Origin of the sequence: Stenotrophomonas sp. 1278 (assembly GCF_029892765.1) — a bacterium.
Taxonomy (GTDB): domain Bacteria; phylum Pseudomonadota; class Gammaproteobacteria; order Xanthomonadales; family Xanthomonadaceae; genus Stenotrophomonas; species Stenotrophomonas indicatrix.
In genome coordinates, this window is record NZ_JARXWD010000002.1 from 223,944 (window position 1) to 280,271 (window position 56,328).

At 64.1% G+C, this 56,328-nt stretch carries 54 protein-coding genes, 5 tRNA genes and 1 pseudogene (2 of these 60 running past the window's edge); 43 read left to right on the forward strand and 17 right to left on the reverse strand.

Translation table 11 applies throughout. The features are described from left to right. From M2299_RS03210 to M2299_RS03280, 15 genes are all read left to right on the forward strand, one after another. Positions 1-589: the 3' portion of a TrbG/VirB9 family P-type conjugative transfer protein gene (locus tag M2299_RS03210; RefSeq protein ID WP_280883859.1), read on the forward strand. The gene continues 191 nt to the left of window position 1, outside the view; the window shows 589 of its 780 coding nt (coding positions 192-780); its start codon lies off the left edge, out of view; the stop codon is at positions 587-589. Then, on the forward strand, positions 586-1,857 hold the full coding sequence (locus M2299_RS03215) for a TrbI/VirB10 family protein (RefSeq protein ID WP_134832752.1): 1,272 nt from the start codon (positions 586-588) through the stop codon (positions 1,855-1,857). The genes M2299_RS03210 and M2299_RS03215 overlap by 4 nt, the downstream gene beginning before the upstream one ends. 11 nt (positions 1,858-1,868) lie before the next feature. Beyond that, a complete protein-coding gene (gene virB11, locus M2299_RS03220) occupies positions 1,869-2,912 on the forward strand; it encodes a P-type DNA transfer ATPase VirB11 (protein ID WP_100436501.1) in 1,044 nt (347 codons plus the stop codon). Positions 2,913-2,915: 3 nt separating this feature from the next. Further along, positions 2,916-3,872, forward strand: a complete 957-nt coding sequence (locus M2299_RS03225; RefSeq protein WP_280883860.1) for a lytic transglycosylase domain-containing protein — start codon at positions 2,916-2,918, stop codon at positions 3,870-3,872. Between the two features lie 73 nt (positions 3,873-3,945). Beyond that, positions 3,946-4,350, forward strand: a complete 405-nt coding sequence (locus M2299_RS03230) for a TrbC/VirB2 family protein (RefSeq protein ID WP_140227287.1) — start codon at positions 3,946-3,948, stop codon at positions 4,348-4,350. Next, complete coding sequence (locus M2299_RS03235) at positions 4,343-4,651, forward strand: VirB3 family type IV secretion system protein (protein WP_025878714.1); 309 nt, start codon at positions 4,343-4,345, stop codon at positions 4,649-4,651. The genes M2299_RS03230 and M2299_RS03235 overlap by 8 nt, the downstream gene beginning before the upstream one ends. A gap of 75 nt (positions 4,652-4,726) precedes the next feature. Further along, entirely contained in the window at positions 4,727-7,171 is a 2,445-nt protein-coding gene (locus M2299_RS03240) for a VirB4 family type IV secretion/conjugal transfer ATPase (RefSeq protein ID WP_100436499.1), read from the forward strand. Then, positions 7,168-7,992 (forward strand): hypothetical protein, encoded by an 825-nt coding sequence (locus M2299_RS03245; RefSeq protein ID WP_025878712.1) that lies wholly within the window; start codon positions 7,168-7,170, stop codon positions 7,990-7,992. Before M2299_RS03240 ends, M2299_RS03245 begins: the two co-directional genes overlap by 4 nt. A 64-nt stretch (positions 7,993-8,056) precedes the next feature. After that, positions 8,057-9,196, forward strand: a complete 1,140-nt coding sequence (locus M2299_RS03250; protein WP_218789510.1) for a type IV secretion system protein — start codon at positions 8,057-8,059, stop codon at positions 9,194-9,196. Between the two features lie 1,124 nt (positions 9,197-10,320). Next, positions 10,321-11,340 (forward strand): type IV secretion system protein, encoded by a 1,020-nt coding sequence (locus tag M2299_RS03255; RefSeq protein ID WP_280883861.1) that lies wholly within the window; start codon positions 10,321-10,323, stop codon positions 11,338-11,340. A gap of 33 nt (positions 11,341-11,373) precedes the next feature. Continuing rightward, a complete protein-coding gene (locus M2299_RS03260; RefSeq protein ID WP_280883862.1) occupies positions 11,374-11,910 on the forward strand; it encodes a DUF4189 domain-containing protein in 537 nt (178 codons plus the stop codon). 317 nt (positions 11,911-12,227) lie between these two features. Further along, positions 12,228-12,770, forward strand: coding sequence for a DUF4189 domain-containing protein (locus M2299_RS03265; RefSeq protein WP_280883863.1), 543 nt, complete (start codon positions 12,228-12,230; stop codon positions 12,768-12,770). A gap of 543 nt (positions 12,771-13,313) precedes the next feature. Then, on the forward strand, positions 13,314-13,850 hold the full coding sequence (locus M2299_RS03270) for a hypothetical protein (protein WP_223495479.1): 537 nt from the start codon (positions 13,314-13,316) through the stop codon (positions 13,848-13,850). Positions 13,851-13,907: 57 nt separating this feature from the next. Then, positions 13,908-14,924, forward strand: a complete 1,017-nt coding sequence (locus tag M2299_RS03275; RefSeq protein WP_280883864.1) for an XVIPCD domain-containing protein — start codon at positions 13,908-13,910, stop codon at positions 14,922-14,924. A gap of 581 nt (positions 14,925-15,505) precedes the next feature. Then, on the forward strand, positions 15,506-16,447 hold the full coding sequence (locus tag M2299_RS03280; protein ID WP_280883865.1) for a hypothetical protein: 942 nt from the start codon (positions 15,506-15,508) through the stop codon (positions 16,445-16,447). A 61-nt stretch (positions 16,448-16,508) separates the two neighbouring features. On the opposite strand, the gene M2299_RS03285 is transcribed toward M2299_RS03280, so the two are convergent. Both M2299_RS03285 and M2299_RS03290 read right to left on the reverse strand, forming a co-directional pair. Then, positions 16,509-17,828 carry an XVIPCD domain-containing protein gene (locus tag M2299_RS03285; RefSeq protein ID WP_280883866.1) on the reverse strand — a complete coding sequence of 440 codons (1,320 nt, stop codon included), beginning with the start codon at positions 17,826-17,828 and terminating at the stop codon, positions 16,509-16,511. Further along, positions 17,825-18,478 (reverse strand): hypothetical protein, encoded by a 654-nt coding sequence (locus M2299_RS03290; protein ID WP_280883867.1) that lies wholly within the window; start codon positions 18,476-18,478, stop codon positions 17,825-17,827. Before M2299_RS03290 ends, M2299_RS03285 begins: the two co-directional genes overlap by 4 nt. A gap of 335 nt (positions 18,479-18,813) precedes the next feature. Here M2299_RS03290 and M2299_RS03295 point away from each other — a divergent pair, with 335 nt between their 5' ends. Continuing rightward, complete coding sequence (locus M2299_RS03295) at positions 18,814-19,317, forward strand: N-acetyltransferase (protein WP_099844342.1); 504 nt, start codon at positions 18,814-18,816, stop codon at positions 19,315-19,317. 30 nt (positions 19,318-19,347) lie between these two features. On the opposite strand, the gene M2299_RS03300 is transcribed toward M2299_RS03295, so the two are convergent. Both M2299_RS03300 and M2299_RS03305 read right to left on the reverse strand, forming a co-directional pair. After that, complete coding sequence (locus M2299_RS03300) at positions 19,348-19,785, reverse strand: acetyltransferase (protein WP_033831414.1); 438 nt, start codon at positions 19,783-19,785, stop codon at positions 19,348-19,350. Between the two features lie 105 nt (positions 19,786-19,890). After that, on the reverse strand, positions 19,891-20,613 hold the full coding sequence (locus M2299_RS03305; RefSeq protein ID WP_204372869.1) for a hypothetical protein: 723 nt from the start codon (positions 20,611-20,613) through the stop codon (positions 19,891-19,893). 222 nt (positions 20,614-20,835) lie between these two features. On the opposite strand from M2299_RS03305, the gene tadA reads away from it, so the two are divergent. The 4 genes from tadA to M2299_RS03325 all read left to right on the forward strand — a co-directional run bounded on the left by tadA (position 20,836) and on the right by M2299_RS03325 (position 24,278). After that, positions 20,836-21,360, forward strand: a complete 525-nt coding sequence (gene tadA, locus M2299_RS03310) for a tRNA adenosine(34) deaminase TadA (protein WP_025879268.1) — start codon at positions 20,836-20,838, stop codon at positions 21,358-21,360. 75 nt (positions 21,361-21,435) lie between these two features. Continuing rightward, positions 21,436-22,008: an oligoribonuclease gene (orn, locus tag M2299_RS03315; protein WP_025879267.1), complete on the forward strand. Its 573-nt coding sequence runs from the start codon at positions 21,436-21,438 to the stop codon at positions 22,006-22,008. 114 nt (positions 22,009-22,122) lie between these two features. Then, a complete protein-coding gene (locus M2299_RS03320; protein WP_100436490.1) occupies positions 22,123-22,995 on the forward strand; it encodes an EcsC family protein in 873 nt (290 codons plus the stop codon). Between the two features lie 167 nt (positions 22,996-23,162). Next, complete coding sequence (locus tag M2299_RS03325; RefSeq protein WP_280883868.1) at positions 23,163-24,278, forward strand: alkene reductase; 1,116 nt, start codon at positions 23,163-23,165, stop codon at positions 24,276-24,278. 74 nt (positions 24,279-24,352) lie between these two features. On the opposite strand, the gene M2299_RS03330 is transcribed toward M2299_RS03325, so the two are convergent. Together M2299_RS03330 and ppsA are read right to left on the reverse strand one after the other, a co-directional pair. Further along, positions 24,353-25,246 carry a mechanosensitive ion channel domain-containing protein gene (locus M2299_RS03330; RefSeq protein WP_025879264.1) on the reverse strand — a complete coding sequence of 298 codons (894 nt, stop codon included), beginning with the start codon at positions 25,244-25,246 and terminating at the stop codon, positions 24,353-24,355. 150 nt (positions 25,247-25,396) lie between these two features. Then, positions 25,397-27,775: a phosphoenolpyruvate synthase gene (gene ppsA / locus M2299_RS03335; RefSeq protein ID WP_025879263.1), complete on the reverse strand. Its 2,379-nt coding sequence runs from the start codon at positions 27,773-27,775 to the stop codon at positions 25,397-25,399. Between the two features lie 145 nt (positions 27,776-27,920). Between ppsA and M2299_RS03340 the strand changes: the two genes are divergently transcribed. The 3 genes from M2299_RS03340 (at position 27,921) to M2299_RS03350 (ending at position 29,955) form a co-directional block, all read left to right on the forward strand. Then, on the forward strand, positions 27,921-28,742 hold the full coding sequence (locus M2299_RS03340; RefSeq protein WP_025879262.1) for a pyruvate, water dikinase regulatory protein: 822 nt from the start codon (positions 27,921-27,923) through the stop codon (positions 28,740-28,742). A 171-nt stretch (positions 28,743-28,913) separates the two neighbouring features. Further along, positions 28,914-29,426 (forward strand): DUF1249 domain-containing protein, encoded by a 513-nt coding sequence (locus M2299_RS03345; protein ID WP_099842854.1) that lies wholly within the window; start codon positions 28,914-28,916, stop codon positions 29,424-29,426. A 40-nt stretch (positions 29,427-29,466) separates the two neighbouring features. Then, complete coding sequence (locus M2299_RS03350) at positions 29,467-29,955, forward strand: 8-oxo-dGTP diphosphatase (RefSeq protein WP_080148528.1); 489 nt, start codon at positions 29,467-29,469, stop codon at positions 29,953-29,955. 95 nt (positions 29,956-30,050) lie between these two features. On the opposite strand, the gene M2299_RS03355 is transcribed toward M2299_RS03350, so the two are convergent. Continuing rightward, positions 30,051-30,701 carry a class I SAM-dependent methyltransferase gene (locus M2299_RS03355; protein WP_280883869.1) on the reverse strand — a complete coding sequence of 217 codons (651 nt, stop codon included), beginning with the start codon at positions 30,699-30,701 and terminating at the stop codon, positions 30,051-30,053. Between the two features lie 345 nt (positions 30,702-31,046). On the opposite strand from M2299_RS03355, the gene M2299_RS03360 reads away from it, so the two are divergent. The 10 genes from M2299_RS03360 (at position 31,047) to M2299_RS03405 (ending at position 41,128) form a co-directional block, all read left to right on the forward strand. Then, positions 31,047-31,661, forward strand: a complete 615-nt coding sequence (locus tag M2299_RS03360; RefSeq protein ID WP_025879258.1) for a phosphatidylcholine/phosphatidylserine synthase — start codon at positions 31,047-31,049, stop codon at positions 31,659-31,661. 22 nt (positions 31,662-31,683) lie between these two features. Beyond that, positions 31,684-32,742 carry a class III poly(R)-hydroxyalkanoic acid synthase subunit PhaE gene (gene phaE / locus M2299_RS03365; RefSeq protein WP_280883870.1) on the forward strand — a complete coding sequence of 353 codons (1,059 nt, stop codon included), beginning with the start codon at positions 31,684-31,686 and terminating at the stop codon, positions 32,740-32,742. Between the two features lie 3 nt (positions 32,743-32,745). Beyond that, a complete protein-coding gene (locus M2299_RS03370) occupies positions 32,746-33,813 on the forward strand; it encodes a class III poly(R)-hydroxyalkanoic acid synthase subunit PhaC (protein WP_280883871.1) in 1,068 nt (355 codons plus the stop codon). Then, complete coding sequence (locus tag M2299_RS03375) at positions 33,810-34,178, forward strand: YfeK family protein (protein WP_280883872.1); 369 nt, start codon at positions 33,810-33,812, stop codon at positions 34,176-34,178. The genes M2299_RS03370 and M2299_RS03375 overlap by 4 nt, the downstream gene beginning before the upstream one ends. A gap of 50 nt (positions 34,179-34,228) precedes the next feature. Next, on the forward strand, positions 34,229-34,432 hold the full coding sequence (locus M2299_RS03380) for a PspC domain-containing protein (protein WP_025879254.1): 204 nt from the start codon (positions 34,229-34,231) through the stop codon (positions 34,430-34,432). Beyond that, a complete protein-coding gene (locus M2299_RS03385) occupies positions 34,429-34,881 on the forward strand; it encodes a hypothetical protein (protein WP_025879253.1) in 453 nt (150 codons plus the stop codon). The genes M2299_RS03380 and M2299_RS03385 overlap by 4 nt, the downstream gene beginning before the upstream one ends. A 724-nt stretch (positions 34,882-35,605) precedes the next feature. Further along, on the forward strand, positions 35,606-35,821 hold the full coding sequence (locus M2299_RS03390; RefSeq protein WP_025879252.1) for a hypothetical protein: 216 nt from the start codon (positions 35,606-35,608) through the stop codon (positions 35,819-35,821). A 207-nt stretch (positions 35,822-36,028) separates the two neighbouring features. Next, entirely contained in the window at positions 36,029-38,422 is a 2,394-nt protein-coding gene (locus tag M2299_RS03395) for a Tex family protein (protein ID WP_280883874.1), read from the forward strand. A 200-nt stretch (positions 38,423-38,622) separates the two neighbouring features. Continuing rightward, positions 38,623-40,824, forward strand: a complete 2,202-nt coding sequence (locus M2299_RS03400; RefSeq protein ID WP_280883875.1) for a PAS domain S-box protein — start codon at positions 38,623-38,625, stop codon at positions 40,822-40,824. Positions 40,825-40,888: 64 nt separating this feature from the next. Beyond that, a complete protein-coding gene (locus tag M2299_RS03405; protein ID WP_099784589.1) occupies positions 40,889-41,128 on the forward strand; it encodes a hypothetical protein in 240 nt (79 codons plus the stop codon). Between the two features lie 32 nt (positions 41,129-41,160). Here M2299_RS03405 and M2299_RS03410 read toward each other — a convergent pair whose 3' ends face one another. Together M2299_RS03410 and M2299_RS03415 are read right to left on the reverse strand one after the other, a co-directional pair. Then, positions 41,161-41,451 carry a putative quinol monooxygenase gene (locus tag M2299_RS03410; RefSeq protein ID WP_099784588.1) on the reverse strand — a complete coding sequence of 97 codons (291 nt, stop codon included), beginning with the start codon at positions 41,449-41,451 and terminating at the stop codon, positions 41,161-41,163. Between the two features lie 52 nt (positions 41,452-41,503). Continuing rightward, a pseudogene (locus M2299_RS03415) lies at positions 41,504-42,591 on the reverse strand (DUF5694 domain-containing protein). Between the two features lie 160 nt (positions 42,592-42,751). Here M2299_RS03415 and M2299_RS03420 point away from each other — a divergent pair. Both M2299_RS03420 and M2299_RS03425 read left to right on the forward strand, forming a co-directional pair. Beyond that, positions 42,752-43,045, forward strand: a complete 294-nt coding sequence (locus M2299_RS03420) for a hypothetical protein (RefSeq protein ID WP_025879246.1) — start codon at positions 42,752-42,754, stop codon at positions 43,043-43,045. Positions 43,046-43,301: 256 nt separating this feature from the next. After that, the gene (locus M2299_RS03425; protein ID WP_099784582.1) at positions 43,302-45,137 is read left to right on the forward strand and encodes a methyl-accepting chemotaxis protein; all 1,836 of its coding nucleotides are present in this window, start codon (positions 43,302-43,304) and stop codon (positions 45,135-45,137) included. A 657-nt stretch (positions 45,138-45,794) separates the two neighbouring features. On the opposite strand, the gene M2299_RS03430 is transcribed toward M2299_RS03425, so the two are convergent. Then, positions 45,795-46,037, reverse strand: a complete 243-nt coding sequence (locus M2299_RS03430) for a hypothetical protein (protein ID WP_032976177.1) — start codon at positions 46,035-46,037, stop codon at positions 45,795-45,797. Here M2299_RS03430 and M2299_RS03435 point away from each other — a divergent pair. Continuing rightward, positions 46,036-47,121, forward strand: coding sequence for a retropepsin-like aspartic protease (locus M2299_RS03435; RefSeq protein ID WP_280883910.1), 1,086 nt, complete (start codon positions 46,036-46,038; stop codon positions 47,119-47,121). The two genes, M2299_RS03430 and M2299_RS03435, sit on opposite strands and share 2 nt — an antisense overlap. Before the next feature lie 103 nt (positions 47,122-47,224). On the opposite strand, the gene M2299_RS03440 is transcribed toward M2299_RS03435, so the two are convergent. Further along, positions 47,225-47,310: transfer RNA gene (locus M2299_RS03440), tRNA-Leu, on the reverse strand. Between the two features lie 138 nt (positions 47,311-47,448). Between M2299_RS03440 and M2299_RS03445 the strand changes: the two genes are divergently transcribed. After that, positions 47,449-47,829 carry a response regulator gene (locus M2299_RS03445; protein WP_025879243.1) on the forward strand — a complete coding sequence of 127 codons (381 nt, stop codon included), beginning with the start codon at positions 47,449-47,451 and terminating at the stop codon, positions 47,827-47,829. Between the two features lie 9 nt (positions 47,830-47,838). On the opposite strand, the gene M2299_RS03450 is transcribed toward M2299_RS03445, so the two are convergent. After that, complete coding sequence (locus M2299_RS03450; protein ID WP_170919579.1) at positions 47,839-48,795, reverse strand: SOS response-associated peptidase family protein; 957 nt, start codon at positions 48,793-48,795, stop codon at positions 47,839-47,841. A 78-nt stretch (positions 48,796-48,873) separates the two neighbouring features. Here M2299_RS03450 and M2299_RS03455 point away from each other — a divergent pair, with 78 nt between their 5' ends. Continuing rightward, the gene (locus M2299_RS03455; protein ID WP_280883876.1) at positions 48,874-49,290 is read left to right on the forward strand and encodes a GNAT family N-acetyltransferase; all 417 of its coding nucleotides are present in this window, start codon (positions 48,874-48,876) and stop codon (positions 49,288-49,290) included. Positions 49,291-49,353: 63 nt separating this feature from the next. On the opposite strand, the gene M2299_RS03460 is transcribed toward M2299_RS03455, so the two are convergent. The 5 genes from M2299_RS03460 to M2299_RS03480 all read right to left on the reverse strand — a co-directional run bounded on the left by M2299_RS03460 (position 49,354) and on the right by M2299_RS03480 (position 50,482). Then, positions 49,354-49,429: transfer RNA gene (locus M2299_RS03460), tRNA-Glu, on the reverse strand. Between the two features lie 49 nt (positions 49,430-49,478). Beyond that, positions 49,479-49,554 (reverse strand) — tRNA-Ala (locus tag M2299_RS03465). A 182-nt stretch (positions 49,555-49,736) separates the two neighbouring features. Then, positions 49,737-49,812: transfer RNA gene (locus M2299_RS03470), tRNA-Glu, on the reverse strand. 53 nt (positions 49,813-49,865) lie between these two features. Continuing rightward, a tRNA-Ala gene (locus tag M2299_RS03475) sits at positions 49,866-49,941 on the reverse strand. Positions 49,942-50,083: 142 nt separating this feature from the next. Next, entirely contained in the window at positions 50,084-50,482 is a 399-nt protein-coding gene (locus M2299_RS03480; protein ID WP_280883877.1) for a MerR family transcriptional regulator, read from the reverse strand. Between the two features lie 183 nt (positions 50,483-50,665). On the opposite strand from M2299_RS03480, the gene M2299_RS03485 reads away from it, so the two are divergent. The 5 genes from M2299_RS03485 to adiC all read left to right on the forward strand — a co-directional run. Further along, entirely contained in the window at positions 50,666-51,733 is a 1,068-nt protein-coding gene (locus M2299_RS03485) for a helix-turn-helix domain-containing protein (RefSeq protein ID WP_025879239.1), read from the forward strand. Between the two features lie 85 nt (positions 51,734-51,818). Then, the gene (locus M2299_RS03490) at positions 51,819-52,622 is read left to right on the forward strand and encodes a TlpA disulfide reductase family protein (RefSeq protein WP_223485921.1); all 804 of its coding nucleotides are present in this window, start codon (positions 51,819-51,821) and stop codon (positions 52,620-52,622) included. A 30-nt stretch (positions 52,623-52,652) separates the two neighbouring features. Continuing rightward, positions 52,653-53,495: a thiol:disulfide interchange protein DsbG gene (gene dsbG / locus M2299_RS03495; protein WP_032975238.1), complete on the forward strand. Its 843-nt coding sequence runs from the start codon at positions 52,653-52,655 to the stop codon at positions 53,493-53,495. Between the two features lie 520 nt (positions 53,496-54,015). Continuing rightward, the gene (locus M2299_RS03500) at positions 54,016-55,458 is read left to right on the forward strand and encodes a DcaP family trimeric outer membrane transporter (RefSeq protein ID WP_280883878.1); all 1,443 of its coding nucleotides are present in this window, start codon (positions 54,016-54,018) and stop codon (positions 55,456-55,458) included. 78 nt (positions 55,459-55,536) lie between these two features. Further along, positions 55,537-56,328, forward strand: partial view of an arginine/agmatine antiporter gene (gene adiC / locus M2299_RS03505; RefSeq protein WP_025879235.1) — the 5' portion only. Its footprint extends 561 nt past the window's final position; the window shows 792 of its 1,353 coding nt (coding positions 1-792); the start codon lies at positions 55,537-55,539; the stop codon falls past the right edge of the window.

Here is a 56,328-nt window from a genome sequence, read left to right on the forward strand (position 1 = left end):
CAGCACTGGTTTCAGCAACGGCTGGGAGTTGACCCGCCGCGAGAATGTGTTCTACATCAAGCCGAAGAACGTCGACGTCGATACCAACATGATGGTTCGCACCGAGACTCATTCCTACATCTTCGAATTGAAGGTCGTGGCGACAGACTGGCGTCAGCTCGAGCAGGCCCGTCGCGCCGGCGTGCAGTACAAGATCGCCTTCAGCTATCCCAACGACACCGTGTTCGGTGTTGCCCAGGAGGCCGTTGAGGAAGATGCGCAGCCGCTGTTGAGCACTGAAATGGCCAAGGACAGGCAGTACAACTTCAACTACTCCTATTCGACCAGCAAGGCGAAGAAAATGGGGTGGCTGATTCCGGTCAACGCCTACGACGACGGTCGTTTCACGTACCTGAAACTGCCGAATTCACCTGAATACAAAACCGGCATCTTCCCCGCCGTGTTCGGCCGTGAAAAGGAATACGGTGAGGACTTCGTCGTCAACACCACTGTCGAAGGCAATACCTTGATCGTCCACGGGACTTACCCGTACCTGGTCATCCGCCACGGCGACTACGTCGTTGGTCTGCGAAGGAACGTGAAGAAATGAGCCAGCAGAACACTCCCGGAAACGATCCGAACAACGGGCGCGACGAAGGGCATGGCCCCTACGGTGGTCAGGGTCCGGCCGAAACGCCAACGAACCCGTACTTCGGTGCTCAGCAGGCAGAAGCAGCGCCCAATCTCGATGCTGCTGCACCGCAGTTGCGCTCGGCTGAAGAGCAGCGCCTGAACCGCAAGGCGCTGATGTTCCTTGGCGGGATTGTGGTGCTGCTCGTTGCCATGGGCTTCCTGCTGTTCCGCAAGGGTCAGGACGACAAGAGCGCCACGACAGGCAACCGCCAGGAATCCCGTGTTTCCACGCCGGATCTGCCGACGGTTGGGCCGGCTGCCAGCGCGCCGGCGCCCATTGCACCTGCCGATCCGATTCCGATGTTGCCGCCTGCGCCGCAGCCGGATATTCCGATGGTCAGTCTGCAGGACGCCGACCGCGCGCGCTTGCGGCAGAGCGAGGAACCACGTGGGCCATCGCTGCTCGATCGTCGTATCGGCAGCAGCGCCGGATTTAATGCAGGCGATTCTGCTGGCAAGCCGCCAGGACAGGGGGCCGACTACAGTCAGGCAATGATTGCTGCAATGCAGGCGGCCAATCCGCAGGCCCAACAGCAGCAGAAGGTACGCCGCGGCCCGGATGTGGAAGATGTCTCGAATGCCGCGTTCATCCGCAGCCCGGATGCTTTGCTGGTTCGTGGTACTTACCTGCGGTGCGTGTTGGAAACCCGGATCATCACCGACATCGCGGGCTATACCTCCTGCCTGGTGACCGAGCCGGTGTACTCGATCAATGGGCGCAACCTGCTGTTGCCGAAGGGGTCGAAGATCTACGGCGCATACGGTGGTGGCCCGAATGGCAAGCGCGTGGAAGTCATCTGGGACCGAATCACCACCCCCAATGGCATCGACGTGGCCATGTCCAGTCCCGGCGTCGATCAGTTGGGTGGTGCCGGTCATCCGGGCCAGTACAGCGCACATTGGGGAAGTCGCATTGCATCGGCGTTGATGATCAGCCTCATCGCCGATGCCTTCAAGTACGCCGCTGCAGAGCACGGCCCGGAGTCGACCACCGTCGCAAGCAATGGGTTTGCTGTCCGCTCGCCCTATGAAAGTGCTACGGCGCGGACCATGGAGCGATTGGCCAACGAGGCTCTCAGCGAAGGCCGTCGTCAGCCGACCGTAACGATCAACCAAGGCACGATTGTGAATGTCTACGTCGCCAAGGACGTCGACTTCGCCAATGTGCTGAACCCGCGCAGGTAACCCATACGACCATGGACGCCGAAGTGTCACCCCTCGCCCTCGTCTCCAGCGATTTCCTGCGCTATCAGTACGAAGTGCTGGGCATCGCCGAGTACATGAACTCGCCCGATGTAACGGAAATCTGCATCAACCGTCCGGGTGAGCTGTACTTGGAGACGCGGGCAGGGTGGCAACGCATGGACGTGCCGAGTCTGACATTCGAGCGGGCGCGGCAGTTCTGCACCGCTGTGGTCAACGAGAGCAACACGGGCCAGCGCATCACCGATGCCGATCCGGTGGTCTCGCTGACCTTTCCGACCGGCCAGCGTGCGCAGTTCGTGATTCCACCGGCATGTGATGCCGGCAAGGTGTCAATCACGATTCGCCTGCCTTCCAAGCACACCAAATCGCTTACGCAGTACCACGAGGATGGTTTCTTCAACCAGATTCTCGAACAGGATGGCAGCATCAGCGAGCAGGATCGCGAACTGCTGGAACTGCGCCACTCCCGCGAGTACGCGGAGTTCTTCCGGCGAGCGGTCATGTACCGCAAGAATATTGTGGTGTCTGGCGCTACCGGCAGCGGCAAGACCACCTTCATGAAAGCTTTGGTAAACCATATCCCGGACAGCGAGCGTCTGGTCACTATCGAGGACGCGCGCGAGCTGTTCCTGACCCAGCCCAATGTGGTGCATCTGCTGTACTCGAAAGGCGGGCAGAGCGCCAGCAACGTCACGGCCAAGAGCTGCATGGAAGCCTGTCTGCGCATGAAGCCCGAGCGCATCATCCTGGCCGAGCTTCGCGGCGATGAAGCGTTCTACTTCATCCGCAACTGCGCCTCGGGTCACCCCGGTTCGATCACCAGCTGCCACGCCGGCAGCCCGGAGCAGACGTGGGACCAGCTGGCGCTGATGGTGAAAGCGTCGACCGAGGGCTCAGGTCTGGAATTCAACGTCATCAAGCGTCTGTTGATGATGACCATCGATATCGTCGTGCATATCAAGGCGCATGCTGGTGCCCGCTACATCACCGGCATCGATTTCAATCCTGGGCGTGCCCAGGGGCAGGAGGCTTGAGCAATGTTGCCAGGATTGGAAATGATGGCGTGTCCGGAGATGGCCGTCTCGATGGACGTGATGCAGCACGTCATCAATGTTGAGTCCTCGCGCAACCCGTACGCCATTGGCGTAGTTGGCGGCGCACTGGTGCGCCAGCCCAAGGCGCTGGATGAGGCATTGGCCACCGTGCGCATGCTTGAGGAGAAGGGCTACAACTTCTCCGTCGGACTGGCCCAGGTCAATCGCTACAATCTTGGCAAGTATGGTCTGGACTCCTATGAGAAGGCGTTCCAGCAGTGTCCGAACCTGCAGGCCGGCTCCCGCATTCTTGCAGAGTGCTACAAGCGCTCGGGTAAGGACTGGGGCAAGTCCTTCAGTTGCTACTACTCGGGCAACTTTGAAACGGGATTCCGCCACGGCTACGTGCAGAAGGTCTTTGATTCGATGCGCCGTGGGCAGCAGGTCGCAAGCAATGGCGCGCTACCCATCGACGTGGTTGACCGTGGTGAGCGGCGAACCGTCAAGGTGGAGCACCATCCGCAGATCGCTTCCCCCGCTCAAGCCCGCATCGTAGCTCAGGCCGATGGCCCGACGTATGTTCCGTCCAACGATCCAGCGCGAGCGTATACCGTCTATCCCTCTGCGGGCGCGATGGCGCGTGGAAGTCTCGTGAATCTTGCCGATCAGGCGTTGTCGAGGGTTGTTCTGGGCTCTGTGGATCGGATGATGCAGCCGCAGTCGCAGCCAGATGGAAGCTATGCGCAACAAGCGCCGCAGGGCGCTGCGAGGCAGCGCGGGCAACCGATGATGCCGCAGCAGCTGCCTGGCGTCGCTGCCGGTGGTGGCGAGAGCCCGGTGATGTTGCAGCCTTGGGGGCAGCAGGGCGAATCGGCGTCCCCCGACAACATGTACAACGCGCCGGTGCAGTCCATGCCGGCTCAACAGATTCCCCCTGGGGATGCGGCCTTCGTGTTCTGACGAAGTCGTGGTGCGACCAGTCCCCCGGCTGGTCGATTCAGTTGTGTTAGTCCATCAACAAGGAAATCAATCCATGAAGCGTTTCAATCTCGACCTCGTCCAGGCCCAGCGCACGCTGAAGTCCATGCTGATGGCCACCCTCTTCGTCGGCGCAGTATTCGCACCACAGGTGTTTGCGTCGGGCCCGACCGACTTCGGCGGCACCGACGAAAAGGTCTGCGGCTTCTTCAATAACATCAATGGCCTGCTGAACATCGCCTCGATCGCTGTGGTGACGATTGCCGTTATCTTTGCTGGCTACCAGATCGCCTTCGCCCACAAGCGCATCGCCGATGTCGCGCCGATCCTTATCGGTGGCGTGCTGATCGGTGCTGCCGGCCAGATCGCCCGCATGCTGCTGGGTGAGGGCAGTGATGGCAATTGCTCGGGCAGCTCGGCTGCCGTCATCAACAACGTGCTGCAGTACTACAGTGCATAAGAACGTCTTGTTCCGCGGCTGCACTCGCCCTGCGATGTTTCTGGGCGTTCCCTACCTGCCATTCTTCATGGTGGCAGGTGGGTTGCTGCTGTTGAGCGTCTATACCAATTTCTGGTTCCTGCTTGCCATTCCAGTCGCGATTTTCATCATGCGACAGATGGCCAAGCGGGATGAGCTGATTTTCCGCCTGCTGGGCCTGCGTCTACTCTTCAAGTTCAAGGCGCGCAACCTGCAGGACCACGATGGAATGTGGGTGTTCAGCCCGAACCACTACCGGAAGAAAGCCGCCCGCACGGATTGACGGGCATCGGCAGGCGGGTGCCCGCTCCCGCCTGCCACTTTGTAGTTCCCTGGCGCACTTTTTGGAAGCAGTCGCATGTTCTCTCCAGATACCTCCATCAGCGAGTTCGTTCCTCTCTCGTCACACGTGGCACCGAACGTGGTCAAAACCACGGGCGGGGACTATCTGTTGACGTGGTACCTGGAAGGCCTGCCGTTCGTCGGTCGCGAGGAGTGGGAGCTGGAGCACCGGCACAATACCTTCAACCGCCTGTTGCAGACCCTGCGTGCACCAGATTTCGTCAATGTGGCCTTCTGGGTGCACGACATCCGTCGCCGACGCACGCTCAAGGGCAGCAGTCGTTACAACCAGCGCTTCAACCAGGACGTGTCCGATCAGTACATGGGCATGCTGTCATCGCAGCGCATTATGCAGAACGAGCTTTACCTGACGATGATCTATCGTCCAGTCGTGGCCGGTAAGCGCTTCGTCGAAAAGTCGGCCAGCATCGAGAAGCTGCAGGCGGAACAGGATCAGGCGGTGGAAAAGCTCCTTGAGCTGGCCGGCAACGTTGAAGCAGTCATCCGCGATTACGCGCCGTACCGCCTGGGCATGTATGAAGCCAAGAATGGTGTCGTGTTCTCCGAGACGCTGGAGCTGTTCGGCTACCTGATCAACAGGGTCGACGAGCCGGTGCCGGTGCTGTCCGCCCCGGTGAAGGACTATCTTCCGATCAGTCGCCATATGTTTTCGGCGAAAACCGGTGACTTCGTCATCAATACTCCAAATGGTGTCAATCATTTTGGCGCCATCCTCAATATCAAGGAGTATGCAGAGGGTACATACCCCGGCATTCTCAATGGTTTGAAGTATCTGGACTACGAATACGTCATCACTCATTCATTCAGTCCGATGGGGCGACAAGACGCGCTGAAGGTGCTGGATCGCACCAAGGGCATGATGATTTCTTCGGGTGACAAAGCTGTCAGTCAGATCGCCGAGCTTGACTACGCGATGGATCAGCTGTCTTCGGGCAACTTCGTGTTGGGTGAGTATCATTTCATCATGGCCGTGTACGGCGACAGTCAGGCGAAGCTGTCTCAGAACGTCGCCACGACGCGCGCTGAACTGTCCAACGCCGGTTTCGTGTCGACCAAGGAAGATCTGGCTGTCACCTCGTCGTTCTACTCGCAGATTCCGGCCAACTGGCGCTTCCGTACGCGCCTGGCCAACGTCAGCTCGCTGAACTTCCTGGGTCTGTCGCCGCTGCACAATTTCGCCACCGGCAAACAGCACAACAACCCGTGGGGCGATTGCGTTACCACCCTGCAGACCACCAATGGTCAGCCGTACTACTTTAACTTCCATGCGACCCACCCGTCGGAGAATTCGCTGGGCGAGAAGGCGATTGCCAATACCATGGTGATTGGTAAGTCGGGTACCGGTAAGACGGCATTGATCAACTTCCTGCTGAGTCAGGTACAGAAGTACGAGCCGTCGCCGACCATTTTCTTCTTCGACAAGGATCGCGGTGCTGAGATCTTCGTGCGCGCTTGTGGTGGCAACTACTTGGCCCTGGAGAACGGTGCGCCGACAGGCTTCAATCCTTTCCAGTGCGAAAACAACGAAAGCAACGTGCAGTTCCTGGCCGACCTGATCAAGGTGCTGGCCGGCAAGCGCGAGTACAGCGCCCGCGAGGAAGAGGACATCTACCGGGCGGTGGAAAGCATGCTCGACACGCCGATGCACCTGCGCAGCATGACCAATTTCCAGAAGAGCCTGCCCAACATGGGCGACGACGGCCTTTACGCGCGCATGCGCCGCTGGACGTCGGGAAATTCGTTGGGTTGGGTGTTCGACAACCCGGTCGATACCGTGGACCTGAGCAAGGCCAACATCATCGGTTTCGACTACACCGACATCATCGACAACCCAGAAGTGCGAGTGCCGGTCATCAACTACCTGCTGCATCGCTTGGAATCGCTGATCGATGGTCGCCCGCTGATCTACGTGATGGACGAATTCTGGAAGATCCTGGATGGCGAGGGGGGGCTGAAGGAATTCGCCAAGAACAAGCAGAAGACCATCCGTAAGCAGAACGGCCTCGGCATCTTCGCGACGCAGAGCCCGGAGGATGCGCTGAAGAGCGACATCTCCGCAGCGCTGATCGAGCAGACCGCGACGCTGATCCTGTTGCCCAACCCGAACGCCAGCAAGAGCGACTACATGGACGGCCTGAAGCTGACCGAGGCCGAATTCAAAGTGGTCACTGCGCTGGACGAGCGCTCGCGATGCTTCCTGGTCAAACAGGGCCATGCGTCCAGCGTGTGTCAGCTCAACCTGCGGGGCATGGATGACATCCTGTCGGTCATCTCCGCATCGACCGATAACATCGAGGTCATGCATCGCGTCCTGCAGACCGCCGCAGTGCGTGCACGGGTCACCGTCGACGAGCTGACCCCGGACCAGTGGCTGGACACCTTCTACAAGAATCGAAAGGGCTCGGGAAAGCGGGCCGATAAGGACGAGGAGGCGGCATGAAGACCATCACCGATCTGCACAAGGAAAATGCCATGGCAAATGAAACCCGACAGAGCGCGCCGCGTCGCCGGCGCTTGGCGCCGATCTTTGCCGCCATGCTGACCTTGGGTACAACGTTCAGTACCGGCACCCATCAGGCGCAGGCGATGACTGTTTATGACCCTGCGAACTGGATCATGAACTTCCTGCAGGAATACAAGTCCGCTGGCGAGTACCTCACCGAGGCCGGGCGCTGGTCGGAAACCGCCGCGCAGTACATGAAGACGGTGGACAACTGGATCTCCAGGCTGCAGAACTGGTACCAGATCATCGCTTCACCCCTGATGCCGCCCACGCCTGTGCTTACCCGGATTCCCGAGAACTGGAACGTCGCCGAGAAATGCGGAGGCGGTTCGATGGTCAGCCAGGAAGGCCTGATGTCGTTGCTGGGTGTCAGCCCGGGTGGTGACATCGGTGCGCAGCAGCGCTCCATCTGTGCCTATATCCAGGTACTTGAGAACAAGAAGTACAACGAAACCGTCGACGTGGTGACCAAGTCGATGCCCGCCATGGAGCAGATGCTGGGGCAGCTTCGGAACATCCGCAACGCGTTCCGCAACGAGGGTGCCTTGCAGGAGGATATTTCCAACAATACGGCCAGCCAGCTTGCGATGGATAAGGCGTTCAAGGAATGGGAAACCAAGATCAAGGTGTACGACCAGCAGATTGCCGCCCTCCAGGGGCGCCAGCGCAACCTGACCGAGCGCGCACTGAAAGGCGAGAGCAACCCGCTCGGCACCGTGATCAAGGCAGCCGCGCTGAAAGCAGCTCTCTCCAAGTGAACCACGTGCGTAAAGCACTCCAGCAGGGCCCCGATACGGGGCGGGTGATGTGATGAGTCAGGGAATGATGCAGGGCATGGTGATCGGGGATCTGCTGCACGGAACGCTGTTCGCCTCAGTGGGCGACTTCGTGTTCTTCAAGCTGATCCTGGAGTACCTGCGAGAGGAGATCGCCAACTTCGGCGAAGGCGTGCTCGGTCGCATGATGACCTGGGTGGGCTCGATCGCCCTGGTGCTGATGACGCTGTGGGTGCTGATCCAGGGCTTCCGCATCGTGACCGGGCGCAGCCGCGATTCGATGGCAGCGCTGGCCACGAACATGGCGCGCGCGGCGCTCATCGTCACCGTGGCCACGTCGATGGCGATGTTCGGCAAGGATCTGCAGTCCTTCCTGACCCAGGACGTCCAGGACGAGATCACCTATGTGGTGACCGGCAAGGACGACACGGCCGAAGAGCTGATCGATCGCAACCTGGGCTACATGCAGTTGGCGCTGACATCGGTAAGCGTGCTGGATGTGGCGGGCGACGTCACCCTGGACAGCGCGAAGACGCGAGCGATGTGGTTCATCGGCCTGGGCACGGGCGGTCCTGCAGTCACTGCCGGTGCCATGTTGCTGCTGTACCAGGTCGCGATGGCCATGTTCATCGGCTTTGGCCCGCTGTTCATCCTGTGCCTGCTGTTCGAGCAGACCAAATCGTTGTTCCAGCGCTGGTTGTTCTATGGAATCGGTACCATGTTCTCGATGGCCGTGCTGGCAGCAATGACCGGTATTGCGATGGAAATGGTCGCCCGCGTCGCTGCTTCGTTCTGGGGTGCGTCCGCGTTGGGCGCGCTATTGAGCACCAACCTGACCGAAGGCATGAGCAGCATGGCGCTGCAGCAGGGCGGCATGGGGTTGATCCTCACGACGCTGATTCTGACTGCGCCCCCAATGGCCGCGATGTTCTTCCAGGGTACGCTGGGTACCTTCATGGCATATTCGCAGATAGGCGGTAGTGCTGGGTCGGCTTCGCCTGGCCCGCAGGGTCAGCCGCCGGGTTCGTCAGGTTCGGGCGGAGGATTCTTTATGCCCTCTGTTCCGACCAATTCCAAAGCATCAAGTCAGGTTCCTGTTCAAGACACAACGCCTCGGTTCGCAACTGCATCAGAATCTCAGGTTCAAACTGGGCAACGTGGAAATGCTGGGGCAGGGAACTCATAGCCCCCCCCCCCCCCCCGAATTTGGAGTGTACGATGCGAAATGAGTTTTTAGCTCCGTGGAAGTTGGAGGGTGCCATGCATAGAGTCGTTAGCTCGACAGTACTTATTGCGCTGATTCTTTGCATGGGGCCAGCCTTAGCAGAAGGTGGGTGCCCTCCAGGGTCGTATCCTATCGGTGGGCAGGGCGTTCAAGGCTGCGCGCCAATACCCGGGACGAGTAGCGGTGCTTCCGGCCCAGCAGTTTCTGCGCCGCCTCAGCCACTGGGCGAATGGTTGACGCGATGGGGGGCTGTAGCCGAGTCGCCTACTTCAAGTCTCGTCGGCACATCTTCCAATGAATCGAGCGAACGGCGAGCAGTAGCTGTGGCCATCAAAAAGTGCGCGGCGGAAGGTGCAAAGGACTGCAAGTCTTCTGTAACGTACTACAACCAGTGCGTTGCATTTGCGGTGCCATCTTCAGGGAAGGGGCAGGGCTCGCTGGATACGGCGGTTGATGCAGAGACTGTGGCCGGAAACGCAATCGAGCATTGCAAGGACACGGGGGGGGGGAAGTGCACCGTAGTCTATTCCGAATGTTCCTTGCCCGTTTTCAAAAAGTTCTAGGGCTGCCTTCGGTGATCCAAAGAACGACGAATCAACGCAGCTTGTGGGTAATCAAAGATGCCTCGCTTTCAGATAGATGACGTGGGATAGAGGCAGTAGGATCGAAAGTGGATATTGGTTCGCAATATTTTTCTCTGGCATGAATTGTGATTGCCGTTTGGCTCTGTTGTTTTAATTTGGATCTGCACTTTGCGTCCGTGTTTTTTCTCAGAAGAATGTTGCTCGCCTGGCTTTAGATACATATCACGCAGGCATTAGCCAGCTAGGTGATATTCCGTACGATTGGAGGAGTGACTCCACGCCCGAGGGTTGGGACGCCCCGCCGGAGGGCTCATGGGTAGCCGCGCATATTCGTAGATGGCTGTTAGTGCCGTGCCAACGTCGCTGGGCCTAGTGGTCCGCCGCCGGATTCGTCGCGTTCGGGTGGTGGGATGTTCGCGCCGGCGAAGCCATTTACGAATAAGGCAGTCGCAGCAATTAGCCAGCTGGCCATGCTGAAGATTCATAGCGATGAGGTCAGACATGCTTCATCAGGGCTCAGACGTAGCGCACCATCTGCCAACTCCTGAAAGCCCGCATTGTTCGACTTGGGTGCTGATCCAGGGCTTCCGCATCGTGACCGGGCGCAGCCGCGATTCGATGGCAGCGCTGGCCACGAACATGGCGCGCGCGGCGCTCATCGTCACCGTGGCCACGTCGATGGCGATGTTCGGCAAGGATCTGCAGTCCTTCCTGACCCAGGACGTCCAGGACGAGATCACCTATGTGGTGACCGGCAAGGACGACACGGCCGAAGAGCTGATCGATCGCAACCTGGGCTACATGCAGTTGGCGCTGACATCGGTAAGCGTGCTGGATGTGGCGGGCGACGTCACCCTGGACAGCGCGAAGACGCGTGCGATGTGGTTCATCGGCCTGGGCACGGGCGGTCCTGCAGTCACTGCCGGTGCCATGTTGCTGCTGTACCAGGTTGCGATGGCCATGTTCATCGGCTTTGGCCCGCTGTTCATCCTGTGCCTGCTGTTCGAGCAGACCAAATCGTTGTTCCAGCGCTGGTTGTTCTATGGAATCGGTACCATGTTCTCGATGGCAGTGCTGGCAGCAATGACCGGTATTGCGATGGAAATGGTCGCCCGCGTCGCTGCTTCGTTCTGGGGTGCGTCCGCGTTGGGCGCGCTGTTGAGCACCCACCTGACCGAAGGCATGAGCAGCATGGCGCTGCAGCAGGGCGGCTTGGGGTTGATCCTCCCGACGCTGATTTTGACTGCGCTCCCAATGGCCGCGATGTTCTTCCAGGGTACGCTGGGTACCTTCATGGCATATTCGCAGATAGGCGGTAGTGCAGTACCGGCATCACCGGGCCCGAATGGTCAGCCGCCGGGTTCGACGGGCAGGCAGAGCTATAAACCGAGTTCGCCTTCTGTGACGCAAGCTGATGCTGGTGGTGTGGGACAGGTGGTCAGTCCACGATTGCATGGCGGAGGCGATTCGGTGCCGTCAGCCTCTGGTCTTAGGGGGAATGCCAATTCCGGTACCGTCTAGCTGGTCCAATGAGAAGGGAGTGAGAACAGTTTTATGAATGGAGCAAAGCAATGGGTGATTCTTTTCTTCTTTCTTCTCGTCTCATTGACCGAAGTTGCGTTCGCTGAAGGCAATTGTCCGCCAGGGTACTACCCGATTGGAGGTCAGGGCGTTCAGGGTTGTGCCCCTATTCCGAGTAGTGGCGCAGCATCCTCATCCCCAGAAGTTCAGTTGAATAGGCCTACTGGGCGATGGACCAAGACATGGGGGGCGATTGCTGAATCGAAAACAACTCAGCACGCGGGCACCTCTGTTGGTAAGCGATCCAAGGAGGAGGCTTCTCGTGAGGCAATTTCAAAATGCAGATCAGCTGGTGCTGCTGATTGTTCGGTTAGCTTCACGTATCAAAATCAGTGTGTCTCGTGGGTCATTCCAAGGGGGCGTTCTGGCGCAGGCCGTGCTGGGATTGGAGCTGGTCCCACGCCCGAACGGGCCAAATTCAACGCGCAAGCCATGTGCAAAAATGATCAGCCGGGATATTGCGAAGAGATCTATTCGGATTGCAGTAAGCCGATATTTGATGAATTCTAAGTTGCAGGCTTATGTCGCGCCCTGATGTTCCGGTTCATTGATACGGCGAGTCGATGAGCTCGCTGGCCCGTGCATCATGTCGCTGCCGTCGAACGCCGGGGCGAACGAGCTTGTTGAGGAGGGAATTGGCATGTTCAGCCGCTGTTGCGACCTGCGGGGGATGCGTTGTCCATCGAATGCTGGATGCGTTCTGCGAAATGATGGGTTTGCAAGGTGCCCATGAAGATGAGCATCCTTCTTCCGGTCTCATAGGGGGGGGGCAATTCAGGATCGCCTGATTCAATTGCTTGGCCGGAGATGTTGGAAGTACGTCAGCTATGAAGTTGATTGCACATTGGGTGCTGCTTGCCTCGTGTCTGTTGCTGTTGGGCGGTGTTGATCGTGCGTGGGCAGAAGGAAACTGCCCAGCTGGGTATTACCCTATTGGCGGGCAAGGTGCGCGGGGATGTGCGCCGATTCCCGGAGGTGGCGCTGGAAGCACTGGCTCCTCGGAGATCCGTCTCGCAACTCCGACCGGTAAGTGGACCAAAACCTGGGGCGCAATTGCGGAGTCGAAGAGCACTCAGGATGCTGGGGTTTCAACAGGGTTGCGATCCAAGAATGAGGCGGAGCGCGAGGCAGTTTCAAAATGTGGAGCTGCAGGTGCCCGAGACTGCACAGTCAGCATGAGCTATTTCAATCAGTGTATTTCCTGGGTCATTCCAAGTGGGCGATCCGGTGCCGGGCGTGCGGGACTTGGGGGAGGTGCTACCCCCGAGTTGGCGCAGGTCGCTGCGCAAGTAATGTGCCGTAATGATCGCGCAGGACAATGTGAAGTGTTCTATTCGAACTGTACCAAGCCATTGTTTGATGAATTCTGACAAAGGGCGTGCGGCAGGGGATGCCAGCGCAATGGCACACAGGGTCGCCAACATGGGCCAGTCTTGGAGCGCGATCGCCTCTGGCAGTGCGCCCAAGGCGTACGCGATCCATATGGGGTTGAACGAGCGTGATGCACGTGACACCGCGGTCAGCCAGCGCGCTGCAGGTGACTGCAAAGTTGCGGCTGCGTTCACGCATTGGCCAATGCACCGCCCGCGTCCCTCTTACTTCGTGGATGTGGACCCTGATTTTGTGACTGGTGGCTCCATTTCAAGCTTGCGCTCTTCGACGCAATAGACATCCTCGCGCTAAGCTCTCCTCGCGTCAGAAAAATGACGCTTCGGCGCTACCGATTGCAGGAGCTTTTCCGTCCATGAGGACCCTGTCTGCCCGTCCGACGGGTGACGCTTGCCACCATCGCTGCCACGGTGCTCCCGGAGCTATCATCCGCATCTGCAGGGTGACCGGCGCGGCCGGGCAACGCCACCGTGCCCGCCACCAACGCGGGCATCGGCAAGACGACATTGAAGGAGTGGGAGGGGATGGACGACAGGTTTGGCGCACACATGGACGATGCCCTGGCATTCGTTCCGTCCGGTGCGAACCTGCTGGAAGCCGTCAGGGGCGAGCTCAACGGCGATGGCATCGAGTACCAGCTGCTGGTCATCGACCAGCCGACGCCGGAAGGGCTGGTGCCCGGCCAGCACGGACCAAACCGGGTGCTGCTGTTGCTGCGCGGTGACGGGCGCGGGCGCTGGCAGCTGGCCGCGCGCAACGACAAGCTGGTGCCGTGTTCCACCCGCGGTGGCCTGGCTGGCGACCCTTTTGCGTATGCAATGGTTGAGGAAGACACCTTCAGCGTGATCACCAACGGCGGCAGCCGTGAGCGCTGGAGCAGCACGTACCGGTTCCGCTACGCATCGGCGGACAAGTCCTGCTGGGTGGATGGGGTGAGACGCAAGGTCGTGGATATCGAGACTGAAGCGACCAACATCCGGGACTTCTCGGTGGCGGAGCTGGGCAGGGTGCGGTTCGAGGACTTCGACCCGTCCAGTGTCGCCGAGGTGTCGCTTCCATGAGCCAAGCTCCAACCGGCGGAAGGGAATCCGCGCTGATGAACATCCAGGAGTTGCACTGTGTCGACCGATAGAGAGTCGCAACTGCTGCGGCAGGCGACCAACGCCGGCATCGACTCCCCCCTTGAACTGGCCAATTTCATGGCGCAGGCAGGGCACGAGTCGCGCGGCCTGAGCCGGCTCAACGAGAGCTTCAACTACACCCGGGGCATCTCGCAGATCCCGGTCGAGGCGGCGTGGCGCAATGGCACCGAGGCGCTGGAATCCGCGCGCCAGGAAGCCCTGCGAGGGCGTCCGGATGATCTGGCTGAGCTGATGTATGGCGGCCGGATGGGCAATGACGCGCCCGGAGATGCGCTCAAGTACCACGGGCGCGGTTATCTGCCGCTGACCGGCAAGGAAAGCTACGAGCGCGCCGGCAGTGCGCTGGATCTGGATCTGGTCAACCAGCCCGAGCTGGCATCGCAGCCGGAACACGCAGGTCGCATCGCGGTGTGGCAATGGCAGAACCGTGTGCCGGAACTCGCGCGCGAGGACGTGCGCGAGGCGACGTACGCCATCAACGGTGCCGTCAACGGGGTGGAGGACCGGCTCAAGCGTTTCGAGGCGTGGCAGCAGAAGCTGACCCCGGACGTGATGGACCGGCTTGCCCGCGGCGAAGTGGGCGAACCTGCACAGTTGCCTGAGCGCGCGCGCGATATGTCCGATCCGGCCCATGCCGGCAACCGGTTGTTCACCGACGCACGGGGTCATCTGCAGCAGATGGGGCCGCAGAGTGGCCTGCGCAGCCAGCAGGAACTGGACAATGCGGCCGGGGCCTTGGCGTTGAGCGCACAGAAGGCAGGGATGAGCCGTATCGATCACGTGGTGGCCGGTACCGACGGCAGGGCGCTGTTTGCGGTGCAGGGCGTCATGGGGGACCCGGCGATGCAGCGCTCGATGGTCGAGCGTGAGGCCGCCACGCAGCTGCCGCTGGAGCAGAGCAGCCAGCAGTTGGCGGCCGAAGCCTCTTCCCGCCAGGAACAGGCTGCTTCGGTTACCCGCGAGCAGGAGCAGAATCGCCCGCGATCGCTGTAATCTGGGCGCCGCCTGCAGGTCGGAGACCGGCGGGCCCATCGCAAGACACCGAGCACCTTCGGGTGCCTACATGGATCTCTTTGTAAGGACACAACATGCGAAACACTTTCCTGCGTTCCAACGTGGCCCAGCGTGGTCGCGCTCAGGCGTTGTGGCTACTGCCGCTGGGGCTGGCTGCTGCCATGGCCCACGCACAGCAGGCACCGGACGCCCCGGCGGTTCCCGCCGTCGAGGAGGCTGTGCCAGCACCGGTAGTGGCCGCAGCTGACGCGCAGACGCCCGCTGACACCGCAACTGATGCCGTAGCTGCACCGGCTCCCGTCGCCGCGCCTGAACCGGTGCCTGCCGTGGTGGCTGCACCTGTGCCTACGGCGGAGTCGTCCATGCCGCCCGCACCCGCAGCGCAGCCGGCGGCGGCGACGGACGTCGCTCAAGAAGCTGTTGCCGCCGAACCCGCGATTGCGCCAGCGCCCGCAGCAGCACCGGCACCACCAGCGGCCGAAGCTGCCTCCACCAATGCTGCGCCAGCTACGCCTGTCGCAACAGCCGCTGTCGCAGCCCCATCGCCGGCTCCCGCGCAGGTGCCTGCGCCCGTTGCCGCTGCTGCACAGGTGCCCGACGCCGCACTGGCCCCGGCACCCGTTCCGCCGCCGGCCCCAGCCCCCGTCGCACCGCCGATCATCCCGCTGGCACCGGACCAGGCCGCCGAGCGCCAGCTCGGTGCGCGCTGCCCGGTCGATCTTGCCGGTCGCCTGGCGCCGCAGGGCGATCTGATGATCGGCGCCTGCCAGGGCGCGTTGCCGCCGCACCTGGCGGCGCTGCTGGTGGCCTTGCCTGAGCAGGACATCCACCTGCCGCGCAGCTGGCGCGAGCGCGAAGTGCGCCAGAAGGCGTGGTTCAAGGCCGTGGCCGGTATGGGCCAGCGCCCGGACTTCATCGCCCGCCTGGGAGACATCTGGGTCCGCTCGTTTGAAGGCGCGGATGCGTCGACGACCACCTACCTGGTCTCGGCGCCGTTCGACTGTGCCGATGGCGCACTGCCAAACGAGAACACCGCAGAGCCCGTCCGACTCGCAGCCGGCAGTTGCGGGCAGGCCTACGTACGCCAGCGCGTGTACCAGGTGGGCAGCGATGGCGTCCCGCAGGACATCACTGCAATGGCAATGCCGGCGGCACCGTCGATCGCCGAGGCCGATCGTGCCCGTCACCGCACCCGCGAAGGCAAGATCAGCCTGGACCACAGCAAGTTGCAGTACGGGCCGGCCATGCGTTGGTTCGTGCAGTACCCGGAATCACCGCAGAAGACCGGCCCGCACAGCTTCAGTGACTGGAACCGCGAGCATCTGTCCTTCGTGGTCTGGAACGGCACCCGCTTCGAGCTGCGCGATACTGTGACGCGCGCGCAGTGGCCGTGTGATCCGGTGGCGCCGGGCGACAAGGCCTGTGGCGGCTTCCCGGACTCCGGCCCAGATGCGTATGTGCTGGCAGGGCCGGCGGCAAACTCGGCGGTTTCCAGCCCCTGATCGACCGCGGAAATGACGGGAGCCGGCAGTGCCGGCTCCCGTTTTCATTCCAGCAAGCGTCTCAGGCGTGCAGGCTGCGTTGGGTCGCCTGGGTCTGTTCCAGCTGCTGCTCGCGTGCCAGGGCTTGGCCGGCAGCCTGCTGCTCGATGCGCTGGCTGCTCTGCTCCAACGGCGTGTTCATCGCGCGGGTGGTGTCGACGGACACGCGCAGATGGCCGGGGTCGCCGCCCTCACCCTGCAGGGCGAAGCTGCGTGACGCGTCGGCACTCATCAGTACCTCGTCGATCCGCTGTCCGCCGGCGGCATGCATTTCCGCAGCCAGCGAGCCTGCCAGTTGCGCGCTCATGCCATCGGGTGTGCGGCCGACGCGGGTGTCCTGTGCGTGCACGCCGCGCAGGGCATCATTGAACAAGGGGTTGCCGACGTGGCCGGCGTCGTCGATGCGCAGCATGCCGATCGGGCGCCCCTGCCGTTCGGCTTCACGGCGCGCGGGTTCGCCCGGTTCCAGGGGGCCGCGCAGATGGTCGAAGAGATCCTTGACGCCGCCCGGCAGGCCGCGCGTACCGGTGGTGACGCCACTGCGCAGCAGCTCCATCTTGTCCCGGTACTCGTCGATCATCTTGATGTTGTCGCGTGCCAAGGTCTGCGTCTCCGGCCTGCCCAGCACCGAGTCTTCGCCGAGGAAATTGACCAGCTTGTGCGAACCGAAGGAGTTGGCGGCCGCGCCCAGCGCGCTGTCGGGAATCAGGATGCGCAGACGGCTGTTGCTGAAGCCCCAGTCGCCCAGCGTGTCGATCTCCTGGGGCGTGGCGTACACGCGCACTTGGCCGAAGTGCGGCGAAGCGGCGCTGACCGGGTCGGCTGCCATGACGTGGTTGACAACGCTGGTGCCGCCTTCGGGAATGCGGTAGCCAAGACTGGCCGCGCCATAGGCGTTGAAGGTCTCGCCCTTCAGGTTGTAGTGGTGCGCACTGATCTGGGCCAGCGCGCCGCCCAGCGAATGCCCGGTGACGGTGACCTCAGGTGCCTGGCCGAGGTCGCGTCCTTCCTTGGCAGCGTAGGCGAGGGCGCGCTGGGTCAGTGCCAGCGCATCGGCGGCCTGCACGTTGTAGCGGGCGACCACCATGCCGCCATCGGCGAGGAGGCCATCGCGGGCGATCTGCTCGGTGCCGCGATGGGAGACCACGATCTCCTGCGTGTCCACGCGCTGGTAGATCGTGCCTTGATAGCCATTGAAGCGGTTGCTGACGTGCTCGAGCACCTTGTAGTCATGCCCGTTGAGGGAGACATGCTCTTCCTGTCCGGGGGCGCGGCGACCGACTTTCAGGTCGCGATAGGCATCGTTGGACAGCGCGGCGTAGTCCTGGCTGCCGAGGGTCACGGCTGCACCTCATCGGCCGTCAAGGTGGCAGAGAACAGCGTGTCCTGCAGTTCCGGGCGGAACCGGCTGGCGTCCTTCTGGCCGGTAGCGCCGTAGTCGGGCAGGTCCGCCACGCGTGGGTAGTCGCCCTGCGGATAATGGCGCGTCTCACTCTGGCCTTTGACGAACGGATCGGCCTCGATGAAGGACAGGAAGCGCGTCTCGCCATCGGCGCCGGTCGCCTTCAGCATCGCGCCGGCGCCACTGAAGGCCCAATGGCAGACGCCGCGGCCGTAGTAGTCCTCGTCGAGCATGCGGTCCAGGTAGACGGTGCCGCGGTACTCGTTATCGGTGACCCTGCGCAGCGTCACCGGCTCCTGGCTGGTGATGCGGGCGGGAGCGCCGGTGGCGGGCTCGATGTACCCGCACTGCGCTTCGTTGCTGACATCGTACTGGGCAACGCCTTCGACCACGGCAAAGCTGCCCGGCGGGTTGTGCAGGCGCAGTACCAGTTCATAGGCCTTGCGCGGTGAGGGGTTGAGCTTGGCCAGGCCACGTCCTCCCTGGGCGACGTCGGACTCGGCGAAAGCAAGTTCCTGGTTCATGGCGGTCTCCGGGCTGCAGGCAATCAATAGAAGCAAGGCAAGACACGGGAGGGATGTGCGGCGCACCGTCAGCCTCCCGTCGGAAAAGTGAGCGCGTTCGCGACGGGGCACGCTGCAGGCGACGAAGGTGCGCGCCGCACTGGCGAGGAAAGACGGGCAATCACGGCATGTCTCCTTTCCTTGGTGACCACGATCCCGGACCCGGGAAGGCTAGATTGCGCGATTCTCGCGGCAGAAAAGTGAAATAGTCGAAATTTTGACGCTATCAAACTGGCTTGGATGCAGCGAACTGTGATTCGTATCCGGATTTCACGCGTGGAGTACGGGCATCAGGCGCGGGCCGTTGCTTCCTCGATGCGGCATGATCAAGGTGCTTACTCCGTTCCGACGACGTGCCGACGATGCTCTCCATCCGCCCTGAACTGCCCGCAGACGCTGCTGGAATCCACTTCCTGACCGAGGCGGCCTTCCGCAACGCGCCGCACAGCAGCCACACCGAACACCACATCGTCGACGCATTGCGTGAGCGCGGCGAGTTGAGCATCTCGCTGGTGGCAGAGGATGCGGGCCAACTGGTGGGTCATGTCGCGCTGTCCCCGGTCAGCGTGCAGGACGGCAGCCAAGGCTGGTTCGGGCTCGGGCCGATTTCGGTTCTGCCGCAGCAGCAGGGGCGCGGCGTGGGCACGGCATTGATGCGGGCCGCGATCGAGGCTCTGCGCAAGAAGGGCGCGCGGGGCTGCGTGCTGTTGGGCGAGCCGGCCTACTACGGGCGCTTCGGCTTCCGTGCCGTGCCGGATCTGGTACTACCCGGCGTGCCGGCGGCGTATTTCCAGGCCCTGTGCCTGCAGCCACCGATGGCACAGGGGGAGGTGCGTTACTCGCCGGCGTTCGACGTGGTTACCTGATCGGGGAACGGCCGGCGTTCCAACCGCCGGTCAGCCTGGATGGCGCAGGTGGATGAGGGGATACGGACGACCCTGCGAATCCACCGGCGAGCGTCCGGTTTCGATGAAACCCATGCGCCGATAGAAGCCCACGGCCTGCGCATTCTGCGCGTTGACGTCGGTGGTCAGTTGCGGCTGCAGTGCCAGCGCATGCTGCAGCAGCTGGCGGCCGATACCGGTTCCGCGCACGTCGGGATCGATGAACAACGCTTCCATGTGCGAGCCGTCGATCAGCATGAAACCCTGCGGCTGGTCCTGGTCGCCGACGGCCACGACCATCGGGGCCTGTGGCAGGAAGCCGGCAACTTCAGCGTCGATAGCCTGACGGTCTTCGGTACTGAGGAAATCATGGGTGGCGTCGACGGCCCGGCGCCAGAGATCGACGAGAGCGTCGCCATCGGTGGTGCGGGAAGGGCGCAGGGTGGTCATGGGATCGGCCAAGGTGCTTTGCAGTACCCGGATTGTACCGGTGCGACACCCGCAAACAGAAAGCCCCGCCGAAGCGGGGCCTTGGATGTCACCGTTCGCTGCGCCTTACTGCACGGTGCAGCCGGACAGTGCCGGGAAGCCGATGACTTCGCCATTGCCGGTGCAGGCCAGCGTGACCTTCTGGCCCTTCTTCAGGCTGGCAGCCACGTCCTTGGGCAGGTCGCTGGCCTGTACGAAGCCGAACGGCTTGGCGCTCAGCTGCACGACCGGCTTGTCCATGAAGTCCGAGCTGATCGAGTCGACCGTGCCGGAAACCAGCAGCGCCTTGCCCTTGTACTTGCCATCGGCAGCGATCTCGTTGTCCTGGTAGTCGCTGAACATCGTGGTGGCGGTCACTTCCACAGCCGAGGCGGAGGCCGCAGCGGCATCGTTGGTGACGGCGGTGGCTGCCGGTTCTGCAGGCTTGGCGGCAGCGTCTGCCTCCGCGGCGGCGGACGAGACGCCGGCTTCAGCAACGGCCGCATCGTACTGGCCCTTGCTCTGCGCGCTGATGCCGCTCACGGTGCCGGCAAAGATCGCCAGGCCGACGAAGTACACGATCGGCGAAACGATGATCGAGCCCAGCAGCTGGAACAGGCCCTTCATGGCGCCGCCCTTGGCCATCGCGACGATGGCGAGGATGAAGGCCACCAGGTTCAGCGGCCAGCCCAGGAACAGGCCCAGGCCGGGGAACGGGACGAGGAAGCACAGCCAAGCGATCGCCAGCGTGATCCATGCGGCTTTTCCGGCAGGGCTGGCCTGCACGGTGGTTTCTGCAACTGCGTTCAAAACTACCCCCTGTAGAGATCGAAAGGTGAAATCGCTGCCAGCAAGCAGCAGTGCACAGTCGTCAGATGACGAAAACGCGGTCGTAGCGTGAAGGAGTCTTCACGGCAGATCAAGCGGCGATGCAGCGTTTGCCGGTGCGGCGCTTCGCATCCGCGCAGCGGAAGCGCCAAAAGGCCTGCGTTACACTACGCGCGCGCTCATTCCTTGAATCCGAGAAACGCCATGACTGATACCTTGGGCGTGCCGGTGCACGACGTCGACGAGAGCTGGATGCGCCACGCATTGGCATTGGCCGAACGTGCGCAACGCGAGTTTGACGAGATCCCGGTCGGTGCGGTGCTGGTGGGTGCCGACGGTCAGCTGCTGGGCGAGGGCTGGAACCTCAACATTGCCTCACACGACCCCAGCGCGCATGCCGAGATCGTGGCCATGCGCGAGGGCGGGCGGATGCTGGCCAATCACCGCCTGATCGGCAGCACCCTGTATGTCACCCTGGAGCCGTGCGCGATGTGCGCGATGGCGATCGTGCACGCACGCGTGGCGCGCCTGGTCTACGGTGCCAGCGACCCCAAGACCGGCGCCTGCGGCAGCGTGTTCGATCTGGTCGCTGATGCCCGCCACAATCATCGGGTGGAGGTCCATGCCGGTGTGCTGGCCAAGGAAGCGGGCAACCGGCTGACCAACTACTTCAGGGCCAAGCGTGGCAAGCCGCCGCTGCTGCTGGAGGACCACGCTGGCGAGGGCTGAGTGGCGAAAGGGTATGATGGCCGCCACTTCCTTTTACCGGCTGGCCTCGTGCCTGCCCAGCAACGAGGCGACACGATGGCAGAGAACGGCGCGGCCAACGAGCGGCTGATCTGGATCGACCTGGAAATGACCGGGTTGGATACCGACAACGATTCGATCATCGAGATCGCCACCGTGGTCACCGATGCCCAGCTCAACGTGCTGGCCGAGGGCCCGGAGTTCGCCATCCATCATCCCCTGGAAACGCTGGAAGCGATGGACGAGTGGAACCGCAACCAGCATCGTCGTTCGGGCCTGTGGCAGCGCGTCATCGACAGCACCACCACGCTTGGCCAGGCCGAAGCGCAGACCGTGGCCTTCCTGGCGCAGTGGATTCCGGCCGGCGTGTCACCGATGTCGGGCAACTCCATCTGCCAGGACCGCCGCTTCCTGCACCGGCAGATGCCGCGGCTGGAAAAGTACTTCCACTACCGCAACCTGGACGTGTCCACGGTGAAGGAACTGGCCAAGCGCTGGGCGCCAAGCGTGGCTGCGGGCGTGGGCAAGAACAGCAACCACACCGCACTGAGCGATGTGCACGATTCGATCAACGAGCTGCGCCACTACCGCCAGTTCATGGGCGCGCTGTCGGGGCTGCCGAGCCCGTGAGGGGCAGTGCCGGCCGCTGGCCGGCAATCGCCTGATCCCCGCCGGCGGCGCAGGGTTGTCGTCCAGCGGCCGGCACCACCCTGCGTTCAACTCCCTGGCGCTAAGATCGGCCGCATGAACGAGCCCATCCTGCTGCCCCGCGATATCGCCCACGACGCTGGTGACTGGTCTGACCTGCAGCGGGCGGTAGCACTGCTGGAAGCCCCCACGATCACCGCGCGCATGGCCAACCTGGTCGGGACGCCGCTGGAGTTCGCGGTGAAGGCGCTTCCCACCTCGGTGTCCAACCGCATCCACGGCGCGGTGCAGGCGGCGTTGTCCAAATCCGTGCAGGCCGCGCTGTGGAGCATGGACAACACCCCTGGCAAGGGCGCCTCGACGCGTTGGCACAAGCTGGCGGCGGCGACGTCCGGCGCGGTGGGTGGGGCGTTCGGTTTCGCTGCGCTGTTCATCGAGCTGCCGGTGTCGACCACGATCATGATGCGCGCGGTAGCCGACGTCGCCCGCAGCGAAGGCTTCGATCTATCGCAGTTCAGCACCCGCCAGGCCTGCCTGGAGGTGTTCGCACTGGGCGGCAATTCGCCGCGCGACGATGCCAGCGAGACCGGCTACTACCTCGCCCGTGGTTTCACCACCGATGTCATGCGCCACCTCTCGGCCGAACTGGCCGGGCGCGTGGTGACCGGACGTGACCTGACCCTGGGCGTGGCGCCGAAGGAAGCCGGCAAGCTGCTGGCCAAGCTGGTGGAAAAGGTCGCCGCCCGTTTCGGCGTGGTGGTCACCGAGAAGTTTGCCGCGCAGGCGGTGCCGATCGTCGGTGCGGCAGCCGGCGCGACGCTCAACACCATGTTCACCGACTACTACCAGGACATGGCCCGTGGCCATTTCATCGTGCGCCGGCTGGAGCTGAAGTACGGCGAAGAGGTCGTGCGCACTTGCTACGACCGCATCGCACACGGCGGGGCGTTGATCGAGCCGACGTTGTAACGATGGGGTCGGAGCCCTTTCCTGCGGAAAGGGATCCGACCCCGACCGCCGCAGGGAAGGGCTCTGGCCCTTGCCTGCCAGGCACAACTGTTTTGCGTGGACGCACCTGTTGCGCGCGCAGCGCCATCCCCATCCTTGCCGGCAATCCCCCGCAAGAGAGTGCCGCCATGTTGTTCACCTCCCACCGCCTGGGCGCGCTGACGCTGCCCAACCGTATCGTGATGCCACCGATGACCCGCTCGCGTGCGGCGGCCGGCAATGTCGCCACCGTGCAGATGGCCGAGTACTACGCCCAGCGCGCTGGTGCCGGGCTGATCGTCAGCGAAGGCACCCAGATCAGCCCGCAGGGCCAGGGCTATGCATGGACCCCGGGCATCCACAGCGACGAACAGGTGCAGGGCTGGCGCAGGGTTACCGATGCCGTGCACGCGGCGGGTGGGCGCATCTACGCCCAGCTCTGGCATGTCGGCCGTGTCTCCCATGTGGCCCTGCAACCGGACGGCGCGGCGCCGGTCTCTTCCTCGGCACTGCTGGCCGAAGGGGTGAAGGTCTTCGTCGACCCGACCGGCGCCGGTCCGGAATCGGGCGTGGGCGAAATGATCCAGCACTCCATGCCGCGCGCGCTGGGCGAGGACGAGATTCCGGGCATCGTGGCCGACTATGCGCAGGCCACCCGCAATGCACTGGCTGCCGGATTCGATGGCGTCGAGCTGCACGGCGCGAACGGCTACCTGATCAACCAGTTCATCGACTCGCAGGCCAACCAGCGTACCGACGGCTATGGCGGCGCGCTGCGCAATCGCCTGCGCTTCCTGCGCGAGGTGGTGCAGGCGGTGGTCGATGTCGCTGGCGGCGAACGAGTCGGCGTGCGTCTGGCGCCGCTGACCACGCTGCAGGGGGCGGTGGATGACACGCCGCAGGCGACCTATCTGGCTGCCGCGCACCTGCTGGGCGAGCTGGGTGTGGGTTACCTGCACATCGCCGAGGCCGACTGGGAGGATGCCCCGTTGATGCCGGTCGCGTTCAAGCAGGCGCTGCGGATGATCTATCCGGGCACGTTGATCTACGCCGGCAAGTACACCGCCGAGCGTGCCGCGCAGGCGCTGGAGGAAGGCTGGGCGGACCTGATCGGCTTCGGTCGGCCGTTCATCGCCAATCCCGATCTGCCCGAGCGCCTGCGCAGCGGCGCGGTGTTGAATTCGCCCGATCGCGCGACGTACTTCGGTGGTGGCGCGGCGGGATTCACCGACTATCCGGTGCTGGAAGAGGCAGTCGAGGCCTGAAGCAGCGCCCGCCGGGCATGGCCCGGCGCTACCGATGACGGCGGATGGGTGCCGACCGTTGTCGGCACTGCCGATCAGGGCTTGTCGCGCACCAGTGCGTCGGCCTCGACCACGCCGCCATCCTTGCCATGCAGGTACAGGTGCATGTCCTGCTGCGGATACGGGATGTTGATGCCGGCCTTGTCGTAGCCCAGCTTGATCTGTTCAAGCAGGGTGACCTTGGTGCCGAAGTGATCGGCCGACTTCACATAGCAGCGGATGCCCAGATTGATCGCGTGCGCACCCAGCTCGTACACCACCACATCCGGTGCCGGCGTCTGCAGCACGCGCGGGTCGGCCTTCATCAGCGCCAGTGCGGTATCACGCGCCAACTGGATGTTGTCTTCGTAACCGATGCCCACCACCAGCTCGACGCGGCGGGTGGGCTCTGCGGTGAGGTTGATGATCGGTGCGGCGGTGATCAGCGTGTTCGGAATGGTGGTGTGCTGGTTGTCCGCGCCGGTGATCACGGTCTGGAAAATGCGTACCTCGCGAACCGTGCCGGTCTGCCCGGCGATGGTCACCACATCGCCTACGCGGAACGGACGCAGGGTCACCAGCATCACGCCGGAGGCGATATTCGACAGCGAATCCTTCAGCGCCAGGCCAACGGCCAAGCCGGCGGTACCGAGCACGGCCAGCAGCGGAGTGATCTGCACGCCCAGCGTGCCGATGGCCAGGATCACCACGATCACCAGCGAGGCCGCGTAGACCACGTTGCGCAGGAAGCTGCCCAGCATTGGGTCCACGCCCATGCGCGAGGTGGCGCGCGGCATGGCATTGGACAGCCGTCGTGCCAGCCACATGCCGACCAGCAGCACCACGATCGCGGCCAGCAACGGCACGCCGTAGGTCTCCAGCAGGCGTTCCCAGTCGAGTGAGCGGAACCAGGAGGTCGTGGCGGGGGAGGGTGGGGCAGCGGCGATCATGCGGACTCCTTTGCAACGGGAACAGGTGCGACGGGAACATGGCGTACGCGGACGCCAGAAACAGCAAGCCCCGCAGAGGCGGGGCTTGCGTGCAGCTTCAGTATGGGCAGGCGTCGATGAAAGCGACGTCAGCCATCACACGTCAACAGGTCAACCTTTGGCCTTCAACTTGGCCAAGCGCAACCAGGTATCGACCACGGTATCCGGATTCAACGACACCGACTCGATGCCTTCCTGCATCAGCCATTCGGCCAGATCCGGATGATCGGACGGGCCCTGGCCGCAGATGCCGACGTACTTGCCCTTGGCACGTGCCGACTTGATCGCCATCGACAGCAGCTTCTTCACCGCCGGGTTCCGCTCATCGAACAGGTGCGCCACGATCGACGAATCGCGGTCCAGGCCGAGGGTCAGCTGGGTCAGGTCGTTGGACCCGATCGAGAAGCCATCGAAGATCTCCAGGAACTCATCGGCGAGCAGTGCGTTGGACGGCACTTCGCACATCATGATGATCTTCAGGCCGTTCTCGCCCTGCTTCAGGCCATTCTGTTCGAGCACCTGGACGACCTTGCGGCCTTCTTCCAGGGTGCGCACGAACGGGATCATGACCCACAGGTTGTCCAGGCCCATCTCGTTGCGCACGCGCAGCACGGCCTTGCACTCAAGTGCGAAGGCGGCCGAGAAGCTCGGATCGACGTAACGGCTGGCGCCGCGGAAGCCGATCATCGGGTTCTCTTCGTGCGGCTCGTAGTTGCTGCCGCCGATCAGGTTGGCGTACTCGTTGGACTTGAAGTCCGACAGGCGCACGATCACCGGGTTCGGCGCGACCGAGGCGGTCAGGGTGGCGATGCCTTCGGCCAGACGGTCCACGTAGAAGCCGACCGGGTCGGAATAACCGGCAATCTTCTCGTCGATCTTCTTCTTCGTCGCCGCATCCTGGCGGTCGTATTCCAGCAGCGCGTTGGGGTGGATGCCGATGTGGCTGGCGATGATCATTTCCAGACGCGCCAGGCCGATGCCCGCGTTCGGCAGCTGGCCGAAGTCGAAGGCACGTTCCGGGTTGGCCACGTTCATCATGATCTTCAACGGTGCCGGCGGCATGTTGCCCAGATCGGTGGTGGTGCGCTCGAAGCCGAGCTTGCCTTCGTAGATGAAGCCGGTATCGCCTTCAGCGCAGCTGACGGTGACCAGCTGGCCATCCTCGATGACCTTGGTGGCGTTGCCCGAACCGACCACGGCCGGCACGCCCAGCTCGCGCGCGATGATCGCCGCGTGGCAGGTACGGCCGCCGCGGTTGGTGACGATCGCCGAGGCACGCTTCATCACCGGCTCCCAATCGGGATCGGTCATGTCGGCGATCAGCACGTCGCCCGGCTGTACGCGGTTCATGTCTTCAAGCGTTTTCACCACACGCGCCACGCCGGCACCGATCTTGGCGCCCACGGCACGGCCTTCGGCGAGAACGTTGCCGCCCTTCTCGGTCAGCGCGAAACGCTCGATCTGGGTGGCATGGCTGCGCGACTTCACGGTCTCCGGGCGCGCCTGCACGATGAACAGCTTGCCGCTGACACCATCCTTGGCCCACTCGATGTCCATCGGGCGGCCGTAGTGCTTTTCGATGGTCAGCGCCTGGCGCGACAGTTCGGCTACGTCTTCATCGTTGATCGAGAAGGTGGTGCGCAGTTCGGCCGGGGTGTCCTCGATCCTGACGCGCTCGCCGGGGACATCCGAATACACCATGCGGATCGCCTTGCTGCCGAGCGAGCGGCGCAGGATCGCCGGCTTGCCGGCCTGCAGGGTGGGCTTGTAGACGTAGAACTCGTCGGGGTTGACCGCGCCCTGCACGACCATTTCGCCCAGGCCGAACGAGGAGGTGACGAACACCACGTCGCGGAAGCCGGATTCGGTGTCCAGGGTGAACAGCACGCCGGACGCGCCCACGCCCGAACGCACCATCAGCTGCACGCCTGCGGACAGGAACACGTCCTCGTGCTTGAAGCCGTGGTGCACGCGGTAAGCGATGGCACGGTCGTTGTACAGCGAGGCGAACACTTCCTTGACCTTGTGCACGACATCGTCGGCACCGGTGACGTTGAGGAAGGTCTCCTGCTGGCCGGCGAAGGAGGCATCGGGCAGATCTTCGGCGGTGGCCGAGGAACGCACGGCCACGGCCACGTCGCCGCCGCCGTTGTCGGCGCTCAGCTTGGCATAGGCGGTGCGGATGTCCTGGTCCAGCTGCGGCTGCAGCGGCGCGTCGATCACCCAGCCGCGGATCTCCTTGCCGGCTGCGGTCAGCGCGTTGACGTCCTCGACGTCCAGCGTGGCCAGCTTGTCGAAGATGCGCTTGGACAGGTCGTTGTGCGCGATGAAGTCCTTGAAGGCTTCAGACGTGGTCGCGTAGCCCCCCGGAACGGAGACGCCCAGACCGGCAAGGTTGCCGATCATCTCGCCCAGCGAGGAATTCTTGCCGCCTACGCGGGCCAGGTCGGCCAGACGCAGTTCGTGCAACCACAGGATGTTCTCGTTCAAGCGCGATGCTCCGTTTGGCCATCGCCCGAGGCGGGCTTTGATGGCCGCGTCCGTAGGAAGAAGCCGATATGATGCCGGGCAGACCACCGTCGGCACAAGCTTGTGTTGGCGGCCCTTTTAGGCTTCGTAGGGGGTAAATGCGCGCATGTCGACCATCCGTCCGGTGTTCTACGTTTCCGATGGAACCGGTATCACCGCTGAAACCATTGGGCATAGCCTGCTGACCCAGTTCTCCGGGTTCAGCTTCATTACCGACCGGATGTCATTTGTCGATGACCCCGAAAAAGCCCGCGAAGCCTGTGCCCGGATCCAGGCGGCGGGGGAGCGCTACCAGGTCCGGCCGATCGTGGTGAACTCCTGCGTGGACCAGAGCCTGAGCCTGATCCTGGCCGAAAGCGGGGCGCTGATGCTGGATGTGTTCGCCCCGTTCATCGAGCCGCTGGAGCGCGAACTGTCCAGTTCGCGCCTGAACCGGGTCGGCCAGGCCCACGGCATGGTCGACTTCGACACCTACCACCGGCGCATCAACGCGATGAACTTCGCGCTGACCCACGACGATGGCATCGCGGTGAACTACGACGATGCCGACGTGATCCTGGTGGCGGTGTCGCGGGCGGGCAAGACGCCTACCTGCATCTACCTGGCCCTGCATTACGGGGTGCGCGCGGCCAACTACCCGTTGACCGACGAGGATCTGGAGAGCGACCGCCTGCCGCCCCGCCTGCGCAACTACCGGCGCAAGCTGTTCGGCCTGACCATCGACCCGGACCGCCTGCAGCAGATCCGCCAGGAGCGCCGGCCCAATTCGCGCTACGCCAACCTGGACACCTGCAAGCGCGAGGTGGCTGCGGCGGAGGTCATGTTCCAGATGGAACGCATCCCGACCCTCAGCACCACCCATACCTCGATCGAGGAGATCTCCAGCAAGGTGCTCGGTACGCTGGGGCTGCAGCGCGAGCTGTATTGACGGGGGCGCCACGACCAACGGTCGTGGCCCACCTGCGCGGTTGACGGGTGCGCTACGCCCCACGGGCGTGACCCACCTGCGCGGTGGGTATCGACCGTTGGTCGATACAGGGCCCCTTTGGCCGGGGCCGATCAGTCCCCACGTTGAAGGGCCAACGTGTAGGATCAGCCCATGGCCCGAGCATTGCCCCGTACCGAGCGCATTCCCCGCCTGAGCCGGCTGAGCTGGCTCATGGGGTTGTACGCAGAGAACTACCGTCACCTGGTGCGCCTGTTCGCGCCGGCCGAGCTGGTGGCGGGAAGCTACGTCTCTTCGGTGGGTGATGGCCTGGACGTGCGCCTGGACGTGATCGAGTGCCACCGCTACACGGTCGAGCTGCGCCTGACCTATGACCTGGCCGACCCGGTGACCGGTGAACCGGACCCATCGGCCTTCGTCCGCCTTTACCGGGACGCGCGCCAGGCCGAGACCACCCACTGCTACGTCGGCCGCCGCTGGCAGGACACGATGGGCCTGTACCCACCGCCGGCCGAGCTGATCAGCCATCGCATGCGGATGAACACCTTCCTCGGCAAATGGCTGGAATACCTGGCCGAACGCGGCCATGGCGTGGCCACCCTGCGCCGTGATCCAGACGGCAACACCGTGGGTGAGGGCTACCGTCGCCTGTCGCTGGTGCGTTGATCGGCCATAATCCACGGCTGACCCGCCGCCGGACCCGCACATGCCGTATACCCCGATCGTCGCCACCCTGGGCTATGTGCTCTCGCCCGATCGCCGCCAGGTGCTGATGATCCACCGCAATACCCGGCCGGGCGACCACCATCTGGGCAAGTACAACGGCCTGGGCGGCAAGGTCGAGCCGACCGAGGACATCGCCGCCGGCATGCGCCGCGAAATCGCCGAGGAAGCCGGTATCGACTGCACGGCCATGCGCCTGCGCGGCACCATCAGCTGGCCGGGTTTCGGCAAGCACGGTGAAGACTGGTTCGGTTTCGTGTTCGTCATCGACAGCTTCGAGGGTGCCCCGCACGGCGGCAATCACGAGGGCACCCTGGAGTGGGTGGACGTGGACAAGCTCGACCAGTTGCCGATGTGGGAGGGTGACCGCAACTTCCTGCCGCTGGTGTTCGATGCCGATCCGCGCCCGTTCCACGGAGTGATGCCATACCGGGATGGACGCATGCAGAGCTGGTCCTTCAGCCGGCTTTGAGGCATTCCGGAGGCCGCTGCGCTCGCCGGACATGGTCCGGCGCTACCATCCGGCGCAGCCTCGGTAGCGCCGGGCCATGCCCGGTGGGGAGAGCTTCAGCGCCGGCGCGCCAGCAGCAGGTGGAAGTGCTTTTCCCGCTGCTGGCCGTCATTGCCGGCCGTGCATTCGCGATGCGAGCGCCATGCCGTGACGGTGAAGCCGGACACCCGCAGCGCCAGCTCCACTGCATCCAGCTCATGCAGCTCAAAGTCGGCGGCAAAGGGCAGGCTACGCATGAATCCGGCATCGCCGAAGGCCAGGCATAGCCGGCCGCCGCGATGCAGCACCCGTGCCAGTTCATCCAGTACCGGGGCCAGGTCCGGCCAGAAGTACAGGGTGTTGACCGCCAGCGCAGCATCGACGCTGGCATCAGCCAGGGGCAGGGCATGGGCATCACCCTCGCGCAGCGCGGCACGGCCAGCCAGGCCGCTGGCGGCAAGGTGCTGGTTGCCGGCGTCGACCATGGCACTGGACAGCTCGACACCCACGTAGCGACTGCCACTGGCCTGCAGCAGCAGCGGCGCAAAGGCGGCGTTGCCAGGACCGATTTCCAGCACCTGCTCTCCGGCAGCGACGGCCAACAGTGCGATCGCCGCCTGGTTGAGGGCGTCGTTGCTGCGGTTCATCGATTCGCCCACGGCCAGCGCGGCCTCGCCATGGGGCTGCCGCAACTGCGCGGCCAGGGTGCGTGCATCCAGCATCAACATCGTCCGTCGGTAAGGAGTCGGACGTGGCGGCGGCGGGTCCGCCGCAGACCATAGCGCTGGCGGATCGGCTTGGGAAGTAGGGAAACCCCGGCTTGTGGTGATGAGGAAATGTCCAGCGTCGCAGTCGGTGAGAACCAGTTGTCCACAGGGGGTGTGGATTACGCGTGGGCAACTTTGTGGATAAGCGCTGACAGGCGCCACCCCCCTAGGCTGTCAAGATGGGTGGCGAAAAATTCACCGCTGGTGAGGATCGGTGAGTGACGGGTGAAGGACAGGGGCAGCCCACGCTGTTGCCGGTGGCGGCGCTCGCGGTACCCTGTGGGCCTTGATGCCCCGTGAGACTTCATGAAACGTCACTTCTCGATGCTGCGCGAGTTCCATCTGGCGGACTGGTTCACCCTCGCCAACGCTTTCTGCGGCACCGGCGCGGTGTTTGCCGCAATGCGTTTCCTGCAGGATGGCGAGCGGGGCTACCTGCTGTTCGGCATGGCGCTGATCCCGCTGGCTTTCATTTTCGACGCACTGGACGGCCGCATCGCGCGCTGGCGCAAATCCAGTTCGACCCTGGGCCGCGAGCTCGACTCGCTGTCGGACGTCATTTCCTTCGGTGTCGCGCCCGCAGCGCTGGCCTATGCCTGTGGCATGCAGGGGGGCTGGGACTGGCTGGTGCTGAGCTACTTCGTCTGCTGCGGCGTCAGCCGCTTGGCTCGCTACAACGTAACCGCCGAGGCGATGAGCGGTGACGAAGGCAAGGTGAAGTACTTCGAGGGAACGCCGATTCCCACCAGCCTGGCGCTGGTGATCGTGCTGGCGATCGCCGCCGGCACCGATGCCATCGGCCACGACCTGTGGCTGGGCCAGTGGCAGATTGGCCCTTGGCAGCTGCATCCGTTGGTGCTGCTGTTCGCGTTGTCCGGGTCGCTGATGATCAGCAAGACCCTGCGCATTCCCAAGCCATGACCCAGCCCTGCGGAGGAGCGCGATGACCAGCTCGGCCAACGACGCCGGCAGCAGCGATTTCGAAAATCTGGCCCGCCAGTACTTCGGCGCCTGGGGTGATGCCTTGCGCCATGCAGCAGTGCCGGGAACCCCGGCTGGCGACGACCCGGGCAGCTGGAAGCGCCTGTTCGACTGGTGGGGCCAACTGCTGCCCGGGACCGGTGCTGCCGCGCCCGAGGAGGCAGTGCGGCGGTTCCGCGAGCAGGCTGGCAGCTGGTACGGCACCATGCAGCAAGTCGCTGCACGCTTTGCCGGCCGCGATGCCAGCAGTGCCGAGGTCGCCCAGGCTTGGCGTGAAGCGGTGAAGGGGCAGGGCGACGACATGCTGCAGTGGATGCTGCAGGGGGCCCGCGGCAGCACCCATGTGGACGCTGCTCCGCCCGAGTTCACGGCGTGGTTCCAGCAGTTGCAGACGCTGGCTGGCCCTTGGCTGCAGAGCCCGGCGTTCGGGCCCGGCCGCGAGCACCAGGCGCGGTGGCAGGCCCTGCTGCGCGCGCAGGAGGAGTACCAGCAGCATTCGCAGGCCTATGTCGAGCAGATCAAGCAGGCACTGGAAGAGGCGTTCGACCTGTTCGAGCAGCGCCTGGCCGAACACGAGCAGCCCGGCAGCCAGCTGACCAGCGCCCGGGCGATGTTCGATCTGTGGATTGAAGTGGCCGAGGAGGCCTACGCCAAGGTCGCCATGTCCGAGCCGTTCCAGCAGGTGTATGCCTCGCTGGGCAACGCACAGATGCGCCTGCGCGCAGGCCTGCAGCGCGAGGTTGAACAGATGAGTGAACGTATCGGCCTGCCCACCCGCAGCGAGATGGATGCCGCCCACCGTCGCATTGCCGAGCTCGAGCGCAGCCTGCGCCGGGTGCAGGCACAGGTGGCGGCGCTTGCCGGTACCGATGCCGTCGATCCCGTTGCCCAGCCAGCGCCTGCCAGGGTCAAGCCCGTCGCGCGCAAGCCTGCAGCGAAGAAGGCTGCAGCGAAGAAGCCTGCTGCGAAGAAAGCGCCAGCGAAGAAGGCCGCCACCCGCGCGACCACGCGGAAGTCGTAAGCCATGAAAGGACCGCTGGGCTTCAATGCCGATGACCTGATGCAGGAGACCCTGGCCATGCAGCGCAAGCTGATGGAAGGGTTGAAGCTGTTGCCGCAGGTGGAGGATGTCGACTATGGCGCCACCGCCCGCGAAGAAGTCTGGCGCGATGGCAAAGTGGTGCTGTATCGCTTCGTCGGCGAGAACGCGCCGGTGCGGCGCACACCGCTGCTGATCGTGTACGCACTGGTCAACCGCCCGTACATGGTGGACCTGCAGGCCGATCGGTCGCTGGTGCAGAAGCTGCTGGCCTTGGGCCAGGACGTATATGTGCTGGACTGGGGTTATCCGGACCGTTCCGAACGCTACCAGACGCTTGAGGACTATCTGCTGCGCTACATCGATGGCGCGGTGGATGCGCTGCGCGCACGCAGTGGAGGCCCGGTCGACATGCTGGGAATCTGCCAGGGCGGCGTGTTCGCCATGTGCTACGCCGCACTGCGGCGGCAGAAGCTGGGCAACCTGATCACCATGGTCACCCCGGTCGACTTCCAGACCGCCGACAACATGTTGTCGCACTGGGCCCAGCAGGTGGATGTGGATCTGCTGGTGGATACGCTGGGCAACATCCCGGCCGATCTGATGAATGCCAGCTACCTGATGCTCAAGCCATTCCGCCTGAACGTGCAGAAGTACGTGGGCCTGCTCGACATCCTCGATGACAAGGCCGCGCTGGAGGATTTCCTGCGCATGGAAAAGTGGATCTTCGACTCGCCGGACCTCGCGGGTGAAGCCTTCCGCGAGTTCATCAAGCAGTTCTACCAGGGCAACGGCCTGGTCAATGGCACCGTGCGCATCGGCGAAGAGGCGGTGGATCTGTCGCAGGTGACCCTGCCGGTGCTGAACATCTACGCCGAACAGGATCATCTGGTGCCACCGGATGCATCGCGCGCGATGCGTGGCCGGTTGGGCACGCAGGACTACACCGAATCCAGTTTCCGCGGTGGGCATATCGGCATCTACGTCTCCGGCCGCGCGCAGCGCGAAGTGCCGGCGACCATCGACAACTGGCTGAAGGAACGCACGCCATGAAACATTCCCCTCTGCTCGCGCTTGCTCTGGCCCTTGCGCCCGGCGTCGCCAGCGCTGCGCCGAGCGCCGATGCGCGCCGCGAGATCGCGCAGTTGATCGGAAGCCTGGATGGCTCCCAGTGCCAGTTCCAGCGCAATGGCAGCTGGTACGGTCCCGCCGATGCGCGTTCGCACCTTCAGCGCAAGTACGACTACCTGCTGAAGAAGAACATGGTCGACACTGCCGAGCAGTTCATCGAACGTGCGGCGAGCCAGAGCAGCATGAGTGGCAAGGCGTACCGGATCCGCTGCCCCGGCCAGCCCGAACAGAACTCCGCGGCGTGGTTCGGCGCCCGCCTGCAGGCCTTGCGCCAACGCACGCCGTAGACATTGCAGGCGCTACAGTGGCAACAGCCAGTCAGCCGGGAGACCTCGCCATGAACGCTGTGCCGCGCACCCTGTCGCGCTCGCTGAACGACCGCATGATTGCCGGGGTGATGGGCGGCATCGCCCATCGTTTCGGCTGGAACCCGACCCTGGTACGGGTGCTGTACGTGGTGGTCTCGCTGGCGTCGGCCGCCTTCCCCGGCATCCTGGTCTACCTGCTGCTGTGGCTGCTGATCCCCAACGAGGCGGATTGAACACCGCGTCCCGTCCCTGGCCGATCTGGCTGCGCGCGTTGCAGGTGCTGGGCGCGCTGTGGACCGTGCCCAATACCCTGATCGGCCTGCTTGGCGGTCTGGCCGGGTTGCTGGGTGGTGCGAAGATGCGCTGGAGCGGTCGTGATTGCGCGGTGGTTTTCGATCACTGGCCCTGGGGCCCGGGCGGAGCGATCACCCTGGGCAACGTAATCCTGCACACCGGCCACGATCTGGGCATGTGCTGCCGTACCTACGCGCATCAGGCGGGGTGGGGCGTGGAGCCGTTGATCCGGCTGGATGACCATGAACGTGCGCACGTGTACCAGTATCTGGTGCTGGGGCCGCTGTACCTGCCGGTGTATCTGCTGTGTGGAGGTGTCAGTGCGCGTAATCCGTTCGAGCGTGCGGCCGATCATTACGCGCGGTTCGGGCACGGCTGGTGGCCGTAGATTCCGGCCAACGGCGCAGCCCCTCGTGGGTGGGGCGCGAAATGCGATTCATGTGATTGGGCCGGGCAGGTGGGTTGCGCAGGGGCCGCTGCAAGTACGTCCCTGTAAGCTCGGTCGCCGCATCCATGCGGCTCACGCCCCTGCGCAACCCACCTGCCCGGCCCCTGACAGTTTCCGGGCGCGTCCAGCCACGGAGAAGAAAAAGAACAGCAACAGCGGGTCGCGCGCGGCGCTTGCTCGTGCAGAGCCGAGCCTGTGCTCGGCTCTACAGAAAGCGGCCAACCACGCCGCTTTTGCTTTTGATCTTCTTTTTCTCTTCCGTGGGTGGCGGCAGGCACCAGAAACTTGTCAGCGGCCGGGTGGGTAGGCATTGCGGGGTGTCCGCGGCATGGATGCCGCGGCCAAGCCCCCAGGGATGGGTTTACGGCGTCCCCGCAATGCCTACCCACCCGGCCGCCCCAGTAATCTGGCTTTTGCATTCCGCGACCAACCAACCCCACCCACGAGGGGCTGCGCCGTTGGCTGAAACCCTCGTATTCGTTAGCCGGAAGTTAAAGATCCGTAAGCATTCTGCTGCTATCCCGCAGTCATCTGCATGCAACCGATCGTCATTAGTCTTCGTGACGTTCCAGTCAGCTTGGTCGCGGTAAGCTCTATCCCGATGAGCCAACAAGTACCGCTCATCGTGTGCAGTACGCAGTAGCAATTTGGAGGAAGACATCACATGGCAATCGTTCTTTATGTCGGTGGTAGCAAGGATGGCGAGAAGGGCGTGGTGCCCTACGGCTTCAGCAAATCCCGCGCCGATACCGCGCTGGGGCCGGAGTTCTACACGGAGCGGTTCATGGAACTGCAGGGTGTCGGCAAGGTCCGCCTGATGGCGCTGGAGAGCCTGCGTGACGACATCGTCATGCAGCGTGCCGCCCGCCACTACCGCTGACCTTCGCAGTACGCGGCAGGACGCGCTCCACCATCGCGCGTCCGCGCCGGCATCCCAGCCCCGGGGCCAGTCCGAGCCCCTTTTGCCAGGATGCCGGCGTCCCATCCGGACCCGCCGCCTGAACCGCCGCTCTGTCAACGCCTTGTCCCTGCCGCCCGCGCATTGCAAGAATGGGCCTTTCCCGCAATGCGGCCCAGGCCGGAAACAATGCACGACGCCAAGCACGCCCAGCGCCAGCTCGCCCAGCAGATCGCCCAGACCATCGCCGATGAAATCGGTGCCCAGACCGCCCAGGTCAGCGCCGCTGTCGGCCTGCTCGATGAAGGCGCCAGCGTTCCGTTCATCGCCCGCTACCGCAAGGAAGTCACCGGCGGCCTGGACGACACCCAGCTGCGCAACCTGGAAACCCGCCTGACCTACCTGCGCGAACTGGAAGACCGCCGTGCGGCGGTGCTGGCCAGCATCGGTGAGCAGGGCAAGCTCAGCGATGAGCTGCGCAACGAGATCCTCGCTGCCGACACCAAGAGCCGGTTGGAAGATCTGTACCTGCCGTACAAGCCCAAGCGTCGCACCCGCGCCCAGATCGCCCGCGAAGCAGGACTGGAGCCGTTGGCCGATGGCCTGTTGGGCGACCCGACACAGGACCCGCAGGTCTTTGCCGCCACGTTCGTGGATGCCGACAAGGGCGTGGCCGATACCAAGGCCGCGCTGGAAGGTGCCCGCGCGATCCTGATGGAGCGCTGGGGCGAGGACGCCACGCTGGTTGGCGAGCTGCGCAGCTGGTTGAGCGAGCAGGGCGTGATCCGTGCCCGCGTTGCCGAGGGCAAGGAAACCGAGGGCGCCAAGTACCGCGATTATTTCGAGCACGCCGAGTCGTTGGCGAAGATTCCCTCGCACCGGTTGCTGGCGTTGTTCCGTGCGCGCCGCGAGGAGATCCTGTTCCTGGAGCTGGACCCAGGCAAGGATGCCGAGGCCGGACATCAGTACGCCGAAGGGCGCGTGGCGCACAACGCCGGTATCCGCGATGCGGGACGCCCTGCTGATCGCTGGCTGCTGGACGCCTGCCGCCTGACCTGGCGGGCCAAGCTGCACATGCACCTGCTGCTGGACCTGTTCAACCAGGCCCGTGAGAAAGCCGAAGCCGAAGCCATCGCGGTGTTCGGTGACAACCTCAAGGACCTGCTGCTGGCCGCACCGGCCGGCCCGAAAAGCGTGCTGGGCCTGGACCCGGGCATCCGCACCGGCTGCAAGATTGCCGTGGTCGACGCCACGGGCAAGCTGGTCGCCACCGACACCATCTACCCGCACGAGCCCCGCCGGCAGTGGGAGCAGTCGCTGCAGACGATCAAGCAGCTGTGTGCCAAGCACAACGTGCAGCTGATCGCGATCGGCAACGGCACCGCCAGCCGCGAGACCGACAAGCTGGCCGGTGAAGCCATCAAGGCGCTGGGTGACAACGCGCCGCAGAAGATCGTGGTCAGTGAAGCCGGGGCTTCGGTGTATTCGGCGTCGGAAACGGCGGCCAGGGAATTCCCGGACCTGGACGTGTCGATCCGTGGTGCGGTATCGATCGCGCGTCGCCTGCAGGACCCGCTTGCCGAACTGGTGAAGATCGAGCCGAAGGCGATCGGCGTGGGGCAGTACCAGCACGACGTGGATCAGTACCGCCTGGCGCGTGCGCTGGATGCGCGCGTGGAGGACTGCGTGAATGCCGTTGGCGTGTACGTCAACACGGCGTCGGCTGCACTGCTGTCGCGCGTCTCGGGCCTGTCGTCGACGGTAGCCGAGAACATCGTGCGCCACCGCGATGACAACGGTCCGTTCAAGCGTCGCAAGGACCTGCTGAAGGTGTCGCGCCTGGGTGAGAAGACGTTCGAGCAATGCGCAGGTTTCCTGCGTATCGCCGATGGCGATGAGCCGTTGGATGCATCGTCGGTGCATCCGGAAGCCTATCCAGTGGTCGAGCGCATCGTGGCCAGCACCGCGCGTCCGATCAAGGCGCTGATCGGCGACGGCAGTTTCCTGCGCGGCTTGAAGGCCGAGCAGTTCACCGACGAGACATTCGGTGTGCCGACGGTGCGCGACATCCTCAAGGAACTGGAAAAGCCGGGCCGTGATCCGCGCCCGGAATTCAAGGCGGCCCGTTTCGCCGAAGGCGTCGAGGACATCAAGGACCTGCGCGAGGGCATGGTGCTGGAAGGCGTGGTCAGCAACGTGGCCGCGTTCGGTGCGTTCGTCGATATCGGCGTGCACCAGGACGGCCTGATCCACATCTCGGCGCTGTCTGATACCTACGTGAAGGATCCGCGTGACGTGGTCAAGGCCGGCGACATCGTCAAGGTGAAGGTGCTGGAGGTGGACGTGCCGCGCAAGCGCATCGCCCTGACCCGTCGTCTGGACGACACGCCCGGCCAGGCTACCAGCCGCCCGGGCAGCCGTGACGAACGCAGCCAGGGGCAGGCGCCGCGCCGCGACGCCGGCAACCCCGGGCAGGGACGTGGCCAGGGGCGCAACCCGGGCAATGGCGGACGCCCGGCACAGGCCGCGCCGCCAGCCAACAATGCCCTGGCCGAGGCGTTCGCCCGGGCCAAGCGCAGCTGAGTCCGCCGTCCCCCTCCCGGCGCGATCCGGGCGGGGGACTTGTCGATGTTCCCCGGCAATGCGCACACTTGCGCCGGAAGGGGCGCCTGGGCCCCTGCTGTCGCTGGGGAGGCCATGCCGTCAGCACCATCCGCCCTGTTCCGTGACCGCTGTGGCTCGCCACGGCCTGCGGGCAGCTGCGTCGGCAGGAGAGGCGGCTGATGGCCGATCAGGGCAACAGCGGCAACGCACTGCTGGAGCGCCGGCTGCAGGAACTGGCCGAAGAGCGCCGCCGCCTGGCGATGATCATCGAGGGCACCGCGGCCGGCACCTGGGAATGGAACGTCCAGAGCGGGCAGATGCGGGTCAACGAACGGTGGGCCGAGATCGTCGGCTACCGGTTGGACGAACTTGAACCGATCTGCCAGAAGACCTTCATCGCGCTGGTCCATCCGGATGATCTGGCGCTGTCCGATGCGGCCCTGCAGGACCACTTCGATGGCCGCACCGACCACTATGTCTGCCTGTTGCGGATGCGCCACAGGAATGGCGAATGGATCTGGATCCACGATCGCGGACGGGTATTCGAATGGGACGGGCAGGGCAGGCCACTGTGGATGGCCGGCGCCCATGCCGACGTCACCGAACTGCAGCAGGCGCGCCAGGACGCGGCCGAAATGCGGCAGCGCCTGCAGGCGATGGTGGATGCTTCAGACGAAGTCGCGGTGATCGCGACCGACACCGATGGCATCATCACCATTTTCAATACCGGCGCGCAGCGCCTGCTCGGCTACACCGCCGCTGAAGTAGTGGGTACGCGCCGCCTGGATGCCTTCCACGACCCGGTTGAACTGCAGGCGTGGTTGCGACCGCTGGCGACCGCTGATGGACAGGTTCCGGGTGTGTTCGAGGCACTCAGTGCGCGTGCCGAGGGCCAGACGTATTCGCGGCAGTGGACACTGCTGCGCAAGGACGGTCAGCGTCGCCAGGTACGCCTGTCAATCAGCCGCATGGATGGCGCCCATGGCGAGCGCATCGGCTATGTCGGCATGGCCATCGACATCACCGAGATCCTGCAGGCGCGCGCCGAGGCTCGTCTTGCGGCGGAAAAATTCGCCGGTGCGTTTACGTCGGCGGCACTGGGCATGGCGCTGGTGTCGCTGGAAGGGCGCTGGCTGGATGTCAACGATGCGCTGTGCCGCATTCTCGGCTACACGCGCGAGGAACTGCTGCAGGTCGATTTCCAGCGGTTGACCCATCCGGCCGATCTGCAGACCGACCTGGCCCTGGTGCAGGACCTGCTGGCGGGGCGACGCACGCACTATCACCTTGAAAAGCGTTACCTGGGCCGTGAGGGCAACACCATCTGGGCACGGCTGTCGGTATCGCTGGTACGCAATGAGCGCGGTGAACCGTTGCATTTCGTGTCGCAGATCCAGGATGTCAGCGCCCAGCGCAGCAGCGAGCAGCGCCTGTTCGAAAGCGAGCAGCGCAGCCGCATCACCCTGGATGCGGTTGCCGACCTGGTACTCAGCGTGGCCCTGGATGGCCACATCGAATATGCCAACGCGGCCGCCGTGCGAATGCTTGCCGGCGATGGAGCGCTGTCGCTGGCCGGGCATCTCGTGCAGGACGTGCTGTCGTTGACCACCGAATACGCACCGCAATCGCAGCTCGACGTCAGCGTGCTGCTGGATCCGGAAAGCAACGCCGTGGATCTGCATGCCGATCTGCTGCTGCAGTTGGGCACCGCCGTGGTGCCGGTTGACTTGACCCGGGCCTGGCTTCGCGACGACGAGGGCCAGGTGCGTGGTGCGGTGTGGGTCCTGCGCGATGACACCCAGCAGCGTGCACGCGAGCGCGAGGCACGGCACCTGGCGGAGATGGACCCGCTGACCGAACTGGGTAATCGCCGCGGCTTCGAAGTGCATCTGCAGCAGGCGATCACCCGGGTCGAGCGGACCGGGCAGGCGGCGTCATTGATGTACATCGATCTGGACCGCTTCAAGCCGGTCAACGATACCTTTGGTCATCTGGCCGGCGACGCCGTGCTGTGGGCCGTGGCCAGCGTATTGCGCCATGGTGTGCGCGACTCGGATGTGGTGGCGCGTCTGGGCGGTGACGAATTCGCGGTGATCCTGTCCGGGTGCAGCCCGCGGCGAGCGGCGCGCATCGGCGGCGAGTTGCTGCAAACCCTGGCCAACCTGTCCATTCCGTGGGACCAGCACCAGCTGCGGATCGGCGCCAGCATCGGCATCGCACCGCTTGCCGCCGGCATGAGCGTGGACCAGGCCGTCGCCGCCGCCGATGCCCAGTGCTACCGGGCCAAGGCGATGGGTCGCAACAATGTGCAGGTGCAGGGCGAAACCGGCGAACTGCCCGGTAGCTCGCCGGCGGACGGCGGCGACCTCAGCGACGGCTGATCTCAGCCTGTGAGAGGGGCGCGGCGAATACTGCGCCAACGCCCCACCTTGGCAGGAAAACAACATGACGTCCTGGAACCCGAGTGCAGTCCGTGCTTATGCGCCGGCCGTTGTCGGCTGGTCCCTGGCTCTCTCCGGCTGGCTCCGGCTGGAGCAGCTGCGCAACGACCAGCAGGCCCGGATGCTGGTCCCCGTGGTGCAGTGGGGCGTGGCGCTGATGCTGCTGGTCACCCTGGGCTGCATCGTCGCCACCAGCCTGGTGCTCTGGCGCGCTGCGCGTCGTGATGCGCGGCAACGCCCTTGATCTGCACGCAGCGCAGGGCAGGCGGCGGACGGCTACAGCGCAGCCGGATCCATCAGCAGGAACGTGCCCGGACTGCGCTGGTGCGCGTCGATCAGGGGAACCAGGCGGCGGAAGTGCTCGGTTGCGCAATGGGTGTCCAGCGCTGCGCGATCCGGCCATTGCTCAATGAATATGAAGTGGCCGGGATCCTTCTGGTCGACGAACAGGTCGTAGGCGATGCACAGAGGTTCGCTCCGCGTGCAGGCAACCAGCTCGCGGTATAGCGGCAGGACGATTTCGACCGCTTCAGGATGTATGAAATCCTCGGCGATGACCTTGAGCATGCTGGAACTCCCGTGCAGGAAACGCAGCATTGTAGGCGCGCGCCGCAGGGCCTCAGCGCAGCACCTCTTCGGCATCCACCAGCTGCACGTCGTGCATCATGTGAGGTAGGCCTCGTAGTAGCCTTTGTGCGAAGCGCCAACGATGGCCAGCAGGCGCGTTCCCGGGCGCTGGCCCAGCACTTCGCGGATGTTGGCGACCATGCGCAGGTTGCGGGTTTCCCAGTAGCCCACATAGTTGCGGCCAAAGCCCTGGGGTGAGGGTTCGACCAGCGCAGCACCGAAATCGGCCTGGTAGGCCTGCAGGCCGACGCCGGGGCGGTTGTAGGCGCGATACAGGTCCAGCACGCCATCGACCTTGCCGATGTTGGCATACAGCGGCTCGTCGGCGTCCCGCCGTGCGTTTGCGTGCGGATTGTCCCAGGCCGACATGATCGCTTCGCGTGCTGCTTTCTCGTCCTTGGGCGGGGTTGGCGAATCGGCGGTGTGGTCGTCCACTGCCCACAGGCGCTCCAGTCCCAGCCGGGCAGCGAGGACTGCGGCCACCAGGTTGGTTTCATTGCGACGGGTCAGGCTTTTGTCGAGAATCTCGACCAGCGCAGCATCCAGCCCGTCGCCGGCGACGCGCTCCTGCACAGGCAGGCGCAGCCATTGCACCTGCGCCGATCCGCGCTCGCCAGCGGCCAGGAACACCGCGGTCAGATGTCGACGCTGCGCGGCTGTCGGGCTTGCCGGCCATGCCGACAGCAGGCGCCCCATCTCGGCGTTGGCGCTGGGCACGTCGAGGCCGGTGGCGACGCGGGCCTCATCGGTGTCGTAGCAGTAGGTTTCAACGCTTTCGGCATAGCGGCTGGGATTGCGACGCATGAAGTCGCACTGCAGGCCGGACAGGTTTTCGGTGGCAATCGCCTGCGGGCGCCAACGCGCCAGGCGCTGCAGCAAGGGCTCCAGCATGGTCGGCTCGAAGGCCTTTGGCAGTTCCGACAGATGTGCTGTCCCAAGCACCAGTACTTCGTTGTGGCGACCGGCGGGTGGCCCCTTCAGCTGGTCGGGATGGAAGCTGGGACGGAAGCCCGCGTCGCTGGCCAATGCGCCTGCGCTGCAGAGACTGAGGATGATGATGGCGTTCAAGCGTCGAAGCATGCTGCCTCCCAGGAAAAATCCATTCAGTGGGCACATGCTGCCGGCAGTGCGCAGGCAAGGGATGTCCCGATGGTCATTGCAACCTTCTGCGTGCCTGCCGCATCCCCTTTCCGTCAGCGCTGGTCCAGAATGGTGGCTGGAAGACTTCCGGAAGCGCGTCATGGATGAAATCGCCACCATCGTAGCCGCGGGTGCCGTGCTGGGTGCACTGGCCGGCTGGATCGGGCCGGGGAGGTGGCGGTGGCAGCTGTTGCGGCTGGCACCGTTGCTGCTGGTGCCGTTCGCGCTGTACATCCTCGCCACCCGCAGCTGGATCCTGGGCGGAGGCGGGCCGCTGGCGGGGCCGTCCCTGCTGGTCGTCTGCGGCAGTCTGGGCTACCTGCCGGCGGTGCTGGCAACGATGCTGCTGCGCTGGGTTCTGCGGCGCGCTGCCGACCAGGGGCTGGCCCCCTAAAGTTGCTGGCCGTCGCGCCGTTACCTTCTCTGGAGCCCGCTGCAGGCTCCCGCCGCCCGACCCGAGGCTGCCTCCGATGCGCGGCCCGTGCCGTGTGCCTCGCCGCTGTTTGATGACGATCGCAGCTGCCGTACTGTTTTCTGCCAGTCGCTCGAGTGACGCCGGTCGGCGTCTGCACGTCCCAGGCAATCGAAGTTGCCGCCGGGCATCCCGCCCGGCGGGTCGCAACCGCTACCCGGACACCGAGGATCAGACGATGCTTATTTCAGGCTCCATGGAAGGTGCTCAGGCGCCGGTCGAAGTGCTCACCCGTTGGTCTCCCCTGCGCGCGCTGCGGGGGGTGTTGGGCAGGCAGCGCCGCGCCACGGAGGTGGCCGAGCAGCATCGGCGGCACGTCGAGCTTGAGGCCCAGGTGGCCGCATTGCACCGGGTGCAGGCGGTCATCGAGTTCGCCCTCGACGGCACCATCCTGCAGGCCAATGACAACTTCCTGCAGGCAGTGGGATATCGCCTGGATGAGATCCAGGGCAGGCATCATTCCCTGTTCGTCGATCCCGAGGACGCGCGCAGTACCGGATACCGCGACTTCTGGGCGCGGCTGGGCCGCGGTGAGTTCGATGCAGGTCAGTACCGGCGCTTCGGCAAGGGGGGGCGCGAAATCTGGATCCAGGCCTCCTACAACCCGGTGCTTGACCAGCACGGTCGGCCGTACAAGGTGGTCAAGTTCGCCACCGACATCACCGCGCAGAAGCAGCAGGCGGCCGAATCGGCGGGGCAGCTGGCCGCCATCGACAAATCGCAGGCGGTCATCGAGTTCAGCATGGATGGCCGCATCCTGGCGGCCAATGCGAACTTCCTGGCCGCCACCGGCTATACGCTGGAAGAGGTGCGTGGCCAGCATCATTCGCTGTTCGTCGAGCCCGACTACCGGGCCAGTGTCGAGTATCGGCGCTTCTGGGAAAAGCTCGGCTCCGGCGAGTACGACGCAGGCCAGTACCGGCGGCTGGGCAAAGGTGGTCGTGAAGTGTGGATCCAGGCGTCGTACAACCCGATCCTTGATGCCGGTGGCCGGCCGTTCAAGGTTGTCAAGTACGCCACCGACATCACCGCACAGGTGCATGAGAGCCAGGCCATGCAGCGCGCCGTCGCGCAGACGCGCGAAGTGGTGGCGTCGGCAAAGGAGGGCGACCTGACCCGGAGCATCGGCATGGCCGACAAGACGGGCCCGATCGCCGAGCTATGCGGTGGCGTCAACGCGCTGGTCGAGGCGATGGCGGCCATCATCGGTCAGATCAAGTTCGCCGCAGACACCATTGCGGTCGGTGCGAGCGAGATCGCCGAAGGCAACAACGACCTTTCCCAGCGTACCGAACAGCAGGCTGCCTCTCTGGAAGAAACCGCCGTGTCGATGAAGGGGCTGGCCGAGACCGTGCAGCGCACCGCGACCAACGCGCGCCAGGCCAGCCAACTGGCCGGCGGCGCCGCCGATGTGGCCGCACGGGGTGGCCAGGTGGTTCATGACGTGGTCTCGACGATGGAGGTGATCAATGCTTCCTCGCGTCGCATCGTCGACATCATCGGTGTGATCGATGGCATTGCCTTCCAGACCAACATCCTGGCATTGAACGCGGCGGTGGAAGCGGCGCGTGCCGGTGAGCATGGTCGTGGTTTCGCCGTGGTTGCCACCGAGATCCGCGAGCTCTCGCATCGCTCGGCGGGTGCGGCAAAGGAGATCAAGCAGCTGATCGATGCGTCTGTTGCCAACGTCGGTGCCGGAACGGCACAGGTCGAGAGCGCCGGCCGGACCATGGACGAGATCGTGGTCGACGTGCGTCGCGTCAGCGACCTGATGACCGAGATCAGCGCGGCTGCGCAGCAGCAGAGCGATGACATCCAGCAGATGAACCACGCGGTGGATCTGATCGATCAGGGCACGCAGCAGAATGCAGCGCTGGTGGAAGAGGCCTCAGCGGCCGCGCGCAGCATGGAAGAGCAGTCTTCGCAGCTGCTGCAGACGGTGGCAGGGTTCCGTGTGCACGCGGGGGCAGGGCATGGCCATGGCGTGCATTCCCCGGCGCTGCGGGTGGTGTAGGGCGCCGGCCCGCGCTGGCTTATGGGGCGGCGCCGGCCGACCCGGCCAACGCAACGGTGGCTTGCTCTGGAACGGCAGTAAACTCCGGGATCGCCCGTCTCTGCTCAGTCACCGTGTCCCTATCGGCAGCGCGTGGTCGACGTTCTCGACGATCTACCCAGGTACCTTGATGGCTGGGAAGGGCCTACCCAGGCACCGGACTGATTCATGAGTCCGCTCTGGCGGCCAAGGTGTGATCGCACTCGACCAAGCGGGCGTTGCTGACGGCTTGGCGCCCTCCGCATTGGGCACAAGCGAGCAGCGTACCGCCCGGTATGGATTGGAGGTCGGGGCCTGTCGAGTGAGTGACGTGCTGGCAACTGTTACACCGGACGCTGATGGCGATGACGCTTTGGATGTTCCCCTGCTGATCGCGCATCGGGTCGATGTTGAGAACGTAGAAAAGACCTGTGTCTGGCATGGCCGTGTACCGAAGACTCAATGCATGCTGCAGGGTGGAGCGGGTTGATCTTGTGACGAGAGTGCGGATTCAGCAAGAGTCTTGGAGCTGAAGCGCTATGGATTCTGCCTAAACGGACAGGCTGAGGGCGCTGGTCGAACCTTACGCCATCGCCGCTTGATCAAGCAGGACCGGTCAAAGCGCTGGACGCCCGAGCGTCAAACGTTCTTCTGCAGAAAGTCTGCGAATCTGGCCAGGCTGATAGCCTGCCGATTGGGGCACTTGGGGCAACTGAGAATTGCGCCACCGGGGAGATCGATCAGGCCTTCGTTGGGCCGCCCGGTGAACCGGCACGAGCATTCCAGACAACGACACACCACCTGGGTTACCTGCAGCAGACGGCCGCTGTCGTCTTCCTGCCCGAAAACATCGCTGAGGAGGAACAATCCGGTGTCGGCCATGCTCGAATCCTTAACGCCCGTTTTCCATGGAGCCGAAGTCTACAGCTTCCTTGATGCCGGAGTTTTGCGTTATACGCCGGCTCGCGATCGCGGCCAAGCCAAGCTTCGCATTAAACCATTTGGCCCGGTGGCGCATCCAAGGCGGAGCATGGACTCATGCCTTGCCCAACGGAAACTGCCAATGTCCAGGATCTGCCGTATCCGGTTTCTTGCCCTTCTCGCGGTGACTGCCCTTTGTGGTGCTCCTGCCGTCTCCGCGGAGACCATCGCGATCCCGTTCGAGCTGGGCAAGGACCATCGAATATATGCCGAAGGCACGATCAATCATTCGCGCCCCCTCCGTTTCCTGGTGGACACGGGGGCGGACGGTATGGCCGTGTCGGTCGCTACAAGCGAACTGGCTGGTATGAAAATCGACGATCAATCCGAAAACACCGGCGCGGACGGCACGACGTTGGTTGACTACAGTACGAACAACACGGTTGCTCTCGGCGATGCCAGCAGAACGTTGGGCGCCGCAGTAATCGACTACCAGAATCGGCCCTTCGATGCAGTTCTCGGCTGGAAATTCTTCGAGGGGAGCGTTGTCGAGATCGACTACGACAAGAAGACCCTGTTCGTGCATGGCACTTTGCCCAGCACGGCGGGATACACCAGGATGAACACGCGATGGATCGACAACATTCCCGCTGTCGAAGTGACGTTGCATGCGGAGAACGCATCACTCCAGGCGTGGCTCTCTTTGGATACCGGCAGCAACGGGACCATCGACCTGGGGTATTCCTACAGTTCCCGACACAACCTCCAGGATGTTCTTACGAAGAAGATCGGAACGTCACAGTTCAGTGGGAGCGCAGGCAGGAAGATCCGCGCGGTCGACGTTCGCGTTCCCTCGGCGGATATTCAGGGGATTCGTCTGGACCAGCCCAAGGTGTCTTTCACCATCGACGAAGACGGCTCCAGTGGCGATGGCACGATCGGAAGTGAAGTTCTTCGGAATTTCAACATCCTGCTGGACACCAAGACCGGCGACGTCTATCTGCGTCCCAACGGGAGGGCGGTGCTGCAGCAACTGCGGCGGTGACAGGACGATCGAGAGGGGAAGTGGGGAGGAGAATTGGCCGGAGTCGGCTGATTCACGACTCCATTCCGCCATTCCTTCTGGAAGCCTCGCGTTGCAAGGCTTGTGGTGCCGGTGAAAGGACTCGAACCTTCATGGGGTCACCCCCGGCTGATTTTGAGTCAGCTGCGTATACCATTCCGCCACACCGGCAGCAGCGGGCTAGTGTACCCGAGCCGGGCGGGCGTTCATAGAGGTGCGGGCGAACGGGGCCGAAATGGCTTCAAATTGTCGGTATCGGCCGACTGCTGGCTATACTGGCAACGCTTAACAGGCACGGAGCGATAGCCTATGTCAGCGTTGCAGGACCTGCGGGTGCTGGTAGTGGAGAACGACGAGATGAGTGCGGCGCTGCTGCAGATGCAGCTGGTGCATTCCGGTGCTCTGGTCGTTGGTCTTGCCGCGTCCGTTGCCGAGGCACTGCGCCTGCTGGAAGAGGCCAGCCCTGACGTGGCCCTGCTGGATTACCGGTTGGCCCACAACGAGACCAGTGAACCGGTCGCTGCGGCGCTGGCCGCGCGCGGGGTGCCGTTCGTGCTCGCCACCGGCATGACTGCCGAACAACTGCCAGTCGCGATGCGATCGGGGGTGCTGTTGATCAAGCCCTATCTGTCGGCGGAGCTGTCCAAGGCATTGGTCCGCGCAGTGGGGCGTTCCAGCGCCAACGCCTGATCCGACTGCTCAGGCGGCTTCTTCGTAGACATAACGGATCTCCTCGCGGTCGTCGAGGATGGCGTACTGCGCCGCCAGGTTGTCCGGGTCCGGGTTGAGCCATGCGTCCAGATGCTCGGCGCGGATCGGCAGTACGCCCCGGTCATGGCCGGCAGCGGCAACATCGATTGACGGTCCATCGGTGATGGTGGCGAACGACAGCAGGCGTCCTTCCGGGCCCTCCCATTCCGCCCACAGGCAGGCCAGCAACAAGTCGCGCGGCGGATCAGGGCGGAACTCCAGCACCACGTCCTGTTCCTTCTCGTCGTTGTGCAGGGTGCGGCCGGCAATGGCGTGGCGAGGAACGTGCTCGTAGAAGGCCTGTACCACCACCACGCCGTGGCGCAGTCCGAAGGCCCCGCGCCAATAGCCTTCCAGGCTGTCCCGCCGCGCATTGTAGGTGCCGGGATAGAGGACATCGTTGCGCGCGGGCTTGTCCGGAAGCCGGCATTGATAGCGCATCGGCTTGATCACGCGCCGGCCATTCTCGCTGACCATCACCGGCGCGTAGGTGCCAGGAAAAATACGGTTGTCGCGTGGCAGCAGCTGTTCCCGATGCAGGTCGTCCAGCCGTGCCTGCGCGCGGTCGATGCGGTTGCCGGCAACGCGCAGGTCATTGCGCGCTTTCTGCGTGGGACGGGTGGCCAGGGTTGCATTGGCGATGTCGCGACGCTCAAGCTGCCGCTCCAGCTCAGCCTGCAGCTGTTGCCGCTCCTGTGCATGCCATTGCTGGATCTTCGCCACGATGTCGCGGCCCAGTTCGGTGCGCGCACCGGCAAATCCGTCGTCCATCGCTTTCGGCGTTTTCGGTCGTTTCTTGCCGGGATCATGCGCATAGAGTTCGGCGAACTCCTCCAGGGAGAGGACGGCGCCGAACTCGCGCACCAGCTTGGCGTAGTCGGCGCGGATCAGGGCGGAATAGCACATGGGACTCTGCCGGAAGATGGGTCGCAGCGGCTGCGACGTGGATGCGGCAGGATAGCTCGACCTTCCAGGAGACGTTGCATGAATGATCCAGAGACGATCCATTTCCGTCAGGCGGTGCCGACGGTTGAGGACTACTGCCAGCTGCGTGCGCTGGCCGGGCTCAGTGCAAAGACCCAAGAGGCGGCGACGCGGGCATTGCCCAATACCGTTTTCGGTGTCTGTGCCTACCAGGGCAGCGAGCTGGTAGCGATGGGCCGGATCATCGGCGATGGTGGTTGCCACCTGCAGGTCTGCGATATCGCCGTGCTGCCGCGCCTGCAGGGGCAGGGTCTGGGCAAGGCGGTGATGCAGCGTCTGAGCGACTGGATGCAGGGCAACCTGCCGCCGTCGGCGTATGTGAGTCTGTTGGCCGATGGCGAGGCACATCGGCTGTATGCGCAGTTTGGCTTTGCGGCGACCGCGCCAGCCTCGATCGGCATGTATCGCCGGTTCTGAAACGCGGTCACCAGGGAATCGCAGGCAAAGAAAAACCCCGGCCGAAGCCGGGGTTTCAAAGATTGGCGTCCCCACGGGGATTCGAACCCCGGTCGCCACCGTGAAAGGGTGATGTCCTAGGCCTCTAGACGATGGGGACGCACGAAAAACTTCAAGTTGTAGAACTTTCGACGGCCTAATGCCGAAAGTGGTGGAGCCAAGCGGGATCGAACCGCTGACCTCCTGCATGCCATGCAGGCGCTCTCCCAGCTGAGCTATGGCCCCGTGTTACCGAGCCGCCTATCATACCTGCCTGTTCACATTTGTGGAAGCTTTTTTTGAAGCTTTTTCATCGAATCGTTCATTGCCACAAGGGCAGGAGCGTTCCGACGCCACAACCTGAATGCCGGTGGGCGGTGAACAAAAAAGACCCGGTTATCGGCCGGGTCCTCGTTGTTCATGATGAGTGGCGTCCCCACGGGGATTCGAACCCCGGTCGCCACCGTGAAAGGGTGATGTCCTAGGCCTCTAGACGATGGGGACGCAGATCTCATCAATGTTCTTTGCGACCTTTCGACGGCCTAATGCCGAAAGTATGGTGGAGCCAAGCGGGATCGAACCGCTGACCTCCTGCATGCCATGCAGGCGCTCTCCCAGCTGAGCTATGGCCCCACGTCGCTGAGGAGCGAAATAATAGCCGTGCCCCCGGGGGTTGGCAAGCGCTTTGTTGCACTTTTCTACACATGGCGCGCGATGGCGCGGAGGCGATTTCCGCCTGCCAGGCAGCACATGTGTCGACGCAGACGCCAGGCGCTCAGTGGTCTTCGCCGGTCAGCGCGGCCAGGATCGGGCACTGGTCGAGCGCGCCATGTCCGGGGCAGGCATCGACCAGTTGCGAGAGGGCGCCATGCATGCGCTGCAGTTCGGCCATCCGCAGTTCGATGTCCTGCAGTCGAATCCGCGCGGTGTCACGCACGCTGCCCATGTCCTGCGGAGGATGATCGCTGAGGGAAAGCAGTTCACCGATCTCGTCGAGGCTGAAGCCCAGAGTCTTTGCCCGGCGGATGAAGCGCAGGCGTCGCAGATCCTGCTCGCCGAAGATGCGATAGCCACCTGCCGTACGTGCCGCGGTGGGCAGAAGCTGCTGACGTTCGTAGTAGCGGACGGTGTCGATGGGGACGCCGGCCTGGCGTGCCAACTGACCAATGTTCACGGCGGACTCCTCTGGACCTGCCGTGCATAGTCATCCCTGGACTCTGGTCAAGAGTCAAGGCTTTGCCTGCGTCGCCCATTCAGCACACTTTGCAACTTTCTTCATAGCCCCCGGGGCAAAGCAATTCCTACCCTCAACCTGAACCGGCCGCTCGACGGCCTGAACCGGAAGAGGAGGTGGGGAGTGGAGGGAATCAGCAACGAAGGATTCGTCGAGGTTGCAGTGGTTGAATACCCCGGAGGCGACCCGTCGGCTGCATCGGTGCTTGCCGAAATGGCGCACGTCGCCAATCGTCTGGCGCAGCAGCAGCGACGGCCCTGCAAGCGGGTGCTGGTCACCCGCTGGATTGTGCCTGCCAGCAATACCGGCGTGCATCGCATTGCCGGTGCCGAAATGCTGGACGCGGCAATTCCCGCAGTGATCGCCTTGCCGGGCCAGGTCAGTTCCGGTGCGTCGCTGCGCGCCGAGGATGTCCTGCTGGACTGGTTGCGGGCCCACTACGACGGCGGCAGCCTGCTGGCCGCCGCAGGTGACGGGGTCAGTGTGCTGGCACGGGCGGGTCTGTTGACGGGGCGCACGGTGTCAGGCCCTGACCTCAACCGCCATCCGGCGCTGCAGGTGCAGGTTGGCGGCTGGGCACCCAGTGAGCGTGCACTCGTCGATGATGGCGATCTGCTCACCGTGGGCGGGGCCCAGGCCTGGCGCTTCCTCGGTCTGCGCCTGCTGTACCGGCTGCACGGCCAGGGCGTGGCCAGCGCGGTGGCACAGCAGTTGGGGATAGTGGTGCCGGTGGGGATCCAGCAGGATCTCGAGCGATTCAGTGCCAACTTCGCCCATGGTGACCGTGACGTGCTGAAGGCGCAGCGCTGGCTGCATACCACGGCTGCACGTGGGGCGACGCTGGGGGCAATCTGTGAGATCTCCGGCCTGGAACCGCGGACCCTGCAACGCCGTTTCCTGAAGGCGACCGGGCTGCGGCCCATCGAGTACTGCCAGCGACTGCGCGTGGCCAAGGCGCAGACGTTGCTGCAGCAGGGCGCCAGCATCGACGAAGTTGCCTGGGGGGTGGGCTACGCTGATCAGAGCGCATTCCGCCGGCTGTTCCTGCGCATCGTCGGCATGACGCCCGCCAACTATCGTCGCCACGTCAGCAATAAACGCCGCGACCGTCCGCTGACGCCTGCCGTGGCCGGCAGTCTGCGGGGGCTGCGCGCCTCGCCGGGCACGCAGCTGGGGCGCAACGCCGCTTGATGAACGCTGTTGGATGCGTCGTGCTTGCATCGCAGGCACGACGCTTTGACCATGCGGGTCTATGCAGGCGAGAGCAGGTGAGCTGATGTCGAGTGTTGGGCCGGTGCCGATGCCGGTGGTGTTGATCCTGATCTTCCTGTTGCTGGCGATGGCCATTGCGCGGTTCTGGTCGCGTGCTGAGCCTGGCCAGGCTCGGCCACCTGCAGCCGGGATGGTGCTGGACATGCTGCTGGTTGGCCTGCTGTGTGGCCGGCTGTCCTTTGTTGCCGCGCATTTCAGCCTTTATCGTGAAGCTCCCTGGAGCGCGCTGCAGATTGCCGATGGTGGGTATCACCTGCCCGTTGTGATTGGCGCTGGATTTACCTGGGCGCTGTGGCGACTGCGCAGGCATCGCGCGTTGAGGGCGCCGGTGCTGGCAGGTGCGCTGGCCGGGCTGCTGCTGTGGGGCGGTGCAAGCCAGGGGCTCGCGTACTGGCAGGCAAAGCAGATGCCCCTGCCGACACTGCAGGTGGTCGACCTGCAGGGCAGGGCGATCGACCTGCAGCAGTTTCATGGCAGGCCGCTCGTGCTGAATCTGTGGGCCAGCTGGTGCGGCCCGTGTCGCCGGGAGATGCCGGTACTGGCGACGGCCCAGCAGGAACATGCCGATATCCAGTTCGTCTTCCTCAACCAGGGCGAGACCCTTGCCGAGGTCCAGACCTTTCTAGCCGCTGAACACATCTCGCTGGGCAACGTCCTGCTGGATGAGTCATCGGCTGCCTCTACCTCGCTGGACGTCCGGGCTTTCCCCTCCACGCTCTTCTTCGACGCGCAGGGGCGGTTGCAGGAACTGCATCTCGGCGAACTGACCCAGGCCGGTCTTGAACACAAACTGCGCCGGCTGCGGTAGCCTGCGCTGGCATCCCACTACGGAGTTTCCATGTTGTCGATTTCCCCGCGCATCGCGCATACGCTGATGCTGCCGGCCATGCTGGCGCTGGCTGCCTGCAGCCAGGCACAGACCCCACCGGGCAAGGGTGCCGCTGCACCGGCAACGGCTTCGGCAACGGCAGCCGCCAGGAAGGGTGAGTTGCCAGCTGTCCTGAAGGGCATCGAGAAGCATGGCTTCGAGGTGGTCTCCGAGTTCGACGCGCCGGGCGGCCTGCGCGGCTTTGCCGGCATGGTTGGTGGCCAGCAGCCGGCGGCGGCTTACGTGACCGCCGATGGCAAGCATGTGCTGGTGGGTAGCCTGTTCGACGCCGAGGGCAACGAAGTTGCAGCCGAGACGCTGGAGAAGCTGGTTGCCGCGCCGATGTCGGCAAAGATGTGGAGCAAGCTGGAGGCCAGTGCCTGGGTACGCGATGGCAAGGCCGATGCGCCGCGCGTGGTGTACACCTTCAGTGATGCCAACTGTCCTTACTGCCACAAGTTCTGGGAGGCGGCACGGCCCTGGGTGGACGCAGGAAAGGTGCAGTTGCGCCACATCATGGTCGGCGTGATCCGCGAAGACAGTCCGGCCAAGGCGGCGGCGATCATGGCCGCGCGCGATCCCAGTGCGGCACTGCTGGAGAACGAGCATCAGTTCGATCGCGGTGGCATCAAGCCGCTGCCCAGCATCAGCCGGGACATCGCAGCCAAACTGGATGCCAACCAGGTGCTGATGGTGGAGATGGGCTTCCAGGGTACGCCCGGCATCCTGTTCCAGGATGCGCAGGGCCAGGTGCAGCGACGTGCCGGCCTTCCGCAGGGCAACGATCTGCAGGCGGTACTCGGCCCACGCTGAGGCCCCCGGGCTGCTGAACCGAGTGACAGGCCCACATGGCGACATGTGGGCCTGTTGCTTTCTGCGACAGTCCCGGCGAAGAGGGCTGCGCACGTCATGAACAGATGTCACGTCTGAATCGTGACTGACATCAAGCATTTCGCTTTGATCCCAATCAAGGCCAAAAACGACAGTCGAACTAGCCTTGGCGCATGGAATACAGCGTCACTGCGCTATGGATGCCGCACACGTCATGCCCTCGAGAGGGCGTGCGCGCAATGCCATTCACGACATTCTCACCCAGCGCTTGTTACCCAGACCCCTGCGGTCGCCACCCCTTCGGCAGCGCTGCCGCAGTGGAAGCGACTCCGGCGCTGTCCGGGCAGGTGGGGCAATGTCATCGCCCTGTTGCCTGCATCGCGCAGGCTGGCGACGGTCGTCGACGCAGTACCCGCATTTCCAGCAACGGCTCGTTGAGGTCGGGGCGGCGCACGCGCGCTGCTCGGCCGCGCGGCGGAAGTTCCAGTCCGGGGAGGATGCAATGCGCTTGGCGGTACTGAGTATGGGGTGCCTGACGGCGATGGCAGCGATGCCGTTGCACGCACAGGATGATGCGCAGGCATTGCGTCGGGAGATCGACGCGATGCGGCAGACGCTGCAGGGCATGCAGCAGCGTCTGGACCAGCTTGAACGACGTGAAGAGCGTGCGGCTGCGGCTCCCGTTGTACTGCCGACGCCGACGCCCACTGCATCGCAGGCGACCACGACGGTGTCAACCGCCAGCGGGATCCTGCACCCGACCCAGGTTCCCGGCGTGTCGCCGACCGTGCTGCCACAGCGTGAGTCGGTGGCCGATCCGTCAACGGCGGCCTCGCGCCCGGACAGCGCCGCCGGCCCGACCGATCCGGACCTGAAAGGCTTCTTCGCCATTCCCGGCACCGACACCGTGATCCGCATCGGTGGCTATGCCAAGCTCGATGCGATTACGGATTCGCGCGGCGCAGGGGACGAGGATCAGTTCATTCCCTCGTCGATGCCGGTGGGCGGCAGCCATCGCGATGTTTCGAACTTCAACATCCACGCCAAGCAGACGCGTTTCAGTTTCGAGGCGCGGCGGCCGACCACCCATGGCAACCTGCGCTTCTATCTGGAGAATGACTTCTTCGGCAGCAGCGATGGCTATCAGTTCCGCCTGCGCCATGCCTATGGCCAGCTTGGCAACACGTACGCGGGTTACGGGTATTCCAGCTTCATGGACCCGGACAGCCTGCCCGACACGCTGGATTTTGCTGGACCCGGCGGCGCCGGTTACCTGCTGGTGGCCGGCATCCATCACAGCTTTGCACTGGGCAAGGGCAACACCCTGACCCTGGCCGCCGAAGACCCGGACACCGAGCTGGCCGGCGCCAGCGATGCGATGGCGGCGGTCAATCGATTGCCGGATGTGAGTGCCATCGCGCGCATGGAGCGTGACTGGGGCCACCTGCAACTGGGCGTCGTGGCGCGCAATCTTGCCTACGACGGCGATGCCCGCCGTGACCGCGTCTTTGCCGGTGGCGCGCAGCTCAGTGGCTCGGCCTCGGTGGGGGAACGCGATCTGTTGCTGTTCGGTGCGCTGGGCGGCCGCGGCCTGAGCCGCTATACCGCCGATCTCACCGGTTCCGGTCTTGACGCCGTGGTAGGTGCCGATGGACGCATCGATGCGCTGGACCTGCACGGTGGCTTCGTCGGCTATACCCACTACTGGTCGGATCTGTGGCGCTCGAACCTGATCTACGGTCAGCTGACACTCGAGCGCAATGCGGCGCTGCCGAGTGATGCATTCCGACAAAGCCGCTATGGCGTGTTCAACCTGATCTGGAGCCCGGCACCGTCGTGGACGATGGGCATGGAACTGCTGTACGGCCGCCTGCAGCAGCAGAGCGGAGCACGCGGCGACACGGTCCGAGTGCAGGGCAGCCTGCAATACAACTTCATCAAGTAAGCGCCAGCGGCAGCACGCCAGCGCAGCCATTCCCCACGCCCGGGTTCACCGGGCCCATGCCAGGTACAGGAGATTGTCATGGCAGAAGCAAAGAAAATCGGGGTGGTCGGAGCCACCTTCCTCGTCGCCGGCAACATGATGGGCTCAGGGGTGTTCCTGCTGCCCTCCAGCCTGGCCAAGATCGGTACCGCCTCGATATGGGGGTGGCTGATCACCACGGCCGGTGCGCTGCTGCTGGCCTTCGTGTTCGCCAAGCTCGGCAAGCTGGCGCCCAAAGCGGGTGGCCCGTATGCGTATGCACGCGATTGGTTCGGTCCCTACATGGGCTTCCAGACCAACACCATCTACTGGTTCGCCAACTGGATCGGCAACGTTGCCATTCCCATCGCGGCGGTGGGCTACTTCAGCTACTTCTTCCCGATCCTGTCCGAACCGCTGGTGCGCTGCATCGCGGTGCTGATCCTGGTGTGGGCGTTGAGCTTTGCCAACATGATCGGACCGGCGTTCGTCAGCCGCGTGCAGACGGTCACCACCAGCTTCGCGCTGGTGCCGATCCTGGGTATCGCCATCTTCGGCTGGTTCTTCTTCGATGCCGACATCTTCAAGGGGGCCTACAACGTCTCCGGCGAGTCGAACTTCGGTGCGATCTCCAGTGCTGCGGCACTGACCCTGTGGGCCTTCATCGGCGTCGAGTCGGCCTCGGTCACGGCCGGCGTGGTTGAAAACCCGGAGAAGAACGTGGCCCGCGCCACCCTGGCCGGTGTGTTCCTGGCCGCCATCGCCTACATCGCCAGCTCGTCGGTGATCATGGGCATGGTGCCCAATGGCGAGCTGCAGGTGTCTGACGCGCCGTTTGCACTGGCGGCGGCC

Excerpts from the sequence above, each read along its gene's own strand:
- M2299_RS03215 (WP_134832752.1), top strand. The coding sequence starts at position 586 with ATGAGCCAGCAGAACACTCCCGGAAACGATCCGAACAACGGGCGCGAC.
- virB11 (WP_100436501.1), top strand. The coding sequence starts at position 1,869 with ATGGACGCCGAAGTGTCACCCCTCGCCCTCGTCTCCAGCGATTTCCTG.
- M2299_RS03225 (WP_280883860.1), top strand. The coding sequence starts at position 2,916 with ATGTTGCCAGGATTGGAAATGATGGCGTGTCCGGAGATGGCCGTCTCG.
- M2299_RS03230 (WP_140227287.1), top strand. The coding sequence starts at position 3,946 with ATGAAGCGTTTCAATCTCGACCTCGTCCAGGCCCAGCGCACGCTGAAG.
- M2299_RS03240 (WP_100436499.1), top strand. The coding sequence starts at position 4,727 with ATGTTCTCTCCAGATACCTCCATCAGCGAGTTCGTTCCTCTCTCGTCA.
- M2299_RS03245 (WP_025878712.1), top strand. The coding sequence starts at position 7,168 with ATGAAGACCATCACCGATCTGCACAAGGAAAATGCCATGGCAAATGAA.
- M2299_RS03250 (WP_218789510.1), top strand. The coding sequence starts at position 8,057 with ATGATGCAGGGCATGGTGATCGGGGATCTGCTGCACGGAACGCTGTTC.
- M2299_RS03255 (WP_280883861.1), top strand. The coding sequence starts at position 10,321 with ATGCTTCATCAGGGCTCAGACGTAGCGCACCATCTGCCAACTCCTGAA.
- M2299_RS03260 (WP_280883862.1), top strand. The coding sequence starts at position 11,374 with ATGAATGGAGCAAAGCAATGGGTGATTCTTTTCTTCTTTCTTCTCGTC.
- M2299_RS03265 (WP_280883863.1), top strand. The coding sequence starts at position 12,228 with ATGAAGTTGATTGCACATTGGGTGCTGCTTGCCTCGTGTCTGTTGCTG.
- M2299_RS03270 (WP_223495479.1), top strand. The coding sequence starts at position 13,314 with ATGGACGACAGGTTTGGCGCACACATGGACGATGCCCTGGCATTCGTT.
- M2299_RS03295 (WP_099844342.1), top strand. The coding sequence starts at position 18,814 with ATGCTCTCCATCCGCCCTGAACTGCCCGCAGACGCTGCTGGAATCCAC.
- M2299_RS03300 (WP_033831414.1), bottom strand. The coding sequence starts at position 19,785 with ATGACCACCCTGCGCCCTTCCCGCACCACCGATGGCGACGCTCTCGTC.
- tadA (WP_025879268.1), top strand. The coding sequence starts at position 20,836 with ATGACTGATACCTTGGGCGTGCCGGTGCACGACGTCGACGAGAGCTGG.
- orn (WP_025879267.1), top strand. The coding sequence starts at position 21,436 with ATGGCAGAGAACGGCGCGGCCAACGAGCGGCTGATCTGGATCGACCTG.
- M2299_RS03320 (WP_100436490.1), top strand. The coding sequence starts at position 22,123 with ATGAACGAGCCCATCCTGCTGCCCCGCGATATCGCCCACGACGCTGGT.
- M2299_RS03325 (WP_280883868.1), top strand. The coding sequence starts at position 23,163 with ATGTTGTTCACCTCCCACCGCCTGGGCGCGCTGACGCTGCCCAACCGT.
- M2299_RS03330 (WP_025879264.1), bottom strand. The coding sequence starts at position 25,246 with ATGATCGCCGCTGCCCCACCCTCCCCCGCCACGACCTCCTGGTTCCGC.
- M2299_RS03340 (WP_025879262.1), top strand. The coding sequence starts at position 27,921 with ATGTCGACCATCCGTCCGGTGTTCTACGTTTCCGATGGAACCGGTATC.
- M2299_RS03345 (WP_099842854.1), top strand. The coding sequence starts at position 28,914 with ATGGCCCGAGCATTGCCCCGTACCGAGCGCATTCCCCGCCTGAGCCGG.
- M2299_RS03350 (WP_080148528.1), top strand. The coding sequence starts at position 29,467 with ATGCCGTATACCCCGATCGTCGCCACCCTGGGCTATGTGCTCTCGCCC.
- M2299_RS03355 (WP_280883869.1), bottom strand. The coding sequence starts at position 30,701 with ATGTTGATGCTGGATGCACGCACCCTGGCCGCGCAGTTGCGGCAGCCC.
- M2299_RS03360 (WP_025879258.1), top strand. The coding sequence starts at position 31,047 with ATGAAACGTCACTTCTCGATGCTGCGCGAGTTCCATCTGGCGGACTGG.
- phaE (WP_280883870.1), top strand. The coding sequence starts at position 31,684 with ATGACCAGCTCGGCCAACGACGCCGGCAGCAGCGATTTCGAAAATCTG.
- M2299_RS03370 (WP_280883871.1), top strand. The coding sequence starts at position 32,746 with ATGAAAGGACCGCTGGGCTTCAATGCCGATGACCTGATGCAGGAGACC.
- M2299_RS03375 (WP_280883872.1), top strand. The coding sequence starts at position 33,810 with ATGAAACATTCCCCTCTGCTCGCGCTTGCTCTGGCCCTTGCGCCCGGC.
- M2299_RS03380 (WP_025879254.1), top strand. The coding sequence starts at position 34,229 with ATGAACGCTGTGCCGCGCACCCTGTCGCGCTCGCTGAACGACCGCATG.
- M2299_RS03390 (WP_025879252.1), top strand. The coding sequence starts at position 35,606 with ATGGCAATCGTTCTTTATGTCGGTGGTAGCAAGGATGGCGAGAAGGGC.
- M2299_RS03395 (WP_280883874.1), top strand. The coding sequence starts at position 36,029 with ATGCACGACGCCAAGCACGCCCAGCGCCAGCTCGCCCAGCAGATCGCC.
- M2299_RS03400 (WP_280883875.1), top strand. The coding sequence starts at position 38,623 with ATGGCCGATCAGGGCAACAGCGGCAACGCACTGCTGGAGCGCCGGCTG.
- M2299_RS03405 (WP_099784589.1), top strand. The coding sequence starts at position 40,889 with ATGACGTCCTGGAACCCGAGTGCAGTCCGTGCTTATGCGCCGGCCGTT.
- M2299_RS03410 (WP_099784588.1), bottom strand. The coding sequence starts at position 41,451 with ATGCTCAAGGTCATCGCCGAGGATTTCATACATCCTGAAGCGGTCGAA.
- M2299_RS03420 (WP_025879246.1), top strand. The coding sequence starts at position 42,752 with ATGGATGAAATCGCCACCATCGTAGCCGCGGGTGCCGTGCTGGGTGCA.
- M2299_RS03425 (WP_099784582.1), top strand. The coding sequence starts at position 43,302 with ATGCTTATTTCAGGCTCCATGGAAGGTGCTCAGGCGCCGGTCGAAGTG.
- M2299_RS03435 (WP_280883910.1), top strand. The coding sequence starts at position 46,036 with ATGCTCGAATCCTTAACGCCCGTTTTCCATGGAGCCGAAGTCTACAGC.
- M2299_RS03430 (WP_032976177.1), bottom strand. The coding sequence starts at position 46,037 with ATGGCCGACACCGGATTGTTCCTCCTCAGCGATGTTTTCGGGCAGGAA.
- M2299_RS03445 (WP_025879243.1), top strand. The coding sequence starts at position 47,449 with ATGTCAGCGTTGCAGGACCTGCGGGTGCTGGTAGTGGAGAACGACGAG.
- M2299_RS03450 (WP_170919579.1), bottom strand. The coding sequence starts at position 48,795 with ATGTGCTATTCCGCCCTGATCCGCGCCGACTACGCCAAGCTGGTGCGC.
- M2299_RS03455 (WP_280883876.1), top strand. The coding sequence starts at position 48,874 with ATGAATGATCCAGAGACGATCCATTTCCGTCAGGCGGTGCCGACGGTT.
- M2299_RS03490 (WP_223485921.1), top strand. The coding sequence starts at position 51,819 with ATGTCGAGTGTTGGGCCGGTGCCGATGCCGGTGGTGTTGATCCTGATC.
- dsbG (WP_032975238.1), top strand. The coding sequence starts at position 52,653 with ATGTTGTCGATTTCCCCGCGCATCGCGCATACGCTGATGCTGCCGGCC.
- M2299_RS03500 (WP_280883878.1), top strand. The coding sequence starts at position 54,016 with ATGCGCTTGGCGGTACTGAGTATGGGGTGCCTGACGGCGATGGCAGCG.